This window comes from Xanthomarina sp. F1114 (assembly GCF_026410255.1).
GTDB lineage: Bacteria > Bacteroidota > Bacteroidia > Flavobacteriales > Flavobacteriaceae > Xanthomarina.
The window spans coordinates 173015-230685 of sequence record NZ_JAPMLL010000001.1; the positions used below are offsets into that span (position 1 = coordinate 173015).

49 protein-coding genes and 1 tRNA gene (2 of these 50 running past the window's edge) are annotated in these 57671 nt (G+C 32.9%); 16 read left to right on the forward strand and 34 right to left on the reverse strand.

Features of this window, described 5'->3' with window-relative positions:
- On the reverse strand, positions 1 to 1283 hold the 5' portion of the coding sequence (locus tag OS188_RS00715; RefSeq protein ID WP_267146888.1) for an ankyrin repeat domain-containing protein. The gene continues 190 nt to the left of window position 1, outside the view; 1283 of the gene's 1473 nt are visible here — the first part of the coding sequence; it begins with the start codon at positions 1281 to 1283; its stop codon lies beyond the left edge, outside the window.
- 4 nt (positions 1284 to 1287) lie between these two features.
- Entirely contained in the window at positions 1288 to 2196 is a 909-nt protein-coding gene (locus OS188_RS00720) for a DUF6607 family protein (protein WP_267146889.1), read from the reverse strand.
- A 104-nt stretch (positions 2197 to 2300) separates the two neighbouring features.
- On the opposite strand from OS188_RS00720, the gene OS188_RS00725 reads away from it, so the two are divergent.
- Positions 2301 to 4436 carry a TonB-dependent receptor plug domain-containing protein gene (locus OS188_RS00725; RefSeq protein ID WP_267146890.1) on the forward strand — a complete coding sequence of 712 codons (2136 nt, stop codon included), beginning with the start codon at positions 2301 to 2303 and terminating at the stop codon, positions 4434 to 4436.
- An 11-nt stretch (positions 4437 to 4447) separates the two neighbouring features.
- Positions 4448 to 5539, forward strand: coding sequence for an HmuY family protein (locus tag OS188_RS00730; RefSeq protein ID WP_267146891.1), 1092 nt, complete (start codon positions 4448 to 4450; stop codon positions 5537 to 5539).
- Positions 5540 to 5597: 58 nt separating this feature from the next.
- Here OS188_RS00730 and OS188_RS00735 read toward each other — a convergent pair whose 3' ends face one another.
- The 11 genes from OS188_RS00735 to OS188_RS00785 all read right to left on the reverse strand — a co-directional run bounded on the left by OS188_RS00735 (position 5598) and on the right by OS188_RS00785 (position 17722).
- The gene (locus OS188_RS00735; RefSeq protein WP_267146892.1) at positions 5598 to 6224 is read right to left on the reverse strand and encodes a carbonic anhydrase; all 627 of its coding nucleotides are present in this window, start codon (positions 6222 to 6224) and stop codon (positions 5598 to 5600) included.
- A 188-nt stretch (positions 6225 to 6412) separates the two neighbouring features.
- Positions 6413 to 7729: a Na+/H+ antiporter NhaA gene (nhaA, locus tag OS188_RS00740; protein ID WP_267146893.1), complete on the reverse strand. Its 1317-nt coding sequence runs from the start codon at positions 7727 to 7729 to the stop codon at positions 6413 to 6415.
- A gap of 193 nt (positions 7730 to 7922) precedes the next feature.
- The gene (locus tag OS188_RS00745) at positions 7923 to 8225 is read right to left on the reverse strand and encodes a hypothetical protein (RefSeq protein WP_267146894.1); all 303 of its coding nucleotides are present in this window, start codon (positions 8223 to 8225) and stop codon (positions 7923 to 7925) included.
- 64 nt (positions 8226 to 8289) lie between these two features.
- The gene (locus tag OS188_RS00750) at positions 8290 to 9039 is read right to left on the reverse strand and encodes an SH3 domain-containing protein (protein ID WP_267146895.1); all 750 of its coding nucleotides are present in this window, start codon (positions 9037 to 9039) and stop codon (positions 8290 to 8292) included.
- Positions 9040 to 9105: 66 nt separating this feature from the next.
- Positions 9106 to 10881, reverse strand: a complete 1776-nt coding sequence (gene batD, locus OS188_RS00755; protein ID WP_267146896.1) for an aerotolerance protein BatD — start codon at positions 10879 to 10881, stop codon at positions 9106 to 9108.
- Positions 10882 to 10967: 86 nt separating this feature from the next.
- The gene (gene batC / locus OS188_RS00760; RefSeq protein ID WP_267146897.1) at positions 10968 to 11825 is read right to left on the reverse strand and encodes a TPR repeat aerotolerance protein BatC; all 858 of its coding nucleotides are present in this window, start codon (positions 11823 to 11825) and stop codon (positions 10968 to 10970) included.
- 112 nt (positions 11826 to 11937) lie between these two features.
- Positions 11938 to 12975, reverse strand: a complete 1038-nt coding sequence (locus OS188_RS00765; protein WP_267146898.1) for a vWA domain-containing protein — start codon at positions 12973 to 12975, stop codon at positions 11938 to 11940.
- A gap of 67 nt (positions 12976 to 13042) precedes the next feature.
- Entirely contained in the window at positions 13043 to 14047 is a 1005-nt protein-coding gene (locus OS188_RS00770; RefSeq protein ID WP_267146899.1) for a vWA domain-containing protein, read from the reverse strand.
- Entirely contained in the window at positions 14047 to 15729 is a 1683-nt protein-coding gene (locus OS188_RS00775) for a hypothetical protein (RefSeq protein WP_267146900.1), read from the reverse strand. Before OS188_RS00775 ends, OS188_RS00770 begins: the two co-directional genes overlap by 1 nt.
- A gap of 7 nt (positions 15730 to 15736) precedes the next feature.
- The gene (locus OS188_RS00780; protein WP_267146901.1) at positions 15737 to 16603 is read right to left on the reverse strand and encodes a DUF58 domain-containing protein; all 867 of its coding nucleotides are present in this window, start codon (positions 16601 to 16603) and stop codon (positions 15737 to 15739) included.
- Positions 16604 to 16720: 117 nt separating this feature from the next.
- The gene (locus OS188_RS00785; protein WP_267146902.1) at positions 16721 to 17722 is read right to left on the reverse strand and encodes an AAA family ATPase; all 1002 of its coding nucleotides are present in this window, start codon (positions 17720 to 17722) and stop codon (positions 16721 to 16723) included.
- A gap of 327 nt (positions 17723 to 18049) precedes the next feature.
- Between OS188_RS00785 and OS188_RS00790 the strand changes: the two genes are divergently transcribed.
- Positions 18050 to 18802: an SDR family NAD(P)-dependent oxidoreductase gene (locus OS188_RS00790; RefSeq protein ID WP_267146903.1), complete on the forward strand. Its 753-nt coding sequence runs from the start codon at positions 18050 to 18052 to the stop codon at positions 18800 to 18802.
- Between the two features lie 34 nt (positions 18803 to 18836).
- Positions 18837 to 19970, forward strand: a complete 1134-nt coding sequence (locus OS188_RS00795; RefSeq protein WP_267146904.1) for an ATP-binding protein — start codon at positions 18837 to 18839, stop codon at positions 19968 to 19970.
- A 164-nt stretch (positions 19971 to 20134) separates the two neighbouring features.
- On the opposite strand, the gene OS188_RS00800 is transcribed toward OS188_RS00795, so the two are convergent.
- From OS188_RS00800 to OS188_RS00835, 8 genes are all read right to left on the reverse strand, one after another.
- On the reverse strand, positions 20135 to 21322 hold the full coding sequence (locus OS188_RS00800; protein ID WP_267146905.1) for a DUF1501 domain-containing protein: 1188 nt from the start codon (positions 21320 to 21322) through the stop codon (positions 20135 to 20137).
- A 2-nt stretch (positions 21323 to 21324) separates the two neighbouring features.
- Positions 21325 to 22698: a DUF1800 domain-containing protein gene (locus OS188_RS00805; protein ID WP_267146906.1), complete on the reverse strand. Its 1374-nt coding sequence runs from the start codon at positions 22696 to 22698 to the stop codon at positions 21325 to 21327.
- A gap of 115 nt (positions 22699 to 22813) precedes the next feature.
- Positions 22814 to 25255: an FG-GAP-like repeat-containing protein gene (locus OS188_RS00810; protein WP_267146907.1), complete on the reverse strand. Its 2442-nt coding sequence runs from the start codon at positions 25253 to 25255 to the stop codon at positions 22814 to 22816.
- A gap of 12 nt (positions 25256 to 25267) precedes the next feature.
- Positions 25268 to 26377, reverse strand: a complete 1110-nt coding sequence (locus OS188_RS00815) for a hypothetical protein (RefSeq protein WP_267146908.1) — start codon at positions 26375 to 26377, stop codon at positions 25268 to 25270.
- A gap of 120 nt (positions 26378 to 26497) precedes the next feature.
- Positions 26498 to 27487, reverse strand: a complete 990-nt coding sequence (locus OS188_RS00820; RefSeq protein WP_267146909.1) for an aspartate-semialdehyde dehydrogenase — start codon at positions 27485 to 27487, stop codon at positions 26498 to 26500.
- 114 nt (positions 27488 to 27601) lie between these two features.
- Positions 27602 to 28006 carry a large-conductance mechanosensitive channel protein MscL gene (gene mscL / locus OS188_RS00825; RefSeq protein ID WP_267146910.1) on the reverse strand — a complete coding sequence of 135 codons (405 nt, stop codon included), beginning with the start codon at positions 28004 to 28006 and terminating at the stop codon, positions 27602 to 27604.
- Between the two features lie 60 nt (positions 28007 to 28066).
- Positions 28067 to 29173 carry an alanine racemase gene (gene alr, locus OS188_RS00830; protein ID WP_267146911.1) on the reverse strand — a complete coding sequence of 369 codons (1107 nt, stop codon included), beginning with the start codon at positions 29171 to 29173 and terminating at the stop codon, positions 28067 to 28069.
- A 1-nt stretch (position 29174) separates the two neighbouring features.
- Positions 29175 to 29813, reverse strand: a complete 639-nt coding sequence (locus tag OS188_RS00835) for a thymidine kinase (protein ID WP_267146912.1) — start codon at positions 29811 to 29813, stop codon at positions 29175 to 29177.
- 103 nt (positions 29814 to 29916) lie between these two features.
- Between OS188_RS00835 and OS188_RS00840 the strand changes: the two genes are divergently transcribed.
- The 7 genes from OS188_RS00840 (at position 29917) to OS188_RS00870 (ending at position 37412) form a co-directional block, all read left to right on the forward strand.
- Positions 29917 to 30657, forward strand: coding sequence for a DUF8457 domain-containing protein (locus OS188_RS00840; RefSeq protein ID WP_267146913.1), 741 nt, complete (start codon positions 29917 to 29919; stop codon positions 30655 to 30657).
- 43 nt (positions 30658 to 30700) lie between these two features.
- Positions 30701 to 31372: a 16S rRNA (cytidine(1402)-2'-O)-methyltransferase gene (gene rsmI, locus OS188_RS00845; protein ID WP_267146914.1), complete on the forward strand. Its 672-nt coding sequence runs from the start codon at positions 30701 to 30703 to the stop codon at positions 31370 to 31372.
- Between the two features lie 31 nt (positions 31373 to 31403).
- Positions 31404 to 31976 carry a uracil-DNA glycosylase family protein gene (locus tag OS188_RS00850; protein WP_267146915.1) on the forward strand — a complete coding sequence of 191 codons (573 nt, stop codon included), beginning with the start codon at positions 31404 to 31406 and terminating at the stop codon, positions 31974 to 31976.
- Positions 31977 to 32017: 41 nt separating this feature from the next.
- A complete protein-coding gene (locus OS188_RS00855; protein ID WP_267146916.1) occupies positions 32018 to 33748 on the forward strand; it encodes a M28 family peptidase in 1731 nt (576 codons plus the stop codon).
- A gap of 20 nt (positions 33749 to 33768) precedes the next feature.
- Positions 33769 to 34197 (forward strand): OsmC family protein, encoded by a 429-nt coding sequence (locus tag OS188_RS00860; RefSeq protein WP_267146917.1) that lies wholly within the window; start codon positions 33769 to 33771, stop codon positions 34195 to 34197.
- A gap of 79 nt (positions 34198 to 34276) precedes the next feature.
- Complete coding sequence (gene recJ, locus OS188_RS00865; RefSeq protein WP_267146918.1) at positions 34277 to 35968, forward strand: single-stranded-DNA-specific exonuclease RecJ; 1692 nt, start codon at positions 34277 to 34279, stop codon at positions 35966 to 35968.
- Between the two features lie 172 nt (positions 35969 to 36140).
- A complete protein-coding gene (locus OS188_RS00870; protein WP_267146919.1) occupies positions 36141 to 37412 on the forward strand; it encodes an MFS transporter in 1272 nt (423 codons plus the stop codon).
- Positions 37413 to 37427: 15 nt separating this feature from the next.
- Here the strand turns inward: OS188_RS00870 and OS188_RS00875 are convergent, their stop codons facing one another.
- Together OS188_RS00875 and OS188_RS00880 are read right to left on the reverse strand one after the other, a co-directional pair.
- On the reverse strand, positions 37428 to 38180 hold the full coding sequence (locus OS188_RS00875; RefSeq protein WP_267146920.1) for a UDP-2,3-diacylglucosamine diphosphatase: 753 nt from the start codon (positions 38178 to 38180) through the stop codon (positions 37428 to 37430).
- A gap of 184 nt (positions 38181 to 38364) precedes the next feature.
- Complete coding sequence (locus OS188_RS00880; RefSeq protein WP_267146921.1) at positions 38365 to 38823, reverse strand: 6-pyruvoyl trahydropterin synthase family protein; 459 nt, start codon at positions 38821 to 38823, stop codon at positions 38365 to 38367.
- 94 nt (positions 38824 to 38917) lie between these two features.
- Here OS188_RS00880 and OS188_RS00885 point away from each other — a divergent pair, with 94 nt between their 5' ends.
- Complete coding sequence (locus OS188_RS00885) at positions 38918 to 39559, forward strand: 2OG-Fe(II) oxygenase (RefSeq protein WP_267146922.1); 642 nt, start codon at positions 38918 to 38920, stop codon at positions 39557 to 39559.
- A gap of 101 nt (positions 39560 to 39660) precedes the next feature.
- On the opposite strand, the gene OS188_RS00890 is transcribed toward OS188_RS00885, so the two are convergent.
- Genes OS188_RS00890 through OS188_RS00900 form a run of 3 tightly spaced genes read right to left on the reverse strand, consistent with a single transcriptional unit; the run spans position 39661 to position 41689 of the window.
- The gene (locus OS188_RS00890) at positions 39661 to 39840 is read right to left on the reverse strand and encodes a hypothetical protein (protein ID WP_267147019.1); all 180 of its coding nucleotides are present in this window, start codon (positions 39838 to 39840) and stop codon (positions 39661 to 39663) included.
- Between the two features lie 17 nt (positions 39841 to 39857).
- On the reverse strand, positions 39858 to 41192 hold the full coding sequence (locus OS188_RS00895) for an MATE family efflux transporter (RefSeq protein ID WP_267146923.1): 1335 nt from the start codon (positions 41190 to 41192) through the stop codon (positions 39858 to 39860).
- A complete protein-coding gene (locus OS188_RS00900; RefSeq protein ID WP_267146924.1) occupies positions 41189 to 41689 on the reverse strand; it encodes a GNAT family N-acetyltransferase in 501 nt (166 codons plus the stop codon). Before OS188_RS00900 ends, OS188_RS00895 begins: the two co-directional genes overlap by 4 nt.
- Positions 41690 to 41746: 57 nt before the next feature.
- Here OS188_RS00900 and OS188_RS00905 point away from each other — a divergent pair, with 57 nt between their 5' ends.
- The 3 genes from OS188_RS00905 to OS188_RS00915 all read left to right on the forward strand — a co-directional run bounded on the left by OS188_RS00905 (position 41747) and on the right by OS188_RS00915 (position 43180).
- Positions 41747 to 42544, forward strand: coding sequence for a universal stress protein (locus OS188_RS00905; protein WP_267146925.1), 798 nt, complete (start codon positions 41747 to 41749; stop codon positions 42542 to 42544).
- 227 nt (positions 42545 to 42771) lie between these two features.
- Positions 42772 to 43116, forward strand: coding sequence for a GIY-YIG nuclease family protein (locus tag OS188_RS00910; protein WP_267146926.1), 345 nt, complete (start codon positions 42772 to 42774; stop codon positions 43114 to 43116).
- Positions 43107 to 43180: transfer RNA gene (locus OS188_RS00915), tRNA-Ala, on the forward strand. Before OS188_RS00910 ends, OS188_RS00915 begins: the two co-directional genes overlap by 10 nt.
- A 23-nt stretch (positions 43181 to 43203) precedes the next feature.
- Here OS188_RS00915 and OS188_RS00920 read toward each other — a convergent pair.
- From OS188_RS00920 to OS188_RS00940, 5 genes are all read right to left on the reverse strand, one after another.
- On the reverse strand, positions 43204 to 44058 hold the full coding sequence (locus tag OS188_RS00920; RefSeq protein ID WP_267146927.1) for an alpha/beta hydrolase family protein: 855 nt from the start codon (positions 44056 to 44058) through the stop codon (positions 43204 to 43206).
- A complete protein-coding gene (locus OS188_RS00925; RefSeq protein WP_267146928.1) occupies positions 44055 to 46814 on the reverse strand; it encodes a PD-(D/E)XK nuclease family protein in 2760 nt (919 codons plus the stop codon). Before OS188_RS00925 ends, OS188_RS00920 begins: the two co-directional genes overlap by 4 nt.
- Before the next feature lie 67 nt (positions 46815 to 46881).
- Entirely contained in the window at positions 46882 to 48240 is a 1359-nt protein-coding gene (locus OS188_RS00930; RefSeq protein ID WP_267146929.1) for an OmpA family protein, read from the reverse strand.
- Between the two features lie 125 nt (positions 48241 to 48365).
- A complete protein-coding gene (gene kbl / locus OS188_RS00935; RefSeq protein ID WP_267146930.1) occupies positions 48366 to 49559 on the reverse strand; it encodes a glycine C-acetyltransferase in 1194 nt (397 codons plus the stop codon).
- A gap of 21 nt (positions 49560 to 49580) precedes the next feature.
- The gene (locus OS188_RS00940) at positions 49581 to 52730 is read right to left on the reverse strand and encodes a UvrD-helicase domain-containing protein (protein ID WP_267146931.1); all 3150 of its coding nucleotides are present in this window, start codon (positions 52728 to 52730) and stop codon (positions 49581 to 49583) included.
- Between the two features lie 125 nt (positions 52731 to 52855).
- On the opposite strand from OS188_RS00940, the gene OS188_RS00945 reads away from it, so the two are divergent.
- Positions 52856 to 53464, forward strand: coding sequence for a superoxide dismutase (locus OS188_RS00945; RefSeq protein ID WP_267146932.1), 609 nt, complete (start codon positions 52856 to 52858; stop codon positions 53462 to 53464).
- 619 nt (positions 53465 to 54083) lie between these two features.
- Here OS188_RS00945 and OS188_RS00950 read toward each other — a convergent pair.
- From OS188_RS00950 to OS188_RS00960, 3 genes are all read right to left on the reverse strand, one after another.
- A complete protein-coding gene (locus OS188_RS00950; RefSeq protein ID WP_267146933.1) occupies positions 54084 to 55982 on the reverse strand; it encodes an amidophosphoribosyltransferase in 1899 nt (632 codons plus the stop codon).
- Between the two features lie 88 nt (positions 55983 to 56070).
- On the reverse strand, positions 56071 to 56997 hold the full coding sequence (locus tag OS188_RS00955; protein ID WP_267146934.1) for a PfkB family carbohydrate kinase: 927 nt from the start codon (positions 56995 to 56997) through the stop codon (positions 56071 to 56073).
- 245 nt (positions 56998 to 57242) lie between these two features.
- A protein-coding gene (locus OS188_RS00960; RefSeq protein ID WP_267146935.1) for a ribonuclease H1 domain-containing protein crosses the window boundary here: on the reverse strand, positions 57243 to 57671 show its 3' portion. The gene runs 213 nt beyond the window's last position; 429 of the gene's 642 nt are visible here — the last part of the coding sequence; the start codon falls outside the window, past its right edge — the gene reads right to left on this strand; its stop codon occupies positions 57243 to 57245.

A 57671-nucleotide genomic window follows, 5' to 3' on the forward strand; every position in this document is an offset into this window, starting at 1 on the left:
TTTTTAGCATTAATATCTACTTTATACTGAGACACCCATTTTACGAGTTCTAAATTATTTTTAGAAACTGCTAAATGATATAAGGTATTGCCATCTTCTTGAACTTTACTAATATCTAATCCCTGTGTTTTTAAAAGTTTTACTTTTTCTTGAAAGTCATCTGAAGGAAAAGCATCTAATAAATAGTATGCTAAATGGTTTCCGTTGGTATCAACAACCTCTACATTGGCTTTATGTTCCATTAGAAAACTAACCGATTTAGCAGAATTATTAGCAATGGCCAGACTTAAAGCTGACTGTCCTTTATTGTTGACCCAATTAATATCTTTAGTTCCTTTTAATAAAGTTGATATTACCTCTAGGTTGTTTCTACTTGCTGCATGAATTAAAGCTGTATTTCCATTTTTATCGGCTAAATTAATATCTGCACCTTTTTCTATAAAATAGTTTGTAATAGACACATCTTTATTTCTGGCTGCCACAATTTGCAACGGACTAATGCCTTCCTTTGTTCTAGTATCAGGGTTTAGACCTGTACTTTCTAAAAACTTATATACCTCTAATCCGTTGGTTTTTCCTCGAGTTCCATAAGCAGCAAAAACAAAAGCCTGATCGTTTCCTTTTATGTTTCTTTCTAACAGTTTATTTAATAAATCTATGTTTCCTGTTTTTGCCACATAATTAAAAACGCCATTTCCTTCGGAATCTACACTATTTATGCTGAATCCTTTTGAAGTAAAATAATCGATAAGCACAAAATCTGTATCAAAAGGAGCTGCAAGCAATAACGCGTTAGCGCCATTTGGAGTTAGGTCTTTTTCTAGGTTGGCACCATGTGTTAAACAGAGATCGTACACTTGAGTATTTGGTTGCCCAGAGCCAGCTGCAAAGTTTAAAATGGTATTACCTTTATCGTCTGTTACATCTGTTTTAGCTCCTTTTTTTAAGAGATATTCCATGAACGGTACATTCCCCTTATAAGCTGCCCAAAATATATAGGTTCTTCCGTCGTGAGTTAGTTTATTAACATCGTTTCCAGGTTTAGATTGTATATATTTTAGGGTTTTTAAAGGAGCGTTTTGTAAAATAGCATATACAACAGCATCAAAATTATTACTATTAGCTTCCGTAATACTATTTCCGGCTTCTATTTTTGCATCAATCGCTTTAATAGTTGGTTTGGTATCCCAAAAATTGCGATCTAAAAACACGTTTTCTTGTGCTGTAATCTGGGTTCCAAATATAAAAATGAAACCCAAGACTAATTGTTTTAAGTAAGTCATGTTATTAAGATTTTACAAAAGCGTCTATAATTGGATCGATTTCTTGAGCAGTTTTATAGTTTTCGTCGTCTAGTATATATTTAAACATTACTTTATTATCAACCTTCTCCTTAAGGAATAAATTTGTGTTTCTTGCAAAAACCTCATCCCATTTGGCACGAACAACCGCCCATTTTTCTTTATTTTTTTTCCAATAATCTTGGCCAGCTTTACATCTTTCATCAGCAATCTTAACATAGGTATTATGACCTTTTTCTTGTGCTAGAAGCATGTCTTCTTTTCCTTCTTCACGAATTACTTTGTCGTTGTCTTGATCGTGAATCCATCCATTAGAAACAATTTCATGTCTATTGGTTCTAATTAGCACATTATAATCACTACGTGTTGTGTATTCACGTCTTGCCAAAGGTGCAGCCGTGGTATTTTCCCAATAACTTTTTCCATCTACATGTACCCAAGAGGCAGAACCTTCATAACGAGGACTATCATCTACTTGAAATACTCTTTGTGTCCATTGTCCTTTAACATCTTTTTTTGGAAGCTTAACATATTCCCATTTATTATCATGATCGTAAACATATAAGTCTGTGTTTTCAAATTCCCAATCTTGACGCCAATGTTTAACAATATGTGGACTATCTGGACGACCAACAATTAAAATATGTTGCATGACAATTTTATCTGCATCATTTTGAAGTAATTCTACCCATTCTAATGCTTTATCGTGTTTCGTTTTAGAAGGAATGTAAGTTGAGTCTCCAGAATACTCGAACGTTTCAGTAAAATTAAAGCCCACTTCGTAGCAACCACACATGTCTTTTATGGCTTTTTGATCTTGTTTCTTTTTGTTTTGGGCTTGAGTTTGAAAAATAACTACGACTAATAAAAAAGTGAGGAGTGATAATCGTTTCATTACTAGGGTTTTCTTTTTAAGTGAATTATTTATTTAAAATTTACCTATTCTTATTTAGACTGATTTAAAATAAGATTTTATATTTGCTGCAAATTTAATCAAGAATGAGTCTAAATAAAAATAAAATTCTAATTTATTTTTCACTTTTTTTAAGTCCCATAGTTTTTTCACAAGAGACAGTTGTTGATTCTACCAAGACCGAAGAACTTAATGAAGTTGTAATTACGGGACAATACAATCCACAATCCATCAAGAAATCTGTTCATAATGTGATTGTTATAAATAAAGAACAAATTGAAAATCAAGCCGGAAATAATCTCGCAGATTTGTTGAATTTCAATTTAAATCTAACCATTATTCCAAGTTCTCAAACTGGAAAATCTAGTATCTCATTTTTTGGTTTAGATGCGCAATACTTCAATATTTTAATAGACAATATTCCTTTAGTTAGCGATAATGGCCTTGGAAACAACATAGATTTAACCCAAGTCAACCTAGACGACATAGAACGCATAGAAATAGTTGAAGGTGCTATGGGAGTTGAATATGGAGCGAATGCCGTTTCTGGTGTTATTAATATAATTACCAAAAAATCCATTGATTCTAGTTGGCAAATTCAAGGAGGCATCCAGGAAGAAACTGTTGGAGACGAATACGCATGGTTTGATGCTGGTAGACATATTCAACTTATAAACCTGTCTCATAATTTTAATGAAAAATGGTATGGCCGCTTAGGTTTTAATCGCAATCATTTTGCAGGCTATTTAGATAATAAGCAAGGAAAAGATTATTATATAAATGATGGTTTAAGAGGGTACGAATGGCTACCAAAAACACAATTTAATACCAATGCTTTAATTAATTATCAGTCGGAGAAGTTTAAATTAAATTATCGTTTTGATTATTTTCATGAAGTTCTTAACTATTATGATGCTACAGTAAGACCTAACATAGATATTGTTTCGCAAACTTCGAATCCTTCTGCTACCGACAAAATATTTACAACCAACAGGTTTGTAAATAACATAAATATCTCTGGACATTTAAATTCTGGAGCCAACTACAAGGCATCTTTTTCATATCAACAACAACAGCGCGATTTAAATAAGTTCAATTACTATATTTTAAGTCACGAGAAAACCAACGAAACAGATGAAACCTACCAATCTACTAAAATATTTTTCTCTAATGGTACGATAAATAATCTTATTAAAAACGACAAATTCAACTTTGAGTTAGGCTATGAAACGAGATTTATAGATGGGTTCGACACACAAGCAACTGGAGATTATAGCCAATTAGCTAAAAGCCATTCTATTTATAATTTATCCACATATGGTTCTGCAGAATATAGATTTAATCAAAAGCTATCTCTAAGACCAGGATTACGTTACGAATACAATTCTAAATTTCAATCTAAAGTTTTAGGTTCTTTAAGTGCCAGGTATTTAATGAATCATGGATTTGAACTTCGGGCAAATGTGGGTAGTTCTTATAGAACTCCAAGTTTTGAAGAACTCTATTACTACTTTGTAGACTCTAATCACGATGTACGAGGAAATGAAAACTTAAATCCAGAAAATGGATATACCGCTTTTATTAACTTAAAAAAACGTAGTTGGTTTGATGATATATCTCTTCAAAATGAATTAAAATTTAGTTATATCTCTTTAAAAGATAAAATTGATCTCGCCATTGTAAACACCAGCCCGTTGCAATATCGGTACATAAATATAGATAGCTACAGGCTTTGGGGACTTACTTTAAACAACTCTATAAAATCTAATAACTGGAACTTTAATTTAGGTGCCACTTTGCAAGGGGTTTCAAGAGGATTAGAAAATGAAGTGAATGCTAATGATGATTTTTTATATGCATTTCAAATAAATTCTAGTGCCACTTACCATCTAAAAAAATGGGATACTTTTTTAACCATGCTTTATAAATATAATGGCCCACAAGAAGATTACGTCGCTTCAGGAACAGATGCCAATGGAAATTCCACCTTTAGCACAGAAACCTTAGATGCTTACAGCTGGTTGGATGCTTCTGTTAAAAAGTCTTTTTTCAAAGACGCTTTTCAAGTCACTCTTGGAGCTAGAAACTTATTAAACATAACCTCTGTAGATATTAGAAATTCTAATGCTAGCACAGGATCTCATAACGCCAGTAGCGACAATCTTACTTTGGGCTACGGACGTTCATTTTACTTAAAACTATTATATACATTAAATATTTAAAATCAATTATTATGACAAACAAATTTTCCTCACTCCTTTGTGGAGTTTTACTAATTAGCAGCTTTGGTTGCAGTAGTGATGACAACAACGAACCATCTGGACCTATAGATGTAATTATTGAAGGTGCACAAGTAACGCCAGAAGTTGGTGGACCAAACCAACAAAACCAAGTTTATATCGATTTAAGCACAAATACCTCAACAACTGTGCAGCGTGATACTTGGGATTTAGGTTTCTATTCTGGATCAGAATTTAGAGTAGCCATAAATGGATCTATTTATATGGCTACGGCAAAATTAACAGAAAACAACATAGATGCCGTAAATTCAAGCAGTCCTGAAGTTCAAGATTTACAGACTAGAGTTGCTGTTGGAACCTTTGCTGCAGAAACTGCCAATTTTATAGATGCGCCTAGTGGAAACATAAATGGAACAGCTATAGAAGCCATTTCTAATACAGATTCTCAAAACAACGTATATCTATTAAATCTAGGTTATAAAGTTGGTACAACCACGCCAGCCAATGGTGCTGTTGCTGTAAACGGTGACCCAAGAGGTTGGATGAAAATACGTGTATTAAAAAACGGAAACGATTATGTACTACAATATGCCGATTTAGATACCAGCACACATCAAGAAGTAACTATTACTAAGAGTAGTGATTTCAATTTCAACTTTTTTAGTTTTAATACAGAAAGTGAAGTATCTGTGGAGCCAGTAAAGTCTCAATGGGATTTAAACTTTACCGTTTTTACTAATGAAATTGAAGGATATGGAGCTTATGGTTATAGCGATTTTGTAACACATAACACCAAAGGAGGTGCAGCTGTATATAGTTTAAATACTGAAGATACTTCTTATACCTACGAAAACTTCACGCTAGCCGATGTTGATAATTCTAACTTTGTGTTTAACGATCAAAGAACCATTGGAGGTACTTGGAGAAATGGTGGGGGACCATCTAGTTTACCATCTTTAAAAGACAATATGTTTTATGTATTACAAGACACAGACGGTAATTTGTACAAACTTCAATTTTTAGCTTTAACTAATGCTGAAGGCGTGCGTGGTTATCCGGAATTTGTTTATAGCTTATTGGAATAAAAAAAGAAATTTCACTATTATACAAAACAAAAAGGCCACTTTAAAAGTGGCTTTTTTATTATTCTAAATGATAGATTTCCATAATATCATTGAGGTATTTATCAAAGTCAATTTTTAAATCGATAAGTTTTCCTGAATGAACATCAAAAACCCAACCATGTACTTTTAAGCCTCTATCTCTATTTGCTCTTTGTACGGCAGCCGTTTTAATTAAATTGACACATTGTTCTTGAACATTAAGCTCTACCAATCTATCGTAGCGTTTAGCATCGCATTCAATACTGCTTAATTCTTCTTTATGAAGTCTGTAAACATCCCGAATATTACGTAACCACGGATTAAGAATTCCCAGGTCGGCAGATTGCATAGCAGCTTGTACACCTCCACAAGCGTAATGCCCACAAACTATAATATCTTTAACAGCAAGATGGTCTACTGCGTAATTAACCACAGACATCACATTTAGGTCAATACTAATTACCATATTGGCAATATTTCTATGTACAAATACATCGCCAGGACCTAAGCCCATTAATTCTTCGGCAGCAACGCGACTATCAGAACATCCAATAAATAATAATTCTGGATTTTGTCCATTACCTAATTCTTCAAAAAATTCGGAGTTAACGGCTAATTTGTCTTTAACCCATTTTTCGTTGTTTTTAAAAACTTTCTCTAATTCCATTGATAGTGTTTTAGGCTTTATTAAAAATGAAGTTACCGTTTAATCTTCACATTAAAAAAGTGATTAAAATTAAATAAAAATGATCAAAAAAACTGATAAAATATATTTAACCTCATTAAAACTTTCTAAAATACCAAACAAAAAGACCTTTACACTAAAATTGAAATATCAAAAATTGTTAAAAATAATTACAATTTAGATGGGCTCTCTGTCCTTTTAGAGTTAATTAGTAAAATAAAGTATCCAATAATAGCAGATACTAAGGATCCTAACAAAATTCCAATCTTAGCCGAATCGACATAGGCTGGTGTATTTAAAAACGCCAGACTTGCAATAAAAATAGCCATTGTAAACCCGATACCTGCTAAAAACCCTACACCAACAATATGTGCATTATTAATATCTGAAGGAACGGTAATAATTTTTAACTTTTTCGAAATAAGGACCACAGCTGTTACGCCAATACTTTTTCCTAAAACCAAACTAACTACAAGAGTTAAAACAAGCTCCCAGTTTAAGTGATATTCACTATTAAACGAGACGCCAGCATTAGCTAAGGCAAAAAGTGGGATAATAAAAAAGGCTACCCAATCATGTAATTTATGCTCCAGTTGCTGTAATGGCGATTGATATTTACTTGTCCAATCTTGTAAGTTATCTATTTGATTTATTTGCTCTTTAGACAGAATGGGTTGTTGCAAAACAGATGCAATTCTCAAATCTTTAATAATGGTTTCTAAGCTACTTATATAAGATTTTGTAGTAATATTTTGTTGAATAGGAATAGCAAAAGCTAATAAGATTCCCGCAATAGTTGGATGAATTCCAGATTTAAGAAACAATACCCAAATAACTATTCCAACTACAAGAAATAAAGACTTGAAATAAAGATCTTTATAAGATAATAAGTATAATAAAACAAGTAATCCAAGTGCAATAAGTAATAAGTTAACTTCTATATTACCACTATAAAACAGGGCTATTACTAATACTGCTCCAATATCGTCTACAATAGCAAATGCCATTAAAAATAACTTTAAACTTAAAGGTACCCGATTTCCCAACACGTTAAGTACAGCCAAGGCAAAAGCAATATCTGTTGCCATAGGTATTCCCCAACCATGTACGGTATCTGGACTATGGTTTAAGCCTAAGTAAAACAACACAGGAATTACCATCCCACCAATAGCTCCTACTAACGGGAAAGCTAATTTTCTAACAGAATTTAGTTCTCCTATTAAAAATTCACGTTTTATTTCTAATCCAATTAGGAAAAAGAAAATAGCCATTAACCCATCGTTAATCCATAAAATTAGGGGTTTATTTATTTCAAATGTTTCGCTTGTAAATCCAAGTTGATATTGCCATAACTCGTGATAGCTCTCACTCCAAGGAGAATTTGCCCAAATTAAAGCTATAATTGTTGCTCCTAAAAGTAAAAAACCACTTAGGCTTTCAACTTTCATAAACTTTTGTAAAGGGGATAAAATGGTTCTTTTTGACATATACGTATGGTCTTATGATGAATTAGGATAAACCTATTATTTTAATTGTTGGACGTTAAAATCCTTATAACTTTTGATAGAAAAACAAATCAATATACTGCTTCTTAAAAAGAAAAGCAATTGTTAATAGTAACACATAGTCTTAGTGTTATCTCGAAACTACATTTATAAACTTACTATAAATTTACAAATATTATACAGAAAACCTTGGTGGGGGCAATATTGTTTTCAATGCATAAGTAATGTATCTATCTAAATAATAACTATGATATTTTTTTTTTTGAAGTTTTAAAACACTTCCTGTAGGATCTATAATAGAAAAGAATGGGATGACTTTTTGTTGTGAAGTATCATGGCCATTGCTACTCTCTTCTTCATTCAAACTATAAAATACGGTAATATCGAACGATTTATCTATAACGGTTATCACCAAAGGTGCTGCCATTAATAAGGTAAGGATTAAAGTAAAATAAATGGAAATTGTAGTCTTCTTCATTCAATATTCTAAAAAATGAACTTCAAAGATACAATTTGAATTTTTTTTATCTGTTAAATAAAAATTAAAGTGCCTTAATATCTTCTTTAACAATCCACCCAGTTTTTCCATCTGAAAGCTTTATTTTCTTCCAATTGTTAACTGTATCTAGAATTTGAACTTTGGTACCTTCATGAAGAATAAAGGCTTCTGAACTGCGCAAATTAGGTTCGCTCTTAACTTGGCTTTCTTGAACAAAAACAATGGCAGGTCTATCTTTTTTATCTAAATTAGATTTATGAAAAGCCAACGATAAACTGAGGCAAGCTATAATTAAGAAAGCCATACTAGCAACAAAAGACAAGCGTTTCTTAGCTGTAGAATAAGCAAAATAATAGCTTAAGAACACCAGAACAAAAAGTAAAACAAAAGCTATAGATATTTTTGCCCAGGTATCAAAACTAAAGGTGTTACTTAGGTTTTTTAAATATCGGGAAAGTCCAACCTCAGGCACAGAATCAATAGCATCTATGGTCATGTTTTTTGCAAAAGCTGCGTTATTTTTAATATCCTTATCGTTTGGTGCTAATTGCAGTGCTTTTTCGTAATAATAAATACTTGGTGCAATATGATTTAATTTATAATGCGCATTTGCCATATTATAATACAGGGCAGCAGAGTGCTCGCCATTGTTTAAAATAGCTTCATACTTTAAGATGGCTTGATCGTAATCTCCTTCGTTATAAAGAGCATTTCCTTGCTCGAACAAGGATGTATTTTGAGCAAAGCACACACTAGAAAATATAAAAAATATGCTGTAAATTATCTGTTTCATTACTATATGGTACTAATAAGAGAATCTGTTTTTTATTTAAAAACTCTTACTTATCAGAATTTCTGATTATTTAATTTGTTTATCTATTGCCGAAATTGTTTTAGCTGCTTTACTATAATCTTGCTGCATCTCTACATTGGTTATTGGTGTATAACGTGCTAATTCGCAATTTTCTAAAATTTCATCAAACTCCATAACAACCTCCTTATCTACTTCTCTTTCTAACAACAGCGTTTCAATTCTGTCTTTACTCATTTCGCTGGTTTCAATTTGGAGTTTAGCTTTCAAGTAATTATGCAAAGCTTTCTCTAAGGCTACATAAAATGCTTCTTTATTACCTAAGGCTTTTTTAGCTTCACCTAAATAACGTTTTGCTAGCTTATCTGCTTTTCTTGTTTTGTTACCTAAAACATCGGCATCACGAACTTGTTTTTTCTTTCTAACTACAATAGCTAGAGGAATGGCTAAAAGTGGTAAGAGTAAACTAGTCCAAAAACCAGTAGTTTTAAAAAAATGATTTGGGTTTACAGATTGAAAATTAGCATCTGTTTTTATAAATGCAAATTGTTGGTCGCTTACCACAACAGGTTGTTTCCCACTATTTACATTGGCTATATTATTATCTGAAGCAGTTGTATTTGTTGGGCCTTCCAATACATTAATTATTATTTCGCCAGAAGAAATACGTTTATACGTTTCTGTTTTTAAATCGAAATAAGAAAAGGAAATCGTTGGAATTGGGTATTTACCTTTATATTGTGGCACAATAGTATAACTGTCTGAAATACTACCTTGCATTCCACCCAAATTGGTCACTACATTCTCGCTGTGTTCAGGCTCATAAACTTCTAAAGAGCTAGGCAAATTAAGTTTAGGAGTTTGAAATAACCTCAAGTTTCCTTTTCCTTTTACTTCTACAGTAGCTTGTAAAGACTCTGAAGCATTTAATTCAGATTTTGAAGTTATTACATTGAACTCAAAATCGCCAACAGCTCCAGTAAAATCAGTTGGTTTACCTTCCATTGGTAGTGGCTTAACATCTATTGTTCTACTGCCAGCAGAAACTGTTCTATGGGCTTGAGTCATTAATCTTGCTCCAAAAATATCCCGTCTGTTTGTTGGAACTTCTACCGTTATATCTAAACTTAAAGGCTCTATTTCTAATTTTCCTGTTTTCTGAGGGTAGAGAACTGTTTTTCTTAAAACTACATATCTATAATCCTCGCCTTTATAGGTTCCATTCTGAACTTTAAGATTCTTAATATCTATATTCTGACTCCAAAAGTCGTTAAACCTTGGGTTGTCTATTTCTCTCCAGTTTCTAACTCCTGTATTTGGTGCTACATAAAGTTTGTATACAACCGTAATGGCTTCATTTAAATAAGGCTTATTTTTAGAAACCTCAGCTACCAAATGAATGCTATTGGCAGCAATAGCATCTGGATTATTATCGTCGTTAGGTCTATCTACAGCAGAGGTTACCACAACTGTTTGAGGAGTTGTTTTATAGACGTTTCCATCTATTTCGATGGTTGCTTGTTTCAAGGTAAAAGAACCTCTCTTTTTGGGAGAAAGAAAGTAACTATAGGTTTTCTTATAAGTTCTTTTTCCATTCATCCAAGAGGTACTAACAGCTTGATTAGGACCACCAACAACATTAAAACCCGCAAAATCTGGAGGATTAAAATTGTCTCCATCTTTATTCATTTCGAAATCAATACGCAATCTCTCGTTTATACCAAGTTTCTTTTTGCTCAATTTAGCCTCAAAAGTAACCTGAGCACTAACTAAACTTGTACTTAATACAATTAGTAATATTGATATGTGTTTTAATAATTTCATTTCCATTAGTCCTTTTTAATATCGGACATCTTTAATCCAATTTCTACAATCTTACTTTTATAGACTCTATTAACTTTGTTCTTATTTTACCAATCTTTCTCAGATTCTACTTTAACACCTTTTTGCTTCTCAGCATTCATTTTTTCCTGAACCTTTTGCTCTTGATTATTCATAGCTTCTAGCAGGTTTTTAACCTGTTGTGGAGAGAGCTGTCCAGGTTTTTGTTCAGGCTTTTGTTGGTCTTGTTTCTCATCCTTGCCTTTACCTTGGTTCTCATCTTCCTTAGGTTTACCTTCATCGTCTTTCTCGTCGTCGCCTTCTTTTTTATCTTGATCGCCTTGGTCTTTATTATCTTCTTTGTTATCGCCTTTGTCCTGATCTTTATTATCCTGATTCTCATCCTGATTTTCATCTTGATTCTGGTCCTGATCCTTATCTCTGTTCTGATCGTCTTTATTATCGTCTGGCTGCTCGTTCTTTTGCTGTTCAGCACATTCCTTAGCTAAACCAAAGTTATAACGGGTTTCATCGTCTGAAGGATTATTTCTTAAAGCACTTTTATAGGCTTCAACTGCTTCTTTACATCTCTTTTCTTTCATTAATATATTTCCAATATTATGAAAGGCTTTGTGTTTTTCTTCTTTTGAAGTTGCGCTTTTTACAGCTTGTTGCAAACGGAATAAAGCTTCGGTATAATTTTCGTTTTTATAATATGAAGTTCCAAGGTTATAAGCTCCAGCAACAGATGAAGATTGCTCTGAAAGTGCTTGTCTATAGGCCATTTCTGCTGAAACAAAATCGTCGTTTACAGCTTTTTCATTACCTTCAAACACATAATTATTCGCCTTCTTTAAAGCCAATAACGCCTCCTTTTCTTTGTCCTTGTCTTGAGCAAAACTGGAAATAGACAGGATAGTCAATATGTAAACAAATACATGTTTCATTTAAATTCTACTCTTTTTCTTTAGCAACATCTAATATATAAAATGGATACACGTCTGATAGTTAAAGGTTTTATAAAATTTCTTATTTCCATAGAACGATTAATTAACAGACTTAAAAGTTCTCGTTGAATAAATTTAGTTTCTTTAACCAGGATGTTTTTCTATCCAATAAAAATATATCTAAAAATAATAAGGCCAAAGCAATTACTAAAAACCAATGAAATTGGTCTTTGAAATCTGCAAATTGCTTAGCTTCAAATTCTGTTTTATCCATATTATTTAGAATATCCCGGATGGTTTCAACAACCTCATTTGTGTTTTGACCATTAATATATACGCCATCTGCTTCTTTGGCTATGGCTTTTAGCGTATTTTCGTCTAAACGTGTAATAACCGTTTCTCCTTGTGAGTCTTTCTTATAATTTAAAACTATCCCATTTTTTTTAATAGGAATGGGACCTCCTTTTGTTTGGCCTACCCCAATTGTAAAAATCCGGATTCCTTCTTCATATGCTTCTTTAGCTGTTTCTACAGTTCCTTCTCCATGATCTTCCCCATCGGAAATAATAATTAAAACCCGATTGGTTTCCTCCTCATCATCAAAATAGGTTTTAGATAAATCAATAGCTTCGTTTATGGCGGTTCCTTGCGAAGACAGCATATCTGTATTCATGTTTTGCAAGAACATTTTTGCCGATGCATAATCTGTAGTAATTGGTAATTGTGGAAAAGCTTTTCCTGCATACGCAATAATTCCAACACGATCGCTCGCCAGATTATTGATTATTTGTGTAACTAATTGTTTGGTTTTTTCTAATCTATTAGGCGCAATATCTTCGGCCAACATACTTTTTGAAACATCAATTGCAAAAACAACATCTACGCCTTCGCGTTTTACAGTTTCTAATTTTGTTCCAACTTTTGGGTTTACCAAGGCTATACTTAAAGAAGCTATAGCTAAACAAATAACCAAAAGCTTTAAAACACTTTTAAACAGTGATTGATCGGGGCTTAATCTTTTTAATAACTGTTTATCCGCGAATTTCTTCTGGGCGTGACGTTTCCATACTTGAAGCAACAAAAAGAATAGGATTATTACAGGAATAACCGCTAATACCCAAAACCATATTTTTTCTTCTAATTGATACATTAATTGTTTATCTGTTTGTCGTGGAGTTAATAAACCACGAGTGTCCGATTATTAATTTTTTCAATATTTACACGAAACTCCTGAAAATTGTAAATCTTAATAGTAATTCGAAAAGCAATAATATTCCAGCCAATAAGACTAATGGTCTAAATTTTTCTTCGTAATTATAATATTTAAATTCTTCGATATTTGTTTTTTCAAGCTTATTGATTTCATCGTAAATTTCTTCAAGCTTTTTGTTATCGGTAGCTCTAAAATATTTTCCACCTGTAACATCGGCTATTTCCTGTAATAGTTTTTCGTCTATTTCTACTTGGGCACGACCGTATTGAAATTGTCCGTTTGGTAAAAGTGCCATTGGCGTTAATGCCATGCCATTGGTTCCTATTCCAATGGTATAAGTTTTAATTCCAAATTCTACAGCCAACTCGCTAGCTGTTCTAGGTTCTATAAATCCAGAATTATTTACACCATCTGTAAGCAGGATTATAATTTTACTTTTAGCCTCACTGTCTTTTAAACGGTTTACCGAAGTTGCCAAGCCCATTCCAATAGCTGTTCCACCTTCAATAATAGTACTGTATTTTATATCGACTAAAGCTCTAAGCACTAATGCCTTATCGCTAGTAATAGGTGTTTTTGTATAACTCTCTCCAGCATATTCCACCAAGCCTATTCTATCGTTTGGTCTTTCTTTTATAAACTCTGCTGCTACATCTTTTAAGGCTTCCAGTCTATTTGGTTTTAAGTCTTTAGCCAACATACTTGCAGAAACGTCTATAGCCATAACAATATCAATACCTCGAGTGGTTTTTGTTTTTGTGGACACATCTACGGTTCTAGGTCTGGCCAATGCTGTAATTATTAATGCCAAAACTAATAAGCGCAAAACAAAAAGTATATGTTTCAATTTTGGCAATAAAGAATTACCAGTTTTAAAACCTTTTAAACTCGATATTTTAAGCTCGGCCGTTTGTTTTTTAAATTTAAAAACATACCAAAGCAAGGCTAAAGGAAGCAGTAAAAACAACCAGAAATATTCTTTATTTACAAATTCAATTCCTTCAAACATTATTGATCTGTTTTTTTAAGTTCTATTGAATTAATGACTCTCTCGGATATTTTTTCAGCATAAGTATCGCCCGTTTTCCAAACAAGCAAAATTTGCTGTAACACCACTTTATTTTCTGAAACAAACTGAAGTAACGCGTAGTTGCCTTCATAAAAACCATTAGAATTTAACCTAGGAATATTTAAGGTTCCAAAAGTTTTTAAGCCTTCCGCTCCATTTGGAGTTATATACTCTTCCTGTTTTACAAAAATATCTGTAATTCCTCCTTTTTCCAGAGTATTTAAACTTTCTGCTGCTACCTTTTGTAAATCAATATCTTTCTTTTCAGATTCCTCTCCTTCATGCTTAAAAGTTGTTGTACTAACATTTATATAGAAATTATCTTGAAAGGTTCCAAATACAAAAGCTGAAGTTTCTAACTGTGCTTTAATATCTTCAGGAACCGGAGGATTATCGCGTTTTAAAACGTGTGGTGTAGAAATGTCTATTGGAGGTACTCCATATTCACTTCTTACCCATTGTCCTTCTAAAAGCTCCTTACTGTCGTTACCCAAAATGGTATCTGTTACATAGCCAAAACCATATTTTACACCAAAACCTACAAAAACAGCAATAAGCACTAAAACTGCCGCTAAACTTGTAAGAACTATTTTTCTACGTTTCTTTTTACGCTCTAGATTATCTTTGTACTCTTGATCTAATAATTTTTCTTCTTCCGTTGGTTCAGGAAGTACTTCTTTTACATGATCAATTTCTAAATCGATAGTATTTCTATCTAGTTTTGCTAGCTCGATATCTGGAGCAGATTTTGCAAACTTCACCAAATCGGCACGTTTAAAAATGCTTTCTAAGTTTCCAAGTGTTTCTTTACTTAAGTCTATTTGATTTCCTTCTTTTAAAAGGTTTAGTCTTGTAATTAGCTCATCGGTTGTGCTTTCTAGAGCACGATCATAGACTTTTTCGTCTAAATATCTACGGATGGTAAGTGTTAAATCTGAATAGTATTCTTTTATTTCAGAGTTTTCCAAATAATTGCTTTCGTCTAACTTTCTTAAAGCTAGTTTAGCACGCTCGTAAGGTGGTAGCAGTGCGATTTCTTCTTCTTCCGTCAGCGGTTTTTTTCGCCATAAAAACCAATACAATAAAGCAGCAACTACAATTAAAAGTCCAATAATTAACAGCAGTGTTTTCCACCAATCTCCTGCACTTTTTTCTACTTCTATAATTGGTTTAATATCGTATAAACCCTGTTTGGTTGAATCTACCTGAATGGCATTGACAATAACTTTTAAAGAATCTGTATAAAAAGCTTTATCTCCAATAAGAATTTTTTGTCTGGGAATAGCATATTTGCCAGAGTCGAATTGCGTTAAACCATACTTTTTAATTAGAAGAAATCTCGCATCTTTTTTTGTAGTATCTATTTGAAAAGACTCTATCATTTCCAGAGGCATGAAGGTTTGACCTTCTGGAAAAACCACCAGATCTGAGGAGTCTACCTCTACCTCAATATTGTAAATTATCTGTTCGCCAATTTTAATAGATGTTGAATCTATAGAAGTTGAAATCTCTTGCGAAAAAGATATTGAAGAAAATAAAACAAAGAATAAAAGGAATAAACCGATGGTCTTCTGGTTGAAGCTTCGAACGGAAAAATTCTTAAATTTAAAATCGTAAAACATAAATCTTTTAGCTTCTTCTTTTAAAATATCCTAATAATTTTTTGACATAACTTTCGTCTACGCGACAATCTAAAGAACCTGCTCCAGATTTAGCAAAACTATCTTTAAAATAAGCGACTTTATCTTGATAGTATTTGCTGTAATTCTGTCTTACAGATTTTGATGCCGTATTTACCAGCATAAACTCTCCAGTTTCTCCGTCTTGCATTTGTACCATACCTAAATTTGGAATGGCTTCTTCACTTTTATCGTATACTCTTATTCCTGTAAGATCGTGTCTTCTTGAGACAATTTTTAAGGTTTGTTTATAATCGTTTGCTATAAAATCGCTTAGAAGAAACACGATGGCCTTTTTCTTCATTACATTAGATAAAAACTTAAGCGCTTCGGTAATATCAGTGTTTTTACTTTTAGGTTTAAACTCAATTAACTCGCGAATAATGCGAAGTACATGCGAGCGTCCTTTTTTAGGAGGAATGTATAATTCTATACCATCCGTAAACAGAATTAAACCTATTTTATCGTTATTTTGAGTAGCAGAAAAAGCCAATGTTGCAGCTATTTCTGTAATAATTTCATTTTTAAATTGCTCTTGGGTACCAAACAATTCTGAACCTGAAACATCTACCATTAACATCATGGTTAGTTCGCGTTCTTCTTCAAAAATTTTAATATGTGGTTCGTTATAACGAGCCGTCACATTCCAATCAATATTTCTTACATCGTCGCCATATTGATACTTTCTTACTTCAGAAAAAGTCATACCACGACCTTTAAAGGTAGAATGATATTCACCTCCAAAAATATGATCAGACAAACGACGTGTCTTAATCTCAATTTTTCGTACCTTTTTCAGTAATTCTTTAGTATCCATTGTCCTATTCTAAATCCTACCGTATGGGAAGAACTTTTTTACGATCCTATTTTTGATAAGTTATTTTTATTAGTTTTTGCCACGCAAGAGTGTATTCCTTAAGGAAATTAAAGGGGTTTATGGTACTTCAATCTCGTTTACAATTTTATTGATAATATCCACAGAGGTTATGTTTTCTGCTTCGGCTTCGTAAGTAATTCCAATTCTATGTCGAAGAACATCGTAAACTACAGCGCGAACATCTTCTGGAATTACATAGCCACGACGCTTAATAAAAGCGTAACATTTAGCAGCTGTTGCCATGTTGATACTTCCACGTGGCGATGCCCCAAAAGAAATAAGTGGTTTTAAATTGGCCAAGTTATATTTTTCTGGATAACGTGTAGCAAAGACAATATCCAAGATGTATTTTTCAATTTTTTCGTCCATATAAACTTCACGAACAGCGCTTTGAGCTCTGGTAATTTGATCTACAGAAATTACAGCATTTACTTTCTCGAATGCACCTCTTAAATTGGCTCTAACAATTAATTGTTCGTCTTCAAGTTTGGGATAATCAATCACTGTTTTTAACATAAAACGATCGACCTGAGCTTCTGGTAAAGGATATGTTCCTTCTTGCTCCACAGGGTTCATGGTTGCCATTACTAAAAACGGCTTGTCCAGAACAAAAGTTTCATCGCCAATAGTTACCTGCTTTTCTTGCATAGCTTCTAATAAAGCCGATTGCACTTTTGCAGGCGCTCTATTTATCTCATCTGCCAATACAAAGTTTGCAAAAATAGGCCCTTTTTTAATTTTGAAGTCGTTCTCCTTCATATTATAGATTAAAGTACCTGTCACATCAGCTGGCAACAAATCTGGAGTAAATTGGATTCTACTAAAACTACCATCAACAGCTTGTGCGAGTGTATTAATAGCTAAAGTTTTTGCCAAACCAGGAACACCTTCTAATAAAATATGTCCTTGACCAAGCAATCCAATAAGTAATCTCTCCACCATGTGTTTCTGACCCACAATTACTTTATTCATTTCTAAAGTAAGTAAATCAACAAAAGCACTTTCTTTTTCTATCTTTTCGTTAATTGACTTAATATCAATTGTACTTGTATCTTCCATCAGTTTGTTTTTTTTAAAAGCTCGAATATAACACCCTTTAAAGAGCGATGCAAATTGTTAAAATTTTTTCTTGATTGCTGTTAATAATTGGTTAAAAATACAGGCTCAATGTGAATAGCCACGCTCTTTAACAAATAATTATAAAAATATTTAAAATTAGATACGGTTTTTTAACACTAATTAAAAAGTTCATTTTTTAAAAACTTGAAATGGAAAAGAATTTTTAAAATAAGAGACAGCTAATTTAAAATGGAATAAGTAATTTTAGGGATACGCAACAGGAAACCAAAAAATGAAATAAATTTTCATTTAAGTGAATAAATAATTATGAATAAAACAGCTTTAATTACAGGAGCCACAAGTGGTATAGGTCGTGCAACTGCTCATGAATTTGCTAAACAAGGCATTCGTTTAATAATTTGTGGAAGACGCCAGGAACGATTGGAAACTATTCAAGAAGCCCTGAGTAAACAAACAGATGTTCATGTTTTAAATTTTGATGTTCGGGACAAAAAAGCATCTTTAAATGCCATTGCTTCTTTGCCTTCCGACTTTAAAAACATTGATATTTTAGTGAATAATGCAGGAAATGCACATGGAATGGATCCTATTCAATCTGGAACATTGGAAGATTGGGATGCCATGATGGATATTAACGTTAAAGGTCTGCTGTATGTAAGTAAGGCTGTAATTCCACAAATGACGGAGCGCAAAACAGGACATATTATCAATATTGGCTCCTCGGCTGGAAAAGAAGTCTACCCAAAAGGAAATGTGTATTGTGCAAGTAAGCATGCTGTTCTTGCTATTACTGAAGGAATGCGTATAGATTTAAACGAATTCAATATAAAAGTAAGCGCTATAAACCCAGGTTTGGTTGAAACAGAATTCTCGCAGGTTCGTTTTAAAGGAGATACTAAAGCAGATAATGTTTACAAAGGATATAAAGCCTTGCAAGCTCAAGATGTTGCCGAGATTATTTATTTTACGGTTAGCAGACCTGCACATGTTAATATTGCAGATTTATTGGTGTTTCCAACTGCTCAAGCTTCATCTACAATTGTAAAAAAAGATTTTTAATAAAAAAGTACCTCAACTTTCTAAGGGAGTAACCATGATTAACAAACGCCTACTCATAAAAAACCTATTAGCTCATAACGATGAGAATAGCTTTTACGATAAAAAGCGAGAGATTGATATTGGTCAAAAAGAAGGAAAAGCGAAGTTTTTAAAGCATGTTTGTGCACTTTCTAACAGTAATCCAAAAAACAATTCTTATATAGTAATTGGGGTTGAAGATGAAGACAATGATATTATAGGAGTTGATTTTTTTGATGATAGTAAAATTCAAAACCTTATTAATGCTTATCTAACTAATCCCCCTATTGTACAATACGAAAACATTCCTTTTCCACACTTAGCAGACGACAAAGTGGTTGGCCTTGTTACTATTAGATCTATTGAAAAACTAACCTCTCTTAGAAAAAATATCTGGAAATATTATGGTGGTTCTGTGTTTTTTCGAGATGGTAGTATCAGTATGCCAAAAGTATTTGAAACCGACGTTAAGGATGTTAATTCTAGTATAGTAAGCGCTATTGAAAACAATTCTCAGAATAATATTGAACATACCTTAGATGGTGTTTTCGACTTTTTTAATACCCGAAAAGATTTCAATCCTAAATACAAGGTTTTTAAAGAATACTTTGTGTTGTGCTGGTCTGGGCAAGAAAAACAAATAAAGGATGAGGTGTTTTACTCGCGGGTTGATATTAAATTAATAAATGAGCAAGTACGTTTGTTTTATTCCACCTTAGATGAGGTATCTATTTCTTACGATAAGGATTTTTTTAAAATTATTGAATATGTGAATTTAGGATTTCAAAATTCATATAAATATTACCCATTAGAAGAAACGGTTATTCAATTTACCAATAATGCAAGCTACCACATAGAATCTAATTTGATGTTTGAAGCTCCTCAATTTGACAAAAAAACATTACATCATATTTACAACGCGAATAATGCACTTTTAGAAAAGCTGAAAAAAGGATATGAATTAAATAAGCAGGAAGAGCAAGACTTAAAAAACCTTCCAGCCACTTATCTTATTTGTTATTTTAATTTATTTCATGAAGCTATAAACAAACTTCATGAGGCTAAGCCTTTTTTAAAAAATTATAGTGAAAACACTTATAAATTATATAAAGAAGCCGTTAGAATTTTAAGAAAAGTGGCTTATAGTTAACAGAGACTTCTAAAACAAGACCAACCATACATTATTTACTACCAAGCATCACTTTATTCTATATTAGGCTTAATTTTTATTTACTTTTGAACTGCTATTAATCAATTACCATAACAACCTTGTTTTTAAAACAGTTTTGTCTGTTTTTAAGCAAGGTTTTTTATTTATATAAAATCAAGTTGGTTAAACTTATTAAGTAAAACTGCCTCGTGGTTTACATCTAACCATTTATTTAAAACGGTTGCATAAATATCTCTAAAATCTATTTCAAATTTTAGGTCACCATTATCATCTAAATCACTTAAACTAGCCAGATTATTATAAATTCCTAGTTTTTTTAATTTTCCTCCCATTAAAAAAATAGCATTGGCAGAGCCATGGTCGGTTCCATGTCCGGAATTCTGTTTTACACGTCGGCCAAATTCAGAAAAAGTTAAAATTAAAGTATCATTAAACGTATTTTTAGCTTGTAGGTCTTTTATAAAAGCCTCCATACTTTCGGCATAAATACTTAATAAGCGTTTTTGAGTGCCTTTCTGATTTACGTGGGTATCAAATCCATTTAAAGAGCCATAATACACTTTAGTTTTTAAACCTGAATTTATAAATTGAGCTGTGGTTTTTAATTGTTTTGAAAAATGGTGATTTGGGTAATCTATTGCGGAAGAAACGGTTTTACTTGTTTCGTAAATATACTTGGCAGAAGATTCTGCATCTATCATAGTTTTATATAAATAACCCATATTATGCTCGTTTAAATGTGCCTCATCATAATATTTTGAAACATTTTTTAAATACGGATCTTGAGTTGCTCTAAAAAAACTATGTGCATTTTGAATGGCCAAGCCATTTTGAGTTTCACCTTTTAAGGCCAGAGATAAGCTCTGATCTAATTCAATTGCTCCCCAAGGATTTTTATTTTGATCTAAATATCTGCCTATCCATCCACTTTGTAAATATTGGTTAGATCTACTGGCTGTTTGCCATATATCTGTAGCTCTAAAATGCGATCTATTTGGATTTGGATAACCCACATTATTAATAATAGTTAGAAAGCCTTTGTCGTACATTTTTTTAAGAGGAAGCAGACTGGAATGTAAAGCCAAATCTTTATCTAAATTGATTAAGTCCTCTTTCTTTAAACCAATAGTTGGTCTTGCTTTATAATAATTATCGTCTCTAAATGGAATAAGTGTGTTTAAACCATCGTTTCCTCCTGTAAGCTGAATAACCACCAATCTTTTATATCCAGTCTCTGCCGAAATATGATTACTAAAAGCCTTTACAAAACTTGGAACAAAAAACAAGCTGCTTGCTAATGATGAGTTTTTAATAAATTTTCTTCTATCCATAATTAACACATTTGATATTCTGGAAGTGACATAATTTGTACACAATAGTCCTTTTTACTAGACTTTACCAATCTGTCTAAATATTCTTGAGTACCTTTGTTAATAGGACTTTGCAATAAATAATTAGTTAAATTCTCTATAGGAACATCTTTAAAATCTGAGTTAAAGGCTTTCCAATCTACACTAACCTTATAATTACTCTTATTTTCTTTTTTAGCCGTGTTTTTACTTAGAGTTTTGAGAGATTCTTTATTTTCATTAGTTGAAATATAAGCTTGCGACAATAATAGTGATGGTAATTTTAACCGAATCATTAAAGTATTAGAATCAATCCAACTTCTCCCACCTTTCCAGCCGGCCACATTGGGTGGATGAAACAACTTCTGACCTAATAAACGCTGGGTGTGAAATAGCTGATTAGTTTCTTTGAAGTTTAAAGGAACTACCCGCGATATTCCAACAAGCAAATCGATTGGCGATTTAATTTTATTTCCAATAAATTCCTTTTTATAAAACCAATCTTGACTAAACATATATTTTAAAACCGGTTCTATTTCATATTTGGGATAAAATACAGCTACCATTTCTTCAATATGGTCTGGACTTATAGTATCGCTCACAAAATATCTATACATTTTTGTACAAATAAACTCTGCACATGTCTTTTGTTCTAAAATAGTATCTATTATATCATCGCCATCATAACGTCCGGCTTTTCCAAATGGGTATTTAAAACCATTGTCATGATTACTTTCATTAAACACAAAGTTTCCTTCAAAATCGAAGCTGTATCCAGTAAACGCTTTTGCTGCTTCTTTAATGTCTTCTTCTGTATAATTACCAACTCCAAGTGTAAAAAGCTCCATTAATTCTCTGGCAAAATTCTCGTTCGGTCTATTCTTTTTATTTTGTCTTAAATCTAAGTATTTAATCATAGTTGCTTCTCTAGAAACAGCTTTTACCAAATCTCCAAAATTGCCCAGGCCTTGATATCTAATGGTGTTATTAAAATTTTGAAGATGTAAAATATTTCTATCGTGACACGAAAAATGATTGATCCAAAATAGAGTCACTTTTTCATTTAAAACATTATTAGTGTGAGACATTCTATAAACCCATTCATGGTTTAACTCTTTTATTTTAATTCTGCTTTTTGCTATATATTCTCTTTCTGTCTTTTTAGTTCTAGAAAATTGCTCGTAGCTAAGGGTATCGAATTCGCTAGTATCCACATATAAAGGTTGATGTATTTTAGCTTTAGAAAACAAATCGCCAACAATTTCTTCTCTCGTTTTTTGAGATAATAGCTCCAGTTGCTTTGGACTAATTCCAAATCCAGCTCTCCAGTAAAGATGTTGAATATCTAATTTATTCATGATTTTTCTTTATATCTACAAGTAGGTTATAATCAATATACGCAAAAATCTGTCCAAAAAGTTTATAAACAAAAAAGCCACTTTAGAAAGTGGCTTTTTTATTGACGTTTTAAAATTAATTTTTAATAAACTTCCTATGGATAACTTTCCCTTTTTCTTCTAATCTTAATAAATAGAAACCACTTTGAAGCTGAGAAACATCTAGACTATTTTCATTTAATTTAGAACTAAATACTTTTTTACCATTTAAATCAAAAACAGTTGCTACTTTATTGGAAATATCTGTAAGAGATTGAAAGTAAATTACATTTTCTGTTGGATTAGGATACATAACTAAATCTAAAAGAGTTTCGTCTTGAACACTTAAAGACTGTCCTTCAACAATAGTATGAAGGGTATTTATTTCCGGATTTTCAATATTATCCACAATTCCAGATGGCCAATAAATAACCATATTATTAATACTTGTGTCTGTGCCCAAACCAAAATGCACATTAAGAGAGCTCATAAACTCAAAACCTTCGCCACTTCTTACATCTCTAATTTGTGTTCCAGAATCTGTATGGATCTCTATTCTTGCTCCAATTCCATTATAGTTACTCTCAACTCCAACTGTACGAATCATGATATGATTGTTTCCATTACCTCCATTATTCTTATATAAATTTCCATTAAATACATCTAGAAACCCATCTCCATCTACGTCCCCAATAGCTCCACTTGGTGGCATATTTGTATCATAAAGCGTAAACGAATTATCTCCATTATTAAGAAGGATTTTTCCGTTGGTTAAAATATCTACATAGCCATCGTTATTAAAATCTCCTGGTGCATTTTCTATTCCAAAAGGTGCATTTGCAATATTTGCCGTTGCTGTGGCATTGGTAAAAGTACCATCTCCATTGTTTATCATGTATTTGTGCGAACCATCAGAAGTTGCACTTGCTCCAATATACACATCCATATCTCCATCATTATCAAAATCTGCCCAAGCCGAAGACCATGTTTGAATTGGGTCTGCCATGTTTGTTCCTTCGGCAACTTCTACATAAACACCATTTCCATCGTTTCGCCATAATTCGTTTATTTTATGAGTCACATTTCCTCCACGACATTTAGCAATAAATAAATCTGGGTCTCTATCGTTATCATAATCTACCCAAACTGTACCATAATTCCCTCCATTAGGATGTACGCCAATTCCATTTGGTAATACTGAGGAAGGTCCTTGATAAAAAGCCAAACCAGAGCTTGTTGGCGAATTATTTATAAAATAAACATTTGGAGCAATATCGTGACAAACAAAAACATCTAAGTGGCCATCGTTATTTAAATCGATAAAATTAGAACGTTGCGAAAATACATACAGGTTAGAAACAGCATGCTCAGCATATGCGGTTCCGTCTGCGTTAGCTTGCACAATAGAAACTCCACCTCCACCAGCATAAACCAAGTCGTTATAACCATTTCCATCTAAATCTCCAGCAGCAATACTCCAAGATGGTCCGTAGTTTGTTGGGGTAGAAAAATTAGCTAAGGTAAATCCATTAGCTGTTTGATAATTAATATAGATTCCTGCAGAAGTAGCAGCAAGCAAATCGTCCAAACCATCGTTATTCATATCAACTATGGCGTAACTTGTACCACTCATAGTAATACTATTATCTTTTACAAAAACAAAGTCGCCCGGATTTGGTGGTTGTTCATTAGTTCTAAAGTCTACAGAAAGCCATTCGCTAAATCCATCGCTTGCACAATTTGCCCGAACATAAGCTCTATAATTAGAATCGGGAGTTAAACCTGTTGCAGGATATGGATTATTTAAACTTGTTCCTGTTCCAGATGTTGGCGGTGTTGCCGTTGCCAATTGCACAACAATTTCCCAAGCCGATTCATTACTTTCCCCTTGCCAGCTAATGTCTGCTGAATTGTGACTAATATTAGAAACCCCTAAATTAGAAACTACTAAACATGCCGGTGGGACCTTAGAGCTTATTGTAGGCGAAGCAAAACACATTCCCCATCCATAAGAACCATTATCGTTATAGTGAATACGATATTTAAAACCTGTTAATTGCGTATTAGAAAAATTAGAAATATTTAATTCTGCGCTTTCAAAGGCATTGAAATTCCCAGAGCAAAAATTATAAGTAGGAGGATTTGTGGTGTCTGTTGAAAACGGTGTTCCCCAATTATTCCACGTACCAGTTGCTGCATCCCAATATTGAACAGTAATACTTTCCGTTTGGTACACATTTAATACATAGGTTGAATGCACTTCTAAGATGGTCTGTCCAGCATTAAAGGCATTGGTTAAGTTAATAACTGGCGATTGTACTGCTACATTGTTTACCGAAGTACTTCCTCCTTGATCGTCATCAAACGAAAAATGAGTTGATCCGCTAGTGGGATCTCCTGTAAACACTAAAGGATCTGTACTATAAGAACCAGCTAAAGTCCAATTGGAGTTAGGCCAGTTTGCAGCTTGGTTAAGCACTTGTGCCATCCCGTAAAAGCCACTTAACAGTAAGCTTAATAATAAAATAATTTTTTTCATAATCTTAGGAGTTTAATTGCATTGCTGGGTTAAAGAGTTAATCCAATCTTGAACTAACTGAACACCTTCTTCGTGCTTTAGAGTTCTACTTAACAAGGGCATTCTTGTGGATTCTTCAACCGAATTCATTCTATAATATAAAACCGATCTACTAGGAGATTCTGGATTAACAATATGTGTTAGTCCGGCTCCTACAATTTCGGTATCTGGTTCTACACAAATTCCCAAATTAATAGGGTTTCCGGTAGAATTAAAATCTAATCTAATAGGTCTATAAGCACAATGAGCTTCTGCTGAATGGCAATGTGCACAGTTAATATCTAAATAAGACCTAACTCTCAAGTCTAGAGACAAGGAACTGTCTTCCCAATTTGGCAAGGTTTCCATATTACCTGGATAAGTGGCCTCCAAATAACCCATTTCTACCCATTTTTCCAGTTGATTTTGAGTATTAGTCCCATAATCAAACAGTGTATTTATATTTCTTGGTTTTGGACCAATTGGAATAGGGACGTCTCCTGTTTTATGGCAGGTATGACATTCCGGCCCGGATGGAACTCTATAATTTACAGTCTTTACTTCATTATCTTTTTCCCATTGAATAAAAACATCTCTTCCATTTAAATCTGAAATGGCGTCTGTTTGTGTATCGTTCCAAATATATTCGGCAAATATCCATCCTTCAGATTTTTTAATCATGAGTCGGGTTTCAATTATTTGTTTTTGATGATTAGGAAGCACATTTTCATAATAAAAATTCTTTATTAAAACGGTTCCTATGGGGAAATCGAAAATTGAATTATCGTCAATATAACTAGCGCTTACATTACTCGGCATCCAAAGAAAGCGCTTTTTAAGAGCGTAATCTGAAAAAAGTGCTGAACTAAGTTCGTAAGGTACAACGCCATAAACGGGATTTAAATTCTGGAGGTCGCCTTCAAAAAAATTATATTCTGAAAGCATTTGATAAGGAACCTCATCTATATTAAAATTTACAGGAGAAGTTTGTTCTGGTTGAGGCGTTGGGCTTGGGTTTAGAACATAGTCGTCGTCTGATGCACAAGAAAAATTTCCGATGCAACAACACACTATTGCAAACCTCCAAATATAATTTTTAATCATCTATCAATAAATAACAGCTAATATAGAAAAAATCTAATTATTTAAGGATAAATTTAATATAAGTCAAACGAAAACTATAATTAATTGAATATATAGCAATTTATAGAAAAATGGATTTTGTTAAACAAGTTTATTTCTTAACAAGTATTCTGCTATTTGTACTGTATTTGTAGCGGCTCCTTTTCTTAAATTATCACTCACTATCCACAAATTTAAAGTGTTTGGTTGCGACTCGTCTCTACGGATTCTACCCACAAATACATCGTCTTTTCCATGTGCATAAATGGGCATTGGATAAGTATTTACCTCCACATTATCTTGCACTGTAATTCCAGGAGTATTATTTAAAAGAATACGAATATCGGTGACTTCAAAATTATTTTCAAACTGCACATTAACAGCTTCGCTATGTCCTCCAGAAGTTGGAATACGTACAGCAGTTGCTGTAACAGCAATAGTTCTATCATCAAGAATTTTTTGAGTTTCCTGCACCAATTTCATTTCTTCTTTGGTATATCCATTTTCTAAAAATACATCGCAATGTGGCAAAGCATTTTTATGAATTGGGTACGGATACGCCATTTCTCCTTTTACTCCAGCCAATTCGTTTTCTAATTGCTTAATAGCTTTTACACCAGTTCCAGAAATAGATTGGTAGGTAGAAACTACAATACGTTTAATTTTATACTTTTTATGAAGTGGCGCCAAAGCCATCACCATTTGTATTGTCGAACAGTTTGGACTTGCAATAATTTTATCATCTTTTGTAAGTACATTGGCATTAATTTCTGGGACAATTAGTTTTTTGCTTAAATCCATTCGCCATGCTGATGAATTATCAATAACAGTTGTACCAACTTCTGCAAATTTTGGAGCCCATTCTAAAGAGGTTTCTCCTCCAGCAGAAAACAAAGCAACATCTGGCTGCATTCTTAAAGCTGTATCTAAAGAAACCACAGGATAATCTATATTTTTAAACGAGATTAATTTCCCAACAGATTTTTCTGAAGCTATTGGAATTAATTCCGTAATAGGAAATCGACGTTCTTCTAGAACTTTTAACATAACCTCTCCAACCATTCCTGTGACCCCTACTATTGCTACTTTCATGACTTAAATAATTTATAGCAAATTTATAAATTAATTTAGGGCGTCTTTCAAAAAATAACATAAAAAAAAACAGCTCCACGAAATGAAGCTGTTCTCAATTAAAATCTAAATAATTTATTGTTTTTTCAATGCGTCTCTAATTTCTATTAAAAGATCATTGTCTGATGGTCCTTTTGGTGCTTCTGGAGCAGGCTCTTCTTTCTTCTTCATTCTGTTAACAGCTTTTACAACCATAAACATCACAAAGGCTACAATAATAAAATCGATAACATTAGTAAAAAACGTTCCGTATTCTAAATAAACTTCTCCAACCATTTCGCCAGCATCATTTAATGTTCCATCTTGTAATTTATATCGTAAATCTTTGAAGTCTGCATTGAATATTAATCCAATTAAAGGAGAAACAATTCCTCCTGTAAAAGCTGTAACCACCTCTTTAAAGGCAGCACCCATTACAAAACCTACGGCAATATCTACCAAATTGCCTTTCATGGCAAATTCCTTAAATTCTTTTAACATAATTAGTGTTTTAATTGTTAGTATAAATACGAATTTAAATAAAAAAACCTAAAGTGGCTATTATTTAATTATCAATCGTTTGATACGCTGTGAAATGGCTGTAATAATTTCGTAAGAAATACTATTTACACGTTCGGCAAATTTAGATGCTGTAGGCTGTTTCCCAAAGATAATTACTTCGTCTCCTTCTTTACATTCAATGTCTGTAACCTCAACCATAATCATATCCATACAGACGTTTCCAACAATATAAGCCGGTTTTCCGTGTATAGTTACAAAGCCTTTTCCATTTCCGTATTGTCTGCCAATACCATCGGCATGCCCAATTGGAATAGTTGCTGTACGAATTAATTTATCGCTTTTAAAAGCTCTATTATATCCTACTGTTTCTCCTTTTTCAATGGAATGAATTTGAGAAATAACCGATTTTAAAGTAGCAATTGGCGTAAAATGAACATCTTCTTTTGCCGAATTTCCAAAACCATAAAGTCCAATCCCACTTCTAACCATATCTAAATGAGCTTCAGGATAATTTAATATCCCCGAAGTATTACAAAGGTGAAGCATGGGTTTATAACCAACCACTTTAATAAATTTATTTGAAATAGACTTAAAAGCTTGAATTTGATTTAAGGTGAATTCTTTCTCGTTTAAATCTTCACTAGCGGCTAAATGAGAAAAAATTGATGTAACTTTTACTGAAGAATTTGTTAGCAATCTACTATGTATGTTTTCAATATCTGCTTCATCAAAACCCAATCTATTTAAACCTGTATTAAATTTAATATGAATGGGATAGTTTTCTTGTTTTTCAGTTTTAGCAACTTCAAGAAAACTATTAAGACTTTTAAAATTATATAAGCTAGGTTCCAGGCAGCGCTCTATAATAGTTAAATAATTTACAGGTTGCGGATGCAAAACCAGGATGGGCTTTGTAACTCCAAAATCTCTTAATGCCACCCCTTCGTTAGCATAGGCAACGGCAAAATAATCTATCTCTAAATTTTCTAAATAGGCCGCAACTTCTTGAGACTCGCTCCCATAAGCATAAGCTTTAACAACGGCCATTAATTTAGCTCCGTTAGTAATTCTAGATTTTAAGTATTTGTAATTGCTTTGAAGTGCTTTTAAATCTATTTCAAGGACTGTTTCTTGCGTATTGGACATGCTATTTATCAGATTTAGGGGAAATTTCTTCAACATCATTCACCTTCATATTTCTAACCTTATCCCGTGTCATAGCTTTAAAATAAGCGGCGCGACTTAAAGGCTCGTATTCGTCTACTTCTCCAAGTAAAACTAAATTATCATTTTTAGATAGTCTATAACTGTATTGAGCTAGATTTCCAGTTCTGGTGCAAATGGCGTGAACTTTAGTAACATATTCTGCTGTTGCCATCAGGTTTGGCATAGGCCCAAAAGGATTCCCTTTAAAATCCATATCCAAGCCAGCTACAATAACGCGAACACCCTTATTTGCCAAATCGTTACAAACTCCAACAATCTCATCATCAAAAAACTGCGCCTCATCAATCCCAACCACATCGCAACCATCTGCCAGGATTGGAATGTTGGCTGCAGCAGGAACCGGAGTGGAACGGATTTCATTAGAATCGTGAGAAACCACCATATCTTCATCGTAACGCACATCGACTGCAGGTTTAAAAATTTCCACTTTTTGCCTTGCAAATTGTGCACGTTTAAGCCTACGAATCAATTCTTCCGTCTTTCCAGAGAACATGGAACCACAGATTACTTCAATCCATCCAAATTGTTCTTTATGATTTACTGTATTTTCGAGAAACATTTTGTAATTTTAACACTAAAACAAAACCATATTTCGTTTTGTATAAAGGTGGCGCAAATTTATTAAAAATCAAACCCATAAAATAGATTAAATTTTAAAAGTTATGAAGAAGAAACTTGAAGCAGAATTAATGAGCATTGCTCATAGGATTCTGAAGCTAAAAGGCCAAGATAATATAAATAAGATGCATAAAGAAGTAGCAACTCTTTACGAGAAATTGACGGTTTTAAAATTTGCAAAAGAAAACCTCAACAACGACTTACCAACTATTGGTAGCGACTCTTCTTTCTTTGGAATGCTAGATGTGGCATTTAATAATAAAGTGAGTGATAATATAGAGTTTGAAGATAGAACTTATGTAAATTTAGACGATAGAGATCACGACGAGATCATGGAGCCAGCTATCGAAAAAATTAAAGACATGGTGGCTCAAATGCCTCAAGAAGCAGAACATATAGACGCTATTTTTGAAAAAGTTACTTCTACAAAACAAAACCCTAAAGACGATTTCGACCAAATAACAGCAGGTTTTAGCGAAATGCCCGAATTTGATCCCGTACCAACAGAAAACAAAAAAGAAGACATAAAAAAATCGCTAAATGATAAACTTAAAGGCGGAGGCTTACATATTGGTTTAAACGATAAATTAGCTTTTATAAAACACCTTTTTAATGGAGAATCGGCAGATTATGATAGGGTTCTTTCTCAAATTAACACCTCAAGTACTTTTGAAGAAGCTGAAAACTTAATTCAAAATGTAGTAAAACCAGACTATAATAACTGGGAAAACAAAGAAGAGTTTGAAATGCGTTTTATGGGAATCCTTGAAAGTAAATTTAATTAGATTTCCATTTCTGCCATTAGACAGACAGGTTCACTAAAATATTATGAGTAAACTTTATATTGTACCAACTCCTATTGGAAACTTAAAAGACATGACTTTTAGAGCTGTTGAAGTTTTAAAAGAAGTCGATTTAATTTTAGCTGAAGACACTAGAACTTCTGGGAAGCTATTAAAACATTTTGAAATTTCGACACCTACACAATCCCATCACATGCATAACGAGCATAAAACGGTTGAAGGTATAGTCAATAAAATTAATAGCGGGATGACTATGGCTTTAATTAGCGATGCTGGAACCCCTGCCATTTCCGATCCTGGGTTTTTATTAACACGCGCCTGTATTGAAAACCATATTGAGGTGGATTGCTTACCTGGTGCTACTGCTTTTGTGCCAGCATTAGTAAATAGTGGGTTACCAAATGATAAGTTTGTTTTTGAAGGATTTCTTCCTATAAAAAAAGGGCGCCAAACTAGGCTTTTACTTTTAGCTGAAGAAACCAGAACCATTATTTTTTACGAAAGTCCGCATAAACTCATTAAAACATTAGGTCATTTCTGTGAGTATTTTGGGGAAGACAGACCTGTTTCCGTTTCTAGAGAATTAAGCAAACTTTATGAAGAAACCATTAGAGGTACGGCCAAAGAAGTCCTGGAACATTATACCAACAAGCCTCCAAAAGGTGAGATTGTAATTATTGTTGGCGGAAAATCTTAAAAGCTGTTTTTTACTGCCATTCTAAACAAAAATGAAGAGTCTATTAAAAGATATCAGGCAATGTACTATTTGCACAGCCCATTTACCTCTTGGTCCACGACCTATAGTCTCCGCTCATGCAGAATCCAAAATAATTATTATAGGTCAAGCTCCAGGGTTAAAGGTTCATAAAATTGGGATTCCTTGGGATGATCCTAGCGGGAAGCAGTTGAGGAAATGGCTCAATATAACTGATGACGTTTTTTACGATGAAAGTAAATTAGCTTTAGTTCCAATGGGATTCTGCTATCCAGGAAAAGGTAAATCTGGCGATTTACCACCAAGACCAGAATGCGCTCCGCAATGGCATCAAAAATTACTAGAAAAAATGCCAAATGTAGAATTGATTATTCTAATTGGTATGTATTCGCAAAAGTATTATTTAAAAGGTAAAGCCAAAAGAACCTTAACCGAAACAGTAGCTAATTATAAAGAATACTTACCAAGGTTTTTGCCATTACCACATCCTAGTCCAAGAAACAGATTCTGGCTGACTAAAAATCCTTGGTTTGAAAAAGAAGTTATTCCTGTTTTACAAGAAAAAGTTGGTACGCTTATTGGATAATTGGCTATTTTTGTAATTCTTCAAAAAACTCCCTCAAAATCATGATAAAAAAACTTCTATTAGCTTCTGCATTTAGCTTTTTGGCAATCTTTCAGTCACAATCTCAAACCGAGAGCAAACTAAAAACCGATAATACAAACCAGTACTTAATATCGAATCTGTTTTCAGGAGATCTATCCTACGAAACTACAGCTTTTGTCGAAAAGTATTGGCGGGTTGTTGGTAATACTGGTTTTAATAAAAGCATCTTCTTTGTTGCTAATCACTTAGAAAAAGCTGGCTATGTTTTGGAGGAAAATGCCACAGCAGAGACTAGATTAACGTATCGTATAGAAAAACGCGCGTTAAAAAACCCTACATGGGAAATTGTGGATGCTCAAGTGTCTATACAAGGAGAAGCCAAGCCACTATTATCTCAAGAAAGCAATCGAAACATGGTGGCATTAAATTCCTTTAGTACGCCAAAAGATGGGGTAACTGCCGAAGTAATTTATGTTACCGACGTTCAGAAATTAAAAAATATGGATGTTAAAGGTAAAATTGTTTTTGCCGAAACCAGTCCAGCACGTATTTTTAATATGGCTATTGTACTCGGTGGTGCCATTGGTATAATGACTTATGATAATCCATCGTATTTGCAACCCGAAAAAAATACAACCTCCATTCAGTTTCGTTCTATTCCCTTTAATGATAAGGCTAAAGGCTGGGCCATTGCTATGTCTTACGAAGCAAAAGAGCGCCTTAAAGCATCACTTTTAAAAGGAACTGTAGAACTTAAAGTTCAAATTGATACCAATATCTACAAATCGGAAGAACTAACTTTGGTGGCGGATATTAAAGGAAGCCAATTACCAAAAGAACGCTTAGTTTTTAGTGCACATGTGCAAGAACCGGGTGCAAACGATAATGCAACAGGTGTTGGAGTTGCCTTAGAGATGGCATCACTTTCGGCTAAATTATTACAAGAAAAATCTTGGAATCCTAAACGAACCTTAACCTTTCTTTGGGGCGATGAAATTATCTCAACTAGACGTTATGTCGAAGAAGATAAAAATCGTGCAAAAGATATTAAATGGGGAATAAGTTTAGATATGGTAGGCGAAAACACAGCCATAACAGGCGGTTCGTTTTTAATTGAAAAAATGCCAGATCCAAGTGCTATCTGGACGCGAGGTAAGGACAGACATTCAGAATGGGGTGGGCGCGTGATGCGATTAAATGAAATGAAACCCCATTATTTAAACGATTTTGTTATTCGCCAATTTAAAGCACAAGGAAAACGCGCTAATTGGGAGGTAAACACCAACCCTTACGAAGGTGGTAGCGACCATATGCCGTTTTTACAGAATGATATTCCTGGTGTCTTATTTTGGCATTTTACCGATCAATTTTATCATACAGATAACGACCGATTGGATAAAGTTTCTAAAGAAACCCTAAAAAATGTGGGAATAGCTTCTTTAAAATCAGCTTATATTCTATTAAATGCTGATGAAAACACAGCGCAAGAAATGCTTGAAACAATAAAGTCTGCCGCCATTTCTAGATTAGAAGAAGAGTTAAAACAAGGGAAAATTGCGTTAACAAAAGGTGATAAACTATCTGAACAAATTGAAATAATTAAAGCCTGGGAAGATTGGTATTTAAAAGCCATTGCCTCAATTTCTGACATGTCGCCAAAATCCACTATCTTAAATGCAGCAATAAAAAAAACACAGCAGGAAATATCAGCTTCAGCAAATCAAGCTATAGGTGCATTAAACAACAACTAATAATTTTAAAAATCTAAAAAATGGCAAATACAAACAAAGTAACTACTCACTGGAAAGGGAATATGCAATTTGAATCGGATAATCCAAATGGAAAAACCGTTTTAATAGATACATCTCCAGAAAACGGAGGACATAATTCTGGCTTAAGTCCGAAAGCCATGATGCTTTCAGCTCTTGCAGGCTGTTCTGGATTAGATGTGGTGTCTGTTTTAGATAAAATGAAAGTGAAAATTTCTGATTTTAGAATGGATACTTATGGCGAATTAACAGAAGAGCATCCAAAATATTACCACAGCGTTTCGGTAGAATATCACTTTTACGGAGAAGACCTGGATGAGAAAAAAATTAAAAGAGCTGTCGATTTATCCATTGATAAATACTGTGGCGTTATGGAAATGTTTCGCAAGTTTGCAACGGTAAATACCTCAATTCATTATCATAATAAATAACAATTGTCATGCTGAGCTTGAGGTGACATCTATATAATAGATTCTTCAATTTGTTCAGAATGACAGAAATGTTAAAAATATGCGTTGGACTTTAAAACCAAAACCTCAAGCCGAGAAAATAGTTTCCCTTCAAAAAGCACTTCAAGTAGATGAAGTTGTTGCTACTTTGTTATTACAGCGTGGTATTGAAACTTATGATGCTGCCAAAACATTTTTTAGACCAAGTTTAAACCAATTGCATGATCCATTTTTAATGAAAGATATGGATAAAGCCGTTGAGCGCATTGAACAAGCTTTAGCAAATAATGAAAATATTTTGGTTTATGGCGATTATGATGTGGACGGAACTTCTTCTGTCGCATTAATGTCCACTTATTTAAAAACAAGATCAGAGCAAATTGCCACCTATATTCCGGATAGATACGACGAAGGTTATGGCGTTTCTATAAAAGGTATCGACTTTGCTCACGACAATGATTTCTCGCTGATTATCGCTTTAGACTGTGGTATTAAAGCTATTGATAAAGTAGCTTATGCCAAAGAAAAAGGTATCGATTTTATAATTTGCGATCACCACAGACCAGGAAATGAGCTCCCAGATGCTGTGGCCGTTTTAGATCCAAAACGAAACGATTGTAACTACCCATTTAAAGAACTTTGTGGTTGTGGTGTTGGCTTTAAACTTATTCAAGCATTGGCAAGCAGAGAAGGAAAGCCTGTAGTAGAACTAACCGAATATTTAGACTTAGTAGCTACGGCTATTGGAGCAGATATTGTTCCTATTGTTGGAGAAAATCGTGTTTTAGCTTATTTGGGACTTCAAGTTATTAATAACAATCCAAGACCTGGAATTAAGGCTATTATCAATCAGGCAAATAAAGAAAATTTAACTATTACAGACGTGGTGTTTATTGTGGCTCCAAGAATAAATGCTGCTGGACGCATGAAACATGGCAACTATGCCGTGACTCTATTAAGTGAAACCGATTATAATTTAGCCGAAACCTATGCCGAAGACATAGAGGCCTTTAATACAGACAGACGGGAAGCAGATAAAAGCATCACAGAAGAGGCTCTTGAACAAATAATTAAAGATAATGAGCAGGACCGGTTTACTACGGTTGTTTATCATGAAACTTGGCATAAAGGTGTAATTGGAATTGTTGCTTCCAGATTAATCGAAACGTATTACAGACCAACCTTAGTGTTTACAAAAAGTGGAGACAGACTAGCAGCTTCGGCACGCTCAGTTTCTGGTTTTGATGTATATAATGCCTTAGAAGCTTGTTCTGAACATATCGAGCAATTTGGAGGTCATAAATACGCAGCAGGACTCACGCTTAAAGAAGAAAATTACGAAGCCTTTAAACAGGCTTTTGAAGATGAAGTCTCAAAAACAATTGATAAACATTTACTAATACCTGAAGTTAGAATTGATTTTAATATGAATCTACATCAAATAAACCGGAAACTATGGCGCATTTTATGCCAGTTTGCGCCTTTTGGACCAGGAAATATGACACCTGTTTTTATGACAGAAAACTTAAAAGATACAGGTTACGGAAAATGTGTAGGAGAAGACGATAAGCATCTACGTATAACCGTTTCGCAAGGAGGAGATAAAAAATTAGTCTGTATTGGTTTTAATTTAGGAGACAAGCTACATTTAATTAAAAACAAAAATACGTTTAAAGCTGTTTATACCATTGATGAAAATTATTGGCAAGGCCGTACCTCACTTCAGCTGAAACTAAAAGATCTTAGAGAATAGAGCTTAAATTTTACTTTTTAAAACCTCTATTTATAGTTTCTTATTAAAATCTAAAAATAAAAAGAGAATCTAATTTACATTTGCACTGAATTATAAATTTAGCTTACAAGACTTTTCAACTTGTAGTTTCTAATAATAATGAAACCGTTTCCTGTCTTCGCAGGAAGTTATTATGGCAAAAAAAGATCCATACGCCGCTTTACGAATAAAAGAATTCAACATTTTTTTACTATTGCGTTTTGCTTTAGTTTTTGCATGGTCTATGCAGTTTATTATTATAGAATGGCAGGTATATAGTATTACTAAAGACCCTTTATCTCTAGGTATAATTGGACTTATGGAAATTATTCCAGCCTTATCCATGGCTTTATTTGCTGGACATATAGTCGATCAAAAAGAGAAAAGAAATTTATTAGCTGTTTGTATTTCATTTTTCTCATTAATAAGCTTGGGGCTTTTTCTACTAACATGGCCTAAGATTGTTGAAGGTTGGTCCACAAACACTATTTTGTACTGTATTTATGCTTTGGTGTTCTTTGGAGGTTTTATCAGAGCTTTTTTTGGGCCCACCATTTTTTCATTAATTGCTTTAATTGTTCCAAAGAAAATTTATCCAAATGCTGCTACCTGGAGTAGTTCTACTTGGCAAATGGCATCCGTTTTAGGACCTGCAACTGCAGGTATTTTAATTAGCGTTATTGGCGTTCATTGGTCTTTATGCTTTGTTTTTGGATTAGTTATGTTTTCATTAATCACTTTATCACAAATTAAAAAGAAACCTATTTTAAACCCTAAAATTGGCGAACCTGTGATGCAGAGTTTAAAAGAAGGTGTCAAGTTTGTATTTAAAACTAAAGCCATTTTAGGTGCTTTGACATTAGATATGGTTGCAGTTCTTTTTGGTGGTGCAGTAGCTTTACTTCCTGTTTTTGCTCAAGATATTTTAAAAGTTGGCAGTGAAGGCTTTGGGGTATTGCGGGCTGCTCCTGCAGTTGGAGCTTTTTTAACCATGTTGGCAACAGCTTATCTTCCAATTAGCAAAAATGCAGGCATGAAATTACTAGGAGCTATTTTTGGATTTGGAGTTTGTATAATTGTTTTTGGCTTATCGTCTATTTTCTGGGTTTCGGTGGTAGCATTATTCTTTAGCGGGGTAACAGATGGTGTTTCTATGGTAATTAGACAAACCATTTTACAGATTAAAACGCCAGACCATATGAGAGGACGAGTATCTTCTGTAAACTCTATGTTTGTAGGTTCTTCAAACGAACTTGGTGCTTTTGAAAGTGGGGTAACAGCCAAACTTATGGGAACAGTAACTGCTGTAGTTTTTGGTGGAACCATGACACTGCTAACTGTAATTACTACAGGAATTGTGTCTCCTTCCTTTAGAAAATTAGATTTAAGAAAAGATATTGAAGAACATGAGAGGGATGATAATTAATAAAAGTACAAGAAATTAATACTCCTTCAACTCCATCTTTTCCCCATCAAAAACACCGTAAGTATAATAGCTAATCCAATCACCAAGATTGATGTATTTGGCATTGTTGTTTAAATCGATATCTAAAGGCAAATGTCTATGTCCAAATACGTAATAATCTCTGTGTTTTTCTTCTTCCTTTTTTTTGCAGTATTGTACGAGCCATTCGTTGTCTTCGCCTAAAAACTTGGCATCTTCATCTCCAGAAATCAGCTTGTTTTTAACAGACATATATTGTGCTAATCTCACTCCTAAATCTGGATGCAACCACCTAAAAAGCCATTTACTAAAGGGATTGGTAAACACTTTTTTCATGCGTTTATATCCTTTATCTCCTGGGCCTAAACCATCTCCATGACCAATTAAAAAGGTCTTGTTATTAAAAGTGAATTCTTTAGGTTTATGATAGACAGGAATATTTAATTCTTCTTCAAAATAGCCATTCATCCAAAGGTCATGGTTTCCAACAAAATAATAAATAGGAGTTCCCGAATCGCTTATTTCAGCAAGCTTTCCAAGAGTTCTGGTAAAGCCTTTTGGGACAACGGTTTTATATTCAAACCAAAAATCGAACAAATCGCCAATTAAAAAAATAGCGGCAGCATCTTCTTTAATTTCATCTAACCAAGCTACAAACTTTATTTCACGAGGCCGTGATTGCTCTGGAGTTGGTGCTCCAAGATGATTATCGGAAGCGAAATAGATTTTTTTTCCTTTGGGAATATTCATGAAGTAAATATAATTAATTCCTGCCAAGGCAGAAATCTTATTATGATAGTTTATGTTTTTAAAATGAAACTCAGTTATTGCTTTTTAAACTTGCCTACAAGCAAAAGCAGTATTAGAAAGAAGAATATGAGGCTAACTGTTCTTTCGGGCAAAAATGTTACATTTTAAGATGAGATCCCTGTTTTCATAGGGATTTGTTATCGCTTGCATACCATTCAGCAAAACTAGTATCTGTTTCTTGTAGTTTTAACGAAAATAAGTCAATATGTTCTGGTAATTCTTTAATTATTTTTTGTGCAAAGTCTGTAACCATCATCTCGCTAGTTGGCTGATAATCTACTAAAAGCACACTATGTCCTCTATCTTGTAGCTCTTTTGCCAATTCCACATGTGGTGTGTTTTTATTAAAAACGGTGGCATGATCGAAGACATCTACAATTTCATTTTTTACTATTTTTTTTAAATCTCCAAAATCTATAACCATTCCAAACTTCACATTATTAGAATCCTCAATAGGTTTTCCAATAACCGTTACAGACAATTTATAACTATGCCCATGGACATTTTTACATTTGCCATCGTAACCATATAAAGCGTGTCCAGTTTCGAATGTAAATTGCTTTGTTATTCTAATTTTACTCATTGTAAATTTTATTAGTTGTGCAAAGATAGTTGTTTTGTAAAAGCAATTGGTTTTTAGTCTACATTTGCGCACTTTTTTAAATTTTTTATAAAGAATGAATCAGCTTTTTGAAGACCTATCTTTTGTTGAGAATCCTCAATATGAGTCTATTATTGAAGATATTCTAGCGCAACAATACTCAATTGTGGAAGACTTTTTTACTTCCGAAGAAGTTTCGGTTTTAAGAGAATCTCTAATAGAGAAAAATGAAGAAGATGCTTTTAAAAAATCAGCTATCGGAAATCGCGTAAACGAGCTGATTATAAAATCTGTTCGTGGAGATATTATTTTATGGATAGATGAATTAAAAGCCAATAAGGCCGAATTATTATTTTTCAATAAAATAAATAGTTTAATAAATTACTTAAATAAAACTTGTTTTTTAGGCATTCTGCATAAAGAGTTTCATTATGCCATGTACCCTAAAGGAACGTTCTACAAAAGACATATTGACACCTTTCAAAATGACGACAGACGAAAACTCTCCATTGTTTGTTATTTAAATGAGGATGGTTGGTTACCAGAAAATGGTGGTGAATTGGTTTTGTACCTAGACGAAAATGGTAAAGAAACAGAAAAGGTGATTTATCCCTTTCCTGGACGGGTAGTAATTTTTGAAAGTCAAATTATAGAACACGAGGTAAAACCTGTAAACAAAGAAAGAATGAGTATTACAGGTTGGTTAAAAACGCGTTAGTTTAACGATTTTTTCTACGGTTATACACGTAAATAATTATAAGTACGACTGCTAAAACCAGAAACAAACCGTTTCCGCTTAAAAAGTTTAAAAAATCCATATTAATCTTTATTTATTCTGTTTTTATTATATCTATAAATCATATATGCAATTAATACAAGTACTACAAAAGGAATAAAAGAGCCAATAAATATTCCAATTTCATAGGAACCGTCGGGAGCTTCTTTTATTTTTTCATTAATATCAACTTCTTGAATTAAGTTTATAATTGCAAACATCATTTTAATTTTTTCTAAAGTTAATCCTTTTGACTAAGTGGTAAAAATTCTCTTCTAAATTTTATAATTAATGGAAAGCCTCTAGCCACAATCCAACAGGTAAAGGCTGTAAAAATAGCATAAAGTTTTAGACCTAAACTGTCTAACCAAAACAAAATAGGCACAAATACAAGAAATGTAGAAATCAATAAAAGGTTTCGCAATTCTTTCATTTTACCAAGACCTTTAAAAATCCCGTCAAAAATAAAAGCAATAGCACATAGAGGTTGCATGGCTAAAACCATCCAGAATATGTTATAAAACTCTTTCAAAACTTCGGGTTCCTTGGTAAAAATGGTTCCTATAGAATAGTAGAATACCCCTCCAAGAAGGGCTAAAATTAATCCTAAAGTAATTCCATATCTAATAAGTTTATTACTTAATTCAATAAGTTTATCATACTCTTTTCCGCCTAAGAGCTTTCCAGATAATATATTTCCGGCGCTAGCATATCCATCAACAATAAATGCTCCTAAAAACCATAAATTAATTGCTATAGTATAAGCAGCTATATATTGTTTTCCATAACTAGTAGAAAAAGCACTTGCTAAATAAAGAGTGATGTTTAAGGCTAAGGTTCTTACAAATAAATTAAGAATCATCGAGGTAAAGCGTTTCATCTCCTTATTAAAAGGCAGTGTTAATTTTAAAGAAATTGGTGTTTTCTTCAACAAATAATATCCGGACAAAACAGCCATCAATAATTGTGCAACCACGCTTGCATATGCTGCACCCTGGATATTCATGGCAGGAATATACCCTTCAATACCATAGACCAAAATAAAATCTAAAATAATATTCGATCCAGCGCCAACAATAGCGATTATCATGGGGTAATACGTATTTTGTAAACCTCTAAAAGTTCCAAAAATTGCAATAGTAAATAATGTAAAAGGAAAACCAAATACACGAATTTTATAATATAGCACACTATTGTCTAGAATAAGATCTGAAGCATTATATAGTTTAAAAATCTGTTCGGCAAAGGGGTAGGTTACCAAAATAATTAGAATACTTAAAGAGGTAATAATAAAAATAGCCTGAGCCGGTAAGTTTTTAACCTTGTCTAAATTATTAGCGCCTACATATTGAGACACAATGGACGAAATAGCGCTTCGGGTTTGACCTAATACCCAAATTAACATAGAAATAAACGAACCAACAATACCAACAGCTGCTAAAGATTCTGTTGCGTTTATATCTATATTTCCAACAATTGCCGTGTCTGTAATAGATAAAATAGGTTCGGAGACTCCAGCTATTAAGGCTGGAATAGCTAATTTATTAATATGTTTTAGACTTATGTTTGTGCTCACAGGACTAGTTCGTAACAATAAAATGGGGATTCGCTTTGATTTGGAAAATATATTTCTCCCAACCGTTTATAGTTGCGAAGTTCGTAAAATTTTTGATTTCGTACGTTTTTCGAAAAGGTATCCAATCTTATAGATACAAAATGATTGTTTTTAGCTAATGTTTCAGCAAAATTCATAAGTTTTCGGGCGTAACCTTTTCCCTGCTGTTCTGGATGCACAGCTAATCTATGAATATAAATATTATTGCTATTTGGTATTAGCCATTTAATAGGAATATACTCTTTATCCATAAAGGTTGAAACAACAATACAACCTATAATTTTTGAATTAGTTTCTAAGACGTATAGTTCGTCTCTTAATACATCATTTTCAAAAGCCTTTTTACTTGGGTAGTTTTCATTCCATTGAAAAACACCTTGATTTGTCATAAAAAGAGCACAAGTCCTAGTTATTTTCAAAATACTATCAATATCCTTATAAGTAGCTTTCCGAATCATTTTTAATGTTTACTTTTGCAAAAATTATCGTGTAAATTTAGTTTTTATTTATTGATTATGAAGAATATATTAGTTCCTGTTGGTTCATCTCCAAATGCTGTAAGCCATTTACAATATGCCGTAGATTTTGCTAAGGCTTTTGGTGCAAAATTATTTGTTGTTCAAATTTATGATATCTATTCTAAAGCCGGAACCATGATTAAGGTGGATGAAATTTTAGAACGTGAAAGTTATAATTTTTTAAAAGCGCATATTTCTAAGGTAGACACGAAAGATGTAGAAATACATATTAAAACCTATAAAGGAAAATTGGTAGAAACTATAGAATCGAGAGCTAAGTCGTTGAATATTGACCTTATTCTGTTAGAACCTAGAACAAATTCTGTTAAAGAGGAGGTTTACCTAGGAAAAACTTCAGGAAGAATAATAAAGCAAACTAATATTCCTGCATTGATAGTTCCAGAAGGCTATGTTTTCAAACCAATTATTTACATTCTAATGGCTTTAAAATCTGCTGTTATTAAGAAAGATGACGCTTTAAAACCATTACTAGATATTAAAGATCAATTTAAGTCTATCGTAAATTTATTATTGGTAAAAACACCATTTCACAATGAGGGCGATTTTGACATAGACGAGAAGTTAAAACCTGTTATAACAAACACAACTTACACTGAAAATGCAACCACTTTTCAGGGGGTTTTAGAACATTATAAAGATAATGATCCAGACTTATTGTGTGTTGTAAGACGCAAGCGTGGGTTTTTCAACAAACTATGGGAAAAGAATACAATTTTGAAAAAGGATTTTCAAAGTAACACGCTACCTGTTTTAGTTTTAAGTGGTTTGAAATAAACTGGCTTTAAGTATTTATTATAGGGTGCTTTCTCTAAATTTTAGAACCAAAAACGGAAAATTCAATAGTAAAAAAGAACAACACAGAGCTTTAGGCATCAACCTTGAAAGCGTTAAAATAAAATAGGCTGGATATATAAAAAGAATTATCTTTGCCAACTCAATTTAAGAGAATCCACTCTAAATAGGTTGAAGACATAAATTGAAATTTACCTCCGAGACTTTTATTGGAAGAAAGTGACGAAAAAACAATTTGGGGATTAGCCCGCCTAAACGACTTTAGTCGGGCAGGGAGCGCTACTAACAACCAATGGTTAGTAATTGAAATAATGTATTTTATTTATATTCTTTATAGCGATAGTTTTGATAGATATTATGTAGGAATGTCTCATAATGTTTTAGAACGATTAAGAGCGCACAATAGAGGTAAAACAAAAAGCACTAAAGCTTTTATTCCATGGGGAATTGTTCATACGGAAGAATTTGAAACAAGAGTGCTGGCTAGAAAAAGAGAAAAATATTTAAAGTCTGCTGCTGGAAGAAGGTGGCGAAAAAATAATTTGGGGGATTAGCTCAGTTGGCTAGAGCGCTACGCTGGCAGCGTAGAGGTCATCGGTTCGAATCCGATATTCTCCACAAATAAAAAAGCGTCTTTATTTTTATAAGGACGTTTTTTGTTTTATAAAATCGATGCTTCTATCTATCACCAATTTCAATTTTTCTGGTAAGTGTTTATTCTGCCAAGGATGCTTTGAATCAAAGACATGATTGGTGTTTTCAATAGGCATTAAAACACTATTTGGATTCCAGGCATGTATTGCTTTTGCTTCATCAAAAGAAACGGATAAATCCTTAACGCCATGTATAATAAGGTGAGGAATTTTAATTCGTTTTGTAGCTAATTCTATATTTAGTCGGGTTTCATTTGCTTTAAAATCTTCATAGAACTGATAATAATGAGGCATTTGCTGCTTGGTTCTTCCGTTTAAAACATATTTAACCCCATCTTTTTTCCATGTCTCTAAATCGCCAATAGTTGCAGTTCTTTTCGCAAAATCGCATACGCTAGCCCACGTTATTAATCGTGATATTCTAGAGTCTTCCGAAGCAAAAATAGTTGCAATTCCACCTCCTCTGGAATGGCCTATTAAAGTAATGTTATTAATATCTATATCTTCAAGAAACAGATTTTCATTAGCAAGTAAATAATTCAATATATCTTTAAGGTCCTGTAGCTCTTTGGAATAATTATTTTCAGCAAAGGCGTTTAAATCTGGAAAATCTATCGGATTTTCTGTCGTACCTCCATTATGTGAAAAATTGAATTTCACAAAAAATAAGTTTTCATTTTTAAAGGCCGCAGCAGCTAACCCCCAACTTCCCCAATCTTTAAAACCTTTGTAGCCATGGCAAAAGATAACTAAAGGTTTTGGTGTTCCAGATTTATTAAAATAAGCGTCCCAAACTATTGGCTTTTGTTGATTTATATGTAAAACAAGGTTCTTATGTATCATGATATCTCTTTTTCAATAAAATCTATCTCTGGATTACAAATTTCTAAAATAAGCTTTTTCAATTGTGCTTCAAAAGAGTTTAAAGTGTCTTCAGATATTGCTGTGTTTTTATTCCTATCGTAAGTACTTTCTTTTTTAGCAAATTTTAAAAAACCGGAACTCAAGTTTTTAAATGAAATTATACCTCCTTCTACTGGAAGATTCACTTTTTCATCTTTAAACATGGCATAAGCGTAACATAACACTTGGAAAGATTTGCTGTATTTTGTGTAATCTGTGGTTAAGTCTACCCAATCTAAAACCTCCACTTGATTCTGCAATACTTTTCCTGTTTTATAATCGATTATTCTGGTAGTTCCATTATACTCGTCGATTCTATCCACTTGACCCGTTATATATACTGGATAATCTAGTTCGGCCATTTCTATTGGCACACGGTTTTCACTTTCAATACCTACAATTTTAATTTTATTTCCAGCTTTTAGTTCTTCGATTTCACGATTTAAAAAGTTGTTTAAGTAGCGCTTTGCAATTTCAAAAACTATCAGGTTTTTGCCTTTTGTAAGATCACCTTCTTTGAAGAATTCTTTAAAATAATATGTAACCCGTTCGTCGACTTGAGTTTTCATTTTTACTACTATTTCTGCAGTAATATACTCGCCTTCAAAAGGTTTATAAAAGTCCTCTAAAGTGTTATGAATAACGTTTCCTAAAGTATTAGCAGCAACTGTTTCCTCGACTTCCTCGTATTCCGTTATTTTTAAAATTTTCTGATTGTAAAAATCTATAGGGTTTCTAATATAGTTTGTTAAAGATGATGGCGAAAACCCTTTTTCTGCAATCTCTTTAAGGCAATTTAAAACGGCTTGATTTTTCTTTACCTGATTGATCTCTACCTGAGGTAAACTAAGGTTTGGTAAAACCATTTTATGAGAAATATTATGGATGCCTTCTAATTCTAATTGGGTTATAAATCGGCTTTTTTCTCCTCCATTTAAAACATCCGCCTCAGTATTATATAAAATATGAATATTCTTTGCGCGCTGAATCAATCTATAAAAGTGATATGAATAAACAGCGTCCTTTTCTTTATAAGTTGGTAAGTTGTATTGCAGTTTAACATCGAAAGGAATAAACGAGTTATTACTTTTTCCTGAAGGCAAAACACCTTCGTTGACTGATGAGATAATTACAGTTTCAAAGTCTAATACTCGTGATTCCAACATTCCCATTACCTGTAATCCTTGTAAAGGTTCGCCTTTAAAATCTAAAGTTTCTGTACTCAATAAATTTTTATATACTTCAAAAAGCGTTGCAGTGTTTTTTAAATATGGATATTTGGTTTGAAGTCTAGTTAGTTCATTGAACAACTCGTTAAATCTATAAAGGTATTCGAGATTCAATATATTATGCGACTTCTGTTTGTCCAGATAGTCCTTTATAATTAATATTAGTTTTTGAGTCTGTTTTAAAGCTATATCCGCATTGTTATTCCAATAACCAAACAAAACCTCCGTAATATTCTCAAAACCTCCTGAGAGCTCCCTTATTTTATCTGTAGTTAGATACACTAAGTTATTCTTCTTTATTGTATCTATAATCTCGGTTACTTTTGTCTTTTTATCGACCTCAAATAAAGGACTGACGTTTTGATGTGAGAGTATGGCAATGACATCCTTATAGTAATATGTTTTGTTATTATCTTTATGTAGATAGAATAGTTTTTCAAATAAGGTAGCAAGGGGAACCGTATTTAACGGAAGTCCCATGGTAATATTTAAAGCGTCTACTGATTTAGGAAGTGAATTTAATACGGGTAATAACAAAGTCTCGTCACCTAACACAATAGCGGTTTTACTTATACTTCCGTTATCTTCTGTTAGATTATTTAGAATATGACCTATTTGTTTTGCTTGCCCAATATTTTTAGGAACTCCATAAACAGAAATACTCTTTTCTTGTATATAATTATTAGTAATCCATTTAAAGGAATTGGTTTTAAAATAAGTCCATGACGCTTTATATTTTCTAGTGAACAGCCCAGCATGATGCATTTGATTATCCAAAAAACTTTGTTCCATGTCCCAATAGATTTCAGCAAGCCCATTTTGGAGCAATTCTTGAATAATGGTTTCTTCGGCTGTATTTAATGCATTGAAGCCAAGAAACACCAGTCTTTTATTTGAATTATTTTGAATATAGTCTTCAATATTATTTACGGCTTCTCTATAAATTAAACCTTGGAACCCAACTTGTTTACTTGTTAGAAACTCTGTAAAATGTTTGTAATACTGATAAAGTTTATTCCAAAAAGCTAGATATTTCTTTACAAATTCAGTTTTATTGTCTTGCAGCGACCAATGATTTATATCTTGAATAGCACTTAAATAATTAAATATCTCCTTTTGAGGAATCAGGTAACGATCAATTTCATTAAAATCTTGAATAATAAGTTGTGCCCATTTGGAAAAAGATTCAAAGCTATCCCGCTCGACTTTTGGTGTTAATTTTATATAAACTGTATAAAATTCGAAAAGCAACTCGGTATTAGAAATTGGTTTTAATTGAGAAAGATTGCTTGTAAATTCTTCAATACTTAGAATTTCTGGAGAAAAAACGGTTTGTTCCCATACTTGAGGAATCTGGTTTTTTAAGAAAACCCCAGCTCTTTTACTAGGCAGAACAAAAGTGAGGTTAGAAATATCTTCTGTGTTCTCTTTTAATACTTTTAGTACTTCTTGTATAAATGTTGTCATACTTTAAAAATAAAAAACGCCCCGAATAAACGGGGCGTTTTTAAAACTATTTTATGTTTTAATTAGCTTATTTTACTAAGTTAATTTCAACTCTTCTGTTATTAGCTCTACCAGCTCTAGTTTTGTTAGAGTCTATTGGTCTAGTTTCACCATATCCTTCACTAGATAATCTATCAGAAGCAATTCCGTTTTCGATTAAGTAGTTCATTACAGAACTAGCTCTCTCTTTAGATAACTTCATATTAAGAGCATCGCTACCTACACTATCAGTATGACCTTCAATACTAAATTTAGCATTTGGATATTCGTTTAAGATTCCAATGATATTTGCTAATACTTCAGCTGAATGAGTTTTAATACTAGCTTTACCAGTATCGAATAAGATTGTTTTAGCGTAAGCATTTAATGCTTTCTTAACAGCCTCAGTAATTTCTGGACAACCATCGTTTGCAACAGTACCAGGCTCGTCTGGACATTTATCATCTTTATCAGCAACACCGTCACCGTCTCTATCTGGCCAAGGACATCCTTTGTTTGCAGCAGGACCTGCTTCATTAGGACATTCGTCTAAATGATCAGCAACACCATCGCCATCAGCATCAGGACAACCGTTTAATTCTTTTAAACCAGCAACTGTAGGACATTCGTCTAAGTGATCTGGAACACCATCTCCGTCAGTATCAGGACATCCGTTAAACTCAGCTAAACCAGGTTCGTTAGGACATTCATCTTTACTATCTTCAATACCATCACCATCAGTATCAGGACAACCGTTAAATTCAGGTAAACCAGCAACTTCTGGACAAGCATCGTCTTTATCGTAGATGCCATCTCCGTCTGTATCTTTTCCACCAAATTTAAATGTTAAACCAGCATAGTGTTGGAAGTGTGTAGATAAGTAATCTTCGAACGCGTGTTTGTATGTACTTTGAACAGTTAAGCCAATATTTTCAGATAACCAAAAGTTAAAACCTAAAGCACCATTAAGTGTTCCTGCTCCAATTTTGTCTACCCAAGTGTAACCACCACCTATTCCTAGGTAAGGATCAATAACTTTAGACTTAAGTAATCTCCCGAAACTATATTTTACAGTTCCATCTAATCCGTAATAAGATAAATCGTTAACTTCAGAATCTCCAAAGCTTTCAATTTTGTTGATAGATCCAGTTACTCCAAAAGAGAAACCATTACTAAGGTACTTTGAAACGGATAAACTAGACAAAGAAGGAAGAATGTTCCAGTGATCACGAGCATTAAAATACTCATCAAAATAATCACCAAGTGGAGCGTCTTCTCCTGTTGGATAGAAATCAACGGCGTTTACTCCTAGACTAATAGCCCACGGATTGTTTTCATCTTGTGCATTAATGCTGCTAAAACTTAACATAAGCAACATTGCAAACAATAATCTGCTAAGATTTTTCATATTCAAATATTTAATTTTTAAGTGTTAATTGTAAGCAAAAGTAAGTTGTTAAATATTATTAACAAAGACAAATATAGAAAAATATTGAATAATTTACCTAAATTCTGCTTGTTTGTCTGAAATTTTTAAATTATTTCTAAAGATTTACCCACTTTTATAAAGGCTTGAATGGCTTTATCAAGGTGTTCTTTTTCGTGTGCAGCCGACAACTGCACTCGTATTCTTGCTTTTTCTTTTGGAACTACAGGGAAAAAGAAACCAATAACATAAATTCCTTCTTCTAAAAGTAAATTTGCCATCTTTTGTGCCAATTTAGCATCGTAAAGCATAACAGGTACAATAGCTGAATCTCCATCAACAATATCAAATCCTGCTTGTTTTATTCCCTTTTTAAAATATTTTGTGTTTGATTCCAACTTATCTCTTAAAGTGGTATTGTTTTTTAACATATCGAACACCTTAATAGATGCTCCAACAATTGCCGGCGCTAAAGAATTAGAAAATAAATAGGGTCTAGAGCGCTGACGTAAAATTTCAATAATTTCTTTTTTACCTGTTGTATAACCTCCCATGGCACCGCCCAAGGCTTTTCCAAGAGTTCCAGTAATAATATCTATTCTATCTAAAACACCCTTTTCTTCTAGAGTACCAATTCCTGTTTCTCCTATAAATCCTGTGGCATGACATTCGTCAATCATTACTAAAGCGTCATACTTATCTGCCAAGTCGCATATTTTATCTAATGGTGCAACTAAACCGTCCATGGAGAAAACCCCATCAGTAACAATAATTTTAAATCTAGCATTATTCTTATTTGCTTCTATTAATTGCTTTTCTAAATCTGCCATATCGTTATTTTGGTAACGATATCTTGCTGCCTTACATAATCTAACTCCATCAATAATAGATGCATGATTTAAGGAATCTGATATAATAGCGTCTTCGGCTCCAAATAAAGGTTCAAATACGCCTCCATTAGCGTCGAAGGCAGCCGCGTAAAGAATTGTGTCTTCTGTGCTGTAAAATTCAGCAATTTTACGTTCTAATTCTTTGTGAATGTCTTGTGTTCCACAAATAAAACGAACAGACGACATACCAAAACCGTGCGTATCCATAATATCTTGTGCTGCTTTTACAACTTCTGGATGAGACGAAAGGCCTAAATAGTTATTCGCGCAAAAATTTAAAACGGTTTCACCTGTATCAAGAGTAATTTCTGCACCTTGAGCAGAAGTAATGACACGTTCGGTTTTATATAAACCATTATCTTTTATGTCCTGAATTTCGTTTTCTAAATGTTCTTTAATTTTTCCGTACATGTGTTCTTGTTTTTTACAAATTTAAAACTCTTTTACCTCAATACCATCATTTATATATACAAGTATTTTTTTTCTAACTTTTATATTCATTTCTGTCAAAATGCTTTCATACTCTTCTAATTGATTTATATGCTTTCTGTCTATAGCTCCCGTTTTATAATCTATAAGCACCACATTTTTTTCATTTTCAAAAACCAATCTATCAGGACGATACATACCTCCCGATTTTGCTATAATATCACGTTCATTATAAACAGATTCTTCCGTATTAAAATAAGCATTTAAATCTTTATGTTCTACAATATCCAAAACAATTTTTTTTAAAACTTGAGCTTGTTCTATTGTTATAATATTAGCATCCATAAAATCGTCTAAAACAAAATCAACATCCAAGTTGGTTTTTATTTGGGACATTATATTATGGATTAAATTTCCTTTTTCTATAGCGTCTTCTTGTGCTGTATTCCATAAATATCCAGAATTAGTAACAATTTTTATGTTATGCTCTTGTTTTGGGGTTGAAATAAAATTAGTTTGCTCCATTGTATCTTTGGAAAGTGGCTTTCTTGGAGATGTCTTTAATGGATTACCAAAATTATAAAGCATTTGGTTTTCATCCCACAAATTGAGGTAAATAAGATAACTTATTAAAAATCCTGAATAGGTTTTATCGTTGACTTCGCCCTTTGATTTTACATCTTTCTTAGATATTATATGCAATTGTTCTACTGCTCTAGTTAAAGCCACATAAAACAAATTAATATTATCTAACTCTTGTTCTGCTCGATGCTTGTTGTATATCTGATGTCCAACTTCTCCAAAATATTCAAAATCCTTATTGAAATTTAATAAAGCATATGGAAAGCCTTGAAAACTATCTTTGTTTAATGGAAACCATTCTTTAGGCTCTATCTCTCTATAAATATCCAGGTCTGCAAATGGAAAAATAACGACTGGAAATTCCAAGCCTTTAGATTTATGGATAGTCATAATTTGAACAGCATCTTGTCCTAAAGGAGATACAATGCTTAGGTTGTCTTGTTTTTTTTCAAAATGCTCAAGAAACCCTGCCAGATCTGAAAGTTTTTTCTGAGAATACTCAAACACAAAATCTAAAAAATATTGCACATAAGCATTGGAAGTTTTTACTAAATTAAAATCTCTAACTACCGTTTCTGCTAATTCAAATAAAGATAATTGCAGCAGCTGATTTTGATTTATATAAATATTAAATTCCTCCAGCTGTTTTAGCATTTCCGACAACCCCAAACTCAGATAGGATTCAAAAAACGCATGTTTATCTTCAACCTTAAAAATACCTGCCAAATAATTTAAAACTTGAATTTTAATTTCGTTGTTTTTGGGCTCTTGTAAAAGTTTTAAAAAACTGATTACAAAGTTGACTTCTGGAGAATTAATTAATAATAAAGTTTCAGAAGATATAAGGGGGATTTGTTGCTCGTTTAAATAATTAGCAATGGCAATACCTTCTTTTTTCTTTCGCACAAGAATGCAAATATCGCTATAACTAAATCCGTTATCCAATACAGTTTGGATTCGTTCCATGGTTTTTTCAGTGTATAACTGAACCGCATCATCTTCTTTTCCAATATCTAAAAACTCCACACTTACAAACCCTTCTTCTTTCTTGGTTGGCTCCTGATACGAGTTTTGATACAGCTGTGCATAATCTTCATTATTTAGCTTTGATTGAGATAAGAACTCAAAGAAACCATTATTAAATTTTAGAACCTCTTGAAAACTTCTAAAATTATTAGGCAAATTAATTACGTCTTGCGAGACTTGAAACGGATTATTTGCCTTATTAAACAAATCTATAAACTGTTCGGCTTTTCCTCCTCGCCATCTATAAATAGCTTGTTTAGCATCTCCCACCAACATAACGGAACCTGTTTGATCATTGTTATTTTCTTGAGACAAGCTATTATCTATTAATGGTTTTAAGTTTTCCCATTGCAAGACAGATGTATCTTGAAATTCATCTATAAAATAATTCTTGAATTTATCTCCTAAACGCTCGTATATAAAAGGAGTGGGCTGGTTTTTTATCTCTTCGCTAATAAGTGCATTAAACTCAGAAATAAGCACCTTATTTTGCTCTTCTTTCAAGTTAATTAGTTCTTTGTTAATAGCATTTAAAACTGATAGAGGTGTAATATTTCTATAACAGGCTATTAAAAACTTATAATGAAAAGCAGCTTTTTTAGTCTCGTTAAAGGCAGAAGCTATTTCGGGTTGAATGGCATCAATTACAGATGCAATATCTGGGGAAACTCGTTTAGGATACAATGTTTTACTCTCTATATCTACCTGCCATTTTGAATCCCAGTTAACCAAAAAATTAGCTTTTGCCAATTTTTGAAAATGTTTTGGTAAGAAGCTTCCAGAAAAATCATCAAACTGCAAGCCACTTTCTTCAATAAGAGTTAAAACTCTTTGTGCTTGTAATACAATTAATTCTTCTGTAGTTTTAATATCATTTTTTAGCTGCTTTTTAAGAGCTTTAAAATCGTCTAAAGTTTTATCTTTAAGCGCATTCAAAAAAGGCATATCGTCTTCACTTACAAGGAGTTTAGATATTTTATTAAAATCGAATGAAACGTCCCAACTTTTATCATCGTCTGCTTTTTCAATGGCAAAATCTACTAAGATTTTAGTAAGTTCCTTTTCTGTTCCTGCTTTGGAAATTAAACTATCTACGGCTTCACTCAATAAAGCTTCTTGGTCCAGTTCTACTTCAAAGTTTAAAGGTAATTTTAAGTCATAAGCAAAAGTTCTAATAATTCTATGAGTAAAACCATCTATGGTCGAAATATCAAAAGCTGCATAATTATAGACAATGGAGTTTAATATTTTTTTTGATTTCTTATGAAGTTCCTCTGCATCCATTTGTAATTCATCGCAAATAATTACAAACATATGGTTTGGGTTCTCCAAAGTCTCTTCAGAAGAAAATTCCGTTAAAGTTTCAACAATTCGCTCTTTCATTTCGCTAGCGGCCTTATTTGTAAAGGTTATTGCCAAAATATTTTTAAAAGCGTCATTAAAAGGAGACTGAACAAGAATTTTTAAATATTCCTTTACAAGCGTAAACGTTTTTCCACTTCCTGCCGAAGCATTATACACCAAGAAAGAACTTTTATTGTCCATAAAACAGAATTTTTACACAAGATAAAAACTATCGATGATTTGATAGGTATATATTATTTTTAATTGCTGTGATTTATGCGTAAATTTGAATGAATTAAATATTAACACTTAAAAACATACATATTATGGCTTTCGATTTACCGAAATTAAAATACGCTTATGATGCCTTAGAACCTCATATTGATGCTAGAACAATGGAAATTCACCATTCTAAACACCATCAAGGATATACAAACAATTTAAACGCTGCTATTGAAGGAACAGATTTAGATGGGAAAACTATTGAGAATATCCTTCTTAATTTAGACATGGATAACAAGGCGGTTAGAAATAACGGAGGAGGTTTTTATAACCATTCTCTTTTCTGGGAAGTAATGAACCCTGAAGGAAAAGGACGTTTATCTGGTCCTTTAAAAGATGCTATTGAAGCTGCTTATGGTTCTGTTGAAGATTTTAAAGAAAAATTTAGTAAAGCAGCTGCTACGCAGTTTGGTTCTGGATGGGCTTGGTTATGTGTACATAAAGGAGGAAAAGTTGAAATTTGTTCTACACCAAATCAAGATAATCCATTAATGCCAGGAGTTGGTTGTGGTGGTACACCAATTTTAGGATTGGACGTATGGGAACATGCTTATTACTTAAATTACCAAAACAGAAGACCAGATTATATTAATGCGTTCTTTAGCGTAATTAACTGGAATGAAGTTGAAAGACGTTATGCTGAAGCTAAATAAGTAGAAACTTATTTACTTTATAAAGGAAAGCAAATCTGAGAAGGTTTGCTTTTTTTTATGAGCATAGCCAGAAATGAAAAACTCTGGAGGTATTTGTGGTTGGAGTTCTGTTTTAAATTTAAATAAAATTAAAAGCCATCTGTCAAAATAACCCTAAAATGAAAAAAGGTGAACGAGTGTTCACCTTTTTTGCCCCAAATCTACCATAAACTTAACCTACTTATGTTATGGTAAACACAAATATATAATGGTCTATACTCTAAAAAAAAATAATTAGACAAACTGCTTATAAATCAGGACAAAAGAAGAATTTACTTGTATATAAGTTATAAGTCTAAGAAATAAGCTTCTTTTTTGACTGTGAATTAATAAAACTATTTTATAAATGTGAATAAAACATTGAAGTTAAAAGGAGTAAAAATAAAAAAAGGCGAACGAGAGTTCACCTTTTTTTGCCCCAAATCTACCATGAACTTAACCTACTTATGTTATGGTACATCTAAAGTAGTTTTATTTTATTTATATATTTCAATATATTAGACAAACGGTAAAATTAACCGATAAACAGTCTATATAATTAGACAAACAGTTTATTATTAACATCTTAGCATTCTATAATCTAGTATGCACGCTCATTAATTCCTTCGTAGAAATTAATAAAAGCTCTGTTTACTACACGATTTCCTCCTGGAGTAGGATAATTACCAGTAAAGTACCAGTCTCCCAAATTTTTAGGACAGGCTTTATGTAAGTTTTCTACAGGTTGAAAAATGGCTTTTACTTCGGCCTTTACGTCCACATCGGAAATCAACTCTGCTATTTTATCAGAAATTTCATCATCCGAAAACTCAGAATATAAATCTTTTACAAAGTTTCTAATATCCTTATCGGCTAATTGAGTTTGTGCTTTACATTTATCATATACTTCTTTTACTAAATGGTATTTATTGTTTTCTTCCAATAAGTCTAGCATGGCTCTAAAAGCTATTAAGTCTTCCAATCTAGCCATATCTATTCCGTAACAATCTGGATAACGTATTTGTGGAGCAGAAGATACAACTACTATTTTCTTAGGATTTAAACGATCCATCATTTTAATAATACTACTTTTAAGTGTGGTTCCTCTTACAATACTATCGTCTATAATAACTAAATTATCGGTAGGTTTAATAACACCATAAGTAATATCGTAAACGTGTGCAACCAAATCGTCTCGACTACTATCTTCTGTTATAAACGTTCTCAACTTAACGTCTTTCACGGCTATTTTTTCAATTCGAGGTCTTTCAGATAAAATCTGAGTAACTTTTTCTGCAGACAGCTTTCCATTTCCATTTAGAATAGCTTGTGTTTTCTTTTCGTTTAAGTGATCTTCTACGGTTTCAATCATCCCAAAAAAGGATGTTTCAGCAGTATTTGGTATATATGAAAAAACGGTATTCTCTGTATCGTTATCAATAGCTTCTAAAACTTTTGGCATTAACAACTTTCCTAAAGTTTTTCGTTCTTGATAAATTTCGGCATCACTTCCTCTAGAAAAGTAGATACGTTCAAAAGAGCACGCTTTTCTTTCCACTGGCTCAATGATTTTATGGATATCCATTTCACCAGATTTTTTAGTTATAATTGCGTGGCCTGGTTCCAATTCCTTTACATCTTCAAAATCTACATTAAACACAGTCTGGATAACTGGTCTCTCGGATGCCACAACTACAACCTCATCATCTTTATAATAATAAACCGGTCTAATTCCAGCAGGATCTCTTAAAACAAAAGAATCTCCATGACCTAATAGTCCAGCCATAGCATATCCGCCATCCCAATTTTTAGAAGAGCGTTTTAAAATTTTTGCTACATTAAGTCTTTCTGCTATTAAAGGTGAGCATTCAATTTTACTATAACCTTCTTTTTTAAGTTGTTTGTATTTTTTAGCGACAGCATCGTCTAAAAAGTGACCTATTTTTTCCATAATAGTTATGGTGTCTGCCTTTTCTTTTGGATGCTGACCAATTCTAACTATTTCTTCAAATAACTCATTAACATTAGTCATGTTAAAGTTTCCTGCTAGAATTAAATTTCTATGCATCCAATTGTTTTGTCTTAAAAACGGATGCACATTTTCTACACTATTTTTACCAAAAGTACCATACCTTACATGTCCCAATAAAACTTCTCCAACGTATGGTATATTTTTTTTCTGAAGCGCCACATTATCTTTATACTCCGGATGCGCCAGCATTTCTTTATTAATTCTGTCGTTTATTTGAGCAAATATGTCCTGAATAGGTTGTTGAGCAATTGATCGTACTCTACTTATATAACGCTCTCCTGGTAAAGTATCTAATTTAATACTTGCAAAACCTGCTCCATCTTGTCCTCGATTGTGCTGTTTTTCCATAAGAAGATACATTTTATTAACCCCATAAAATGCTGTACCGTATTTTTCTTGGTAATATTCCAAAGGTTTTAAAAGTCTAATGTGTGCTATTCCACATTCGTGTTTTAAAGCGTCGCTCATGATATGATGTATTGTATTATTTTATATAATTCTGAAATTGTTTAACAGTTTCAAAATAAAAAACGCGCTCAAATTTGAGCGCGTTTTGTTATGCTAATTCTATATCGAATTGTGTTAAATTCTTAAATTGTTGTAGACGATGATGTACCTCCCTGGTATCTAAACCAGTCATTCTTTCGGTTCCAAATTTTTCTACGCAGAAAGAAGCTAAAGTTGATCCATAAATAACTGCCTTTTTCATGTTTTCGAAAGATAAGTCTTCTGTTTTTGCTAGATACCCAGCAAATCCACCAGCAAAGGTATCTCCAGCTCCTGTTGGATCAAAAACTTCTTCTAAAGGTAATGCGGGTGCAAAAAACACATTGTCTTTATAAAATAATAAAGCCCCGTGTTCTCCTTTTTTAATAACCACGTATTTAGGACCCATTTTATGAATTTTTCGAGCTGCAACAACTAAAGAGTATTCTCCGGTTAATTGTCTAGCTTCTTCATCGTTAATTGTGATAACATCCACTTTATTGATGACTGCTTTTAATTCTTCTAAAGCACAGTCCATCCAAAAGTTCATGGTATCTAAAATAACCAATTCGGGTTTCTCTTTCATTTGTTCTAGCACACTCATTTGGACATTAGGGTGTAAATTTCCTAACATAACCACTTTCGCATTCTTATAATCTTCTGGAACTACAGGATTAAAATCGGCAAGAACATTAAGTTCTGTTGCTAAGGTATCACGCGTATTCATATCGTTATGATATTTTCCACTCCAATAAAACGTCTTCCCTTCTTTAACTATTTCAACACCAGATATATCTATGTTTCTATCCGATAATAGATCTAAATATTCTTTAGGAAAATCGCCTCCCACTATAGATACAACAGAGGCATCTACGTTAAATTGCGATGCTGCTAAACCAATAAAGGTCGCTGCACCACCAAGAATTTTATCTGTTTTTCCAAAAGGAGTTTCAATAGCATCAAAAGCTACAGTTCCTACAATTACTAACTTACTCATACTGAGGATATAATTTTTGTTTGCCTTCACATTAACAGCTCCAGCTTATAAGGATGCAAATATAATGTATTTAGCTACTAATACACGAAAGATTTTTTCAATAAATTATTACTTTTTAATAAAACCAACTGCTTTTTTTTAAGACAAACAGCTACTCTTTAACGAAGATAATTTAGAGGGCATAGCAATAAATACAGTTTCAACCATAAATAAAAATTAAAAAGATATTGCTAATGGTTATTAAATTACTTTCTTCCAAAATCGGCTGGAATTTCTCCCCACGCCTTGGTTTCCCATTTTACAATAGTTGTTTTATAGGTATTTGCTTTAAGCCAAGCTACAGCTCTATCTACCAACTGAAAGACTGCTTTATTTTTTTCATTTCGCTCTAATTTGGTATTACAGGTTTTCTTTTTAATCCAACTGATAGCTGTTCTTGAATCTGTATAAATAATCCTGTCGCTATTATTTTTTTTTAAAAAGGCCAACCCATGAACTAAAGCTAAGAACTCACCTATATTATTGGTACCTTCCTCAAAAGGGCCTTGAATAAAAAGCTGCTTTTTTGATTTAGTATCAACACCTCGATATTCCATAATACCAGGGTTACCACTTGATGCGGCATCTACAGAAATAGAATTATAATTGGGCGTTCCAATTTTTTTTAGTTGCTC

Excerpts from the sequence above, each read along its gene's own strand:
- OS188_RS00765 (WP_267146898.1), bottom strand. The coding sequence starts at position 12,975 with ATGTATCAATTAGAAGAAAAAATATGGTTTTGGGTATTAGCGGTTATT.
- OS188_RS00875 (WP_267146920.1), bottom strand. The coding sequence starts at position 38,180 with ATGAATATTCCCAAAGGAAAAAAAATCTATTTCGCTTCCGATAATCAT.
- OS188_RS00780 (WP_267146901.1), bottom strand. The coding sequence starts at position 16,603 with ATGGATACTAAAGAATTACTGAAAAAGGTACGAAAAATTGAGATTAAG.
- batC (WP_267146897.1), bottom strand. The coding sequence starts at position 11,825 with ATGAAACATGTATTTGTTTACATATTGACTATCCTGTCTATTTCCAGT.
- mscL (WP_267146910.1), bottom strand. The coding sequence starts at position 28,006 with ATGTTAAAAGAATTTAAGGAATTTGCCATGAAAGGCAATTTGGTAGAT.
- OS188_RS00820 (WP_267146909.1), bottom strand. The coding sequence starts at position 27,487 with ATGAAAGTAGCAATAGTAGGGGTCACAGGAATGGTTGGAGAGGTTATG.
- OS188_RS00735 (WP_267146892.1), bottom strand. The coding sequence starts at position 6,224 with ATGGAATTAGAGAAAGTTTTTAAAAACAACGAAAAATGGGTTAAAGAC.
- OS188_RS00940 (WP_267146931.1), bottom strand. The coding sequence starts at position 52,730 with ATGGACAATAAAAGTTCTTTCTTGGTGTATAATGCTTCGGCAGGAAGT.
- OS188_RS00880 (WP_267146921.1), bottom strand. The coding sequence starts at position 38,823 with ATGAGTAAAATTAGAATAACAAAGCAATTTACATTCGAAACTGGACAC.
- OS188_RS00815 (WP_267146908.1), bottom strand. The coding sequence starts at position 26,377 with ATGATTAAAAATTATATTTGGAGGTTTGCAATAGTGTGTTGTTGCATC.
- OS188_RS00885 (WP_267146922.1), top strand. The coding sequence starts at position 38,918 with ATGAATCAGCTTTTTGAAGACCTATCTTTTGTTGAGAATCCTCAATAT.
- rsmI (WP_267146914.1), top strand. The coding sequence starts at position 30,701 with ATGAGTAAACTTTATATTGTACCAACTCCTATTGGAAACTTAAAAGAC.
- OS188_RS00920 (WP_267146927.1), bottom strand. The coding sequence starts at position 44,058 with ATGATACATAAGAACCTTGTTTTACATATAAATCAACAAAAGCCAATA.
- OS188_RS00955 (WP_267146934.1), bottom strand. The coding sequence starts at position 56,997 with ATGAGTAAGTTAGTAATTGTAGGAACTGTAGCTTTTGATGCTATTGAA.
- OS188_RS00750 (WP_267146895.1), bottom strand. The coding sequence starts at position 9,039 with ATGAAACAGATAATTTACAGCATATTTTTTATATTTTCTAGTGTGTGC.
- alr (WP_267146911.1), bottom strand. The coding sequence starts at position 29,173 with ATGTCCAATACGCAAGAAACAGTCCTTGAAATAGATTTAAAAGCACTT.
- OS188_RS00835 (WP_267146912.1), bottom strand. The coding sequence starts at position 29,813 with ATGTTTCTCGAAAATACAGTAAATCATAAAGAACAATTTGGATGGATT.
- recJ (WP_267146918.1), top strand. The coding sequence starts at position 34,277 with ATGCGTTGGACTTTAAAACCAAAACCTCAAGCCGAGAAAATAGTTTCC.
- OS188_RS00890 (WP_267147019.1), bottom strand. The coding sequence starts at position 39,840 with ATGATGTTTGCAATTATAAACTTAATTCAAGAAGTTGATATTAATGAA.
- OS188_RS00950 (WP_267146933.1), bottom strand. The coding sequence starts at position 55,982 with ATGAGCGACGCTTTAAAACACGAATGTGGAATAGCACACATTAGACTT.
- OS188_RS00810 (WP_267146907.1), bottom strand. The coding sequence starts at position 25,255 with ATGAAAAAAATTATTTTATTATTAAGCTTACTGTTAAGTGGCTTTTAC.
- OS188_RS00945 (WP_267146932.1), top strand. The coding sequence starts at position 52,856 with ATGGCTTTCGATTTACCGAAATTAAAATACGCTTATGATGCCTTAGAA.
- OS188_RS00930 (WP_267146929.1), bottom strand. The coding sequence starts at position 48,240 with ATGAAAAATCTTAGCAGATTATTGTTTGCAATGTTGCTTATGTTAAGT.
- OS188_RS00905 (WP_267146925.1), top strand. The coding sequence starts at position 41,747 with ATGAAGAATATATTAGTTCCTGTTGGTTCATCTCCAAATGCTGTAAGC.
- OS188_RS00720 (WP_267146889.1), bottom strand. The coding sequence starts at position 2,196 with ATGAAACGATTATCACTCCTCACTTTTTTATTAGTCGTAGTTATTTTT.
- OS188_RS00725 (WP_267146890.1), top strand. The coding sequence starts at position 2,301 with ATGAGTCTAAATAAAAATAAAATTCTAATTTATTTTTCACTTTTTTTA.
- OS188_RS00795 (WP_267146904.1), top strand. The coding sequence starts at position 18,837 with ATGATTAACAAACGCCTACTCATAAAAAACCTATTAGCTCATAACGAT.
- OS188_RS00840 (WP_267146913.1), top strand. The coding sequence starts at position 29,917 with ATGAAGAAGAAACTTGAAGCAGAATTAATGAGCATTGCTCATAGGATT.
- OS188_RS00790 (WP_267146903.1), top strand. The coding sequence starts at position 18,050 with ATGAATAAAACAGCTTTAATTACAGGAGCCACAAGTGGTATAGGTCGT.
- batD (WP_267146896.1), bottom strand. The coding sequence starts at position 10,881 with ATGAAATTATTAAAACACATATCAATATTACTAATTGTATTAAGTACA.
- OS188_RS00900 (WP_267146924.1), bottom strand. The coding sequence starts at position 41,689 with ATGATTCGGAAAGCTACTTATAAGGATATTGATAGTATTTTGAAAATA.
- OS188_RS00925 (WP_267146928.1), bottom strand. The coding sequence starts at position 46,814 with ATGACAACATTTATACAAGAAGTACTAAAAGTATTAAAAGAGAACACA.
- OS188_RS00855 (WP_267146916.1), top strand. The coding sequence starts at position 32,018 with ATGATAAAAAAACTTCTATTAGCTTCTGCATTTAGCTTTTTGGCAATC.
- nhaA (WP_267146893.1), bottom strand. The coding sequence starts at position 7,729 with ATGTCAAAAAGAACCATTTTATCCCCTTTACAAAAGTTTATGAAAGTT.
- kbl (WP_267146930.1), bottom strand. The coding sequence starts at position 49,559 with ATGTACGGAAAAATTAAAGAACATTTAGAAAACGAAATTCAGGACATA.
- OS188_RS00805 (WP_267146906.1), bottom strand. The coding sequence starts at position 22,698 with ATGAATAAATTAGATATTCAACATCTTTACTGGAGAGCTGGATTTGGA.
- OS188_RS00800 (WP_267146905.1), bottom strand. The coding sequence starts at position 21,322 with ATGGATAGAAGAAAATTTATTAAAAACTCATCATTAGCAAGCAGCTTG.
- OS188_RS00745 (WP_267146894.1), bottom strand. The coding sequence starts at position 8,225 with ATGAAGAAGACTACAATTTCCATTTATTTTACTTTAATCCTTACCTTA.
- OS188_RS00730 (WP_267146891.1), top strand. The coding sequence starts at position 4,448 with ATGACAAACAAATTTTCCTCACTCCTTTGTGGAGTTTTACTAATTAGC.
- OS188_RS00850 (WP_267146915.1), top strand. The coding sequence starts at position 31,404 with ATGAAGAGTCTATTAAAAGATATCAGGCAATGTACTATTTGCACAGCC.
- OS188_RS00860 (WP_267146917.1), top strand. The coding sequence starts at position 33,769 with ATGGCAAATACAAACAAAGTAACTACTCACTGGAAAGGGAATATGCAA.
- OS188_RS00770 (WP_267146899.1), bottom strand. The coding sequence starts at position 14,047 with ATGTTTGAAGGAATTGAATTTGTAAATAAAGAATATTTCTGGTTGTTT.
- OS188_RS00775 (WP_267146900.1), bottom strand. The coding sequence starts at position 15,729 with ATGTTTTACGATTTTAAATTTAAGAATTTTTCCGTTCGAAGCTTCAAC.
- OS188_RS00785 (WP_267146902.1), bottom strand. The coding sequence starts at position 17,722 with ATGGAAGATACAAGTACAATTGATATTAAGTCAATTAACGAAAAGATA.
- OS188_RS00870 (WP_267146919.1), top strand. The coding sequence starts at position 36,141 with ATGGCAAAAAAAGATCCATACGCCGCTTTACGAATAAAAGAATTCAAC.